Origin of the sequence: Methylobacterium sp. ARG-1, assembly GCF_001262595.1 — a bacterium.
Lineage (GTDB): Bacteria > Pseudomonadota > Alphaproteobacteria > Rhizobiales > Beijerinckiaceae > Methylobacterium > Methylobacterium brachiatum.
In genome coordinates this window covers 1-54753 of sequence record NZ_LHCD01000013.1, presented here as the reverse complement: position 1 = coordinate 54753, position 54753 = coordinate 1, and the positions used below count along the sequence as shown (strand labels likewise).

The window sequence follows — 54753 nt, the reverse complement described above, 5'->3', positions numbered from 1 at the left end:
TTCTCGGCGACGCTGGGGGCGCTGTTCGTCCTGTCCGAGTACTGGATCAACGCCGCCGCCCCGCCGGAGCGTCGCGGCCTGGTGATGGGCATCTACGCCACCGTGCTGGCTGCGGGCTTCGCGGTCGGCCCGGCCCTTCTGGCGCTGGTCGGGACCGAGGGCCTGGCGCCCTACCTGACCGGCGCCGGCCTGATGCTGGCCGGCGGCTTGCCGATCGTCCTCGCCCGGGGGCTTTCGCCGACGATCGCGCACGGATCCGGCCGCAGCATCCTCGCCTATCTGCGCTTCGCCCCCGGGGCGCTGCTCGCCGCGCTCGCCTACGGCGCGGTGGAGACCGGGATCTTCGCGATCCTGCCGCTCTACGGGTTGCGCCTCGGCTACGACGCGCAGGGCGCGGCCGGCCTCGTCAGCCTGATCGCGCTCGGCAACGTGCTGTTCCAGATCCCGTTCGGCTGGCTCGCCGACCGGTTCGACCGGCGCGCCGTGCTGCTCGGGGCGAGCCTCGGCGGTGCGGCGGGCTCCGCCCTGATCCCGCTGGCGTCGGGATCGCCGGTGGCGCTCGGCCTCATCCTGTTCGCCTGGGGCGGTATCGCTGGCACGCTCTACACGGTCGGCCTGACCTCCCTGGGCGACCGTGTGCCGGCCACGGATCTCGCAGGCGCCAACGCGGCCTTCGTGGTGCTGTACAATGTCGGCCTGATGCTGGGACCGCCCCTGATCGGCGGCGGCCTCGACCTGGTGCCGCCGCACGGCTTCGCCTGGGCGCTGCTCGCGTTGTTCCTCGCCTTCTCCGTGAGCCTCGTCACGATGGAGCGCAGGGGCGCCCGGTCTTGACCTGAACCGCCCGATCGGGCATTGACCCGCCCGTATTCGGCCGGGCTTTCCCGGCCATTTGCGTTTCGCTCACGCGGAATGCCGCACCCTGCAGGAGCGCCGCGCCATGGCCAAGGCCGTCACCGTCAAGATCAAGCTCATCTCCACCGCCGACACCGGCTACTTCTACGTCACCAAGAAGAACTCCCGCACGCAGACCGAGAAGCTGACGATGCGCAAGTACGACCCGGTGGCGCGCAAGCACGTCGAGTTCAAGGAAACCAAGATCAAGTAAGTCTTGATCAAGTAAAGGCTCGCGGCCGCCCTCAGGCCGCAGCCGATCCGACAAGCCGCTCCGGGAACGGGGCGGCTTTTTCTATGCGCGGACGGGTCGGAGGGCGGCTTCAGACCAGCGTCGCACCTTACCGGGGCTCCCAGTGTCCGGCTTCGGCCGATTCGGGCGGCAGAGCGCGCGATGTCGAGAATGCTGCTGATGGCGCTGACCGTCCTGGCGATCCTGGCGGCTCGCTGCGTCCTGAAGCTGCCGCTCCTGCCCTATCGCGCTGCCCGCCTCCTGCTGCGGGGCCTCTCGGTACCGGCCTGAGCGGCCCTCATGGGCCGGGCATCGCCCCGGCGAGGTCCGGGTCCAGCGTCCGTGCCAGGGTCCGGGCGATGGCGACGAGCGCGGTCACCATCGGGGTCGAGGGCTCGCGGCGCGGGGCGACGAGGCCGATCGTGTGCTCCAGGTCCGGCGCGGTGATCGGGATCGCCCGCACCCCCGCCATCGGCCCGAGGGCGTCGACCAAGATCTCCGGCATGATCGAGGCCCAGCGCAGGGTGCGCACATGGGTCATCAGCACGATCATCGAATTCGATTCCAGGGTCGCGGCCGGCTCCGCACCGGATTCGCGGATCTGCTGGTCGATGATCCGCCGGTTCTGCATGTTCGGGGTCAGCAAGCAGAGCGGCAGGCGGCCGGTCTCGGCCCAGGTGACGCTGGCGCGGCCGTCGAACGGGCCGCCATCGGCCGTGACCAGGCGGTAGCGCTCCCGGTAGAGCGGCACGGACACGACTCGGCCCAAAGGCTCGTTGTCGAGATAGGTCAGGCCGGCATCGGCCTCCAGGTTTTCGATCAGCGAGAAGATGTCGGTGGAAGCGGCGGATTCGACCGTGAGCCGCACGTCCGGGTGGCGCTCGCGATAGGGCGTCGTGAGGTCCACAATCATCGGTAGGGCCGTGGGAATCGCGGCGATGCGCAGGTGCCCGGCCAGGCCGCGGCGCAGGCCGGTGACCTCCTCGTGCATCGCCCGCGCGTCGGCCACGATCCGGCGCGCCCAGGCCAGGACCCGCTCACCCTCCGGGGTGAAGCCCTGGAAGCGCGAGCCGCGCAGCACGAGCTGCACGCCGAAGCGGTTCTCCAGCTGCTTTACGCCGGCCGAGAGGGTCTGCTGCGTCACCCCGCAGGTCTCGGCCGCGTGGCCGAAATGCTGCTCGCGGGCGAGCGCGAGCAGAAAATCCAGCTTGTCGATCACGGGGGCATTCCGAACGACTCATGCCGGCACGCTTTGGCATGCCAGAACGTAATCACCCACCCGTCCAGCCACAACCGGCCGCTCAGCGGAACAGGATGAACGCCTTCGACAGGGTGATGCCGATCCCCCACAGGATCGGGATGCCGACCACCGCCCAGGCGAGCCCGGCCGCGGGGCTGAACCCGCCTCGGCCGATGCCGAACGAGCCCGAGGCGCGCACCGACGCCGTGCCGGCCCGGACGTCCAGGGCGGCGCGCTCGGAATCCGACATGAACCAGCGCCCGGCCAGCGGCCGGATCAGCAGGTTGCAGACGAACCCGGCGGCCAGGAAGGCGGCGAGCACGTACATGGTCCGGCCGTAAAGATCGGCGCCCTGCACGCCGGCGGCGGCCTGGGCCTCGCGGATCTTTGTGACCACGAACGGCCCGACGATGCCGGCGGTCGACCAGGCGGTGAGCAGGCGGCCGTGGATCGCGCCCACGAACTGCGTGCCGAACACGTCGGCGAGGTAGGCCGGGATGGTCGCGAAGCCGCCGCCATACATGGACAGGATCACGCAGAAGAAGGCGACGAACAGCGCCTGCGAACCGATCCCGGCGGCCCAGGGCGCGGCGGCGTAGAGCACGCCGCCCAGCGCGAAGAAGATCGCATAGGTGAGCTTGCGGCCGATCCGGTCCGACATCGAGGCCCAGAAGAACCGGCCCAGGATGTTGAACAGCGACAGCAGGCCGACGAAGCCGGCCGCGATCGCGGCGACCTGCGCCTTCTGGCCGGCGTCGAGGGCGGTGAAGCCGGTGCCGGGCAGCCCGATCAGGGCGCCGCCGAAGATCTCCTGGAGCATCGGCGAGGCGAGCGCCAGGACGCCGATCCCGGCCGAGACGTTGAGGCAGAGAACCAGCCAGATCATCCAGAACTGGACGGTCTTGTGCGCGTCCCGCAGATGGACGTGGCCCGAGGCGATCATGGCGTTCTTGGACGCCGGCGGGGTCCACCCGTCCGGGCGCCAGCCCGGCGGCGGGACCCGGTAGCCGAAGGCCCCGCCCAGCATGAACACGATGTAGCCGAGGCCCATCACCGCGAGGGTCTGCCAGACCCCGACGGACTCGGCGCTGCGGAAGGTCTTGATCAGGCCGTCGGCCAGGGGCGAGCCGATCATCGCGCCGCCGCCGAAGCCCATGATCGCCATGCCGGTGGCCATGCCGCGCCGGTCGGGAAACCACTTGATCAGCGTCGAGACCGGGGAGATGTAGCCGAGCCCCAGCCCGATGCCGCCGATCAGGCCCATGCCGAGCCAGACCAGCCAGAGCTGGTGGAGGTGGACGCCGAGTGCGCCGACCAGGAAGCCGCCGCCCCAGCACAGGGCCGCTGCGATACCGGCCTTGCGCGGGCCCGCCCGTTCCAGCCAGCCGCCGAACAGGGCGGCCGAGAGACCAAGCATCACGATCCCGATCGAGAAGACCATGACGAGGTCGCTGACGCGCCAGTCGCAAGTCGTCGTGAACAGGGCGGTCACCACGCCCATGTCGGGGCAGGCGGCCGGCGCGGGCTGGCCGACCGAGAGGGCGCGGGTCAGCGGCAGCCAGAACACCGACAGGCCGTAGGCCATGCCGATGCAGAGATGGATCGCCAGGGCCGCGGGCGGAACGAGCCAGCGGTTGAAGCCCGGTTTGGCGACGATGCGTTCACGGGACAGCCAGCCGTGATCGCTTCCGGGCACGACCGCGCCCGCCAGTTCTGAATGCATCGAAGCTTCCTCCGAGCACGACTTCATTGACTGAGTCATGCATCGCGGAAAGCCTAGCGGTTCCGGGTACCGGTTGCCAGCACGCGGAACGCTCCAGCCCGGGATTTAATCCCCGGTCGGAGCACGCGAATTGTGGATCAGCCGGCGTCGCTGGCGCCTTCGCCGAGCTTCTGCGGATCGCGGGTCGCCGGGCGCACCGGGCTCTCGGCCTGGGGCTCGGCGCCGCGCAGGGCCCGCTGCACCAGGCTGTCGGCCCGGTCGCCCATCTCCGGCAGTGCGGCCTCGAGCTTCGAGACCATCTTGGGCGTCCAGAAGGCCGTGATGTGCTTGTGCACTCCGGCCACCGCCTCCTCCTCCGGGTAGGACCGGAAGAAGGTGGCGATCTGGTTCGCCATCCGGAGGAGCTTGTCCTCCTGGCTCTGCGCGCTCATCGGCTCACTCCGCCGCGTCGAGGGTCTGGGCGATGCGCGTCAGCGAGAAATCCTCCTCGTAGAACTTCGCCTGCCAGTCGGACGGCCGGTTGGTCCGCCGGACCTGCACCGCGGTCACCTTGTATTCCGGGCAGTTGGTCGCCCAGTCCGAGTAGTCGGTGGTGATGACGTTGGCGCCGGTCTTGGCGTGGTGGAACGTCGTGTAGACCACGCCCGGCTGCATCCGCTCCGAGACCTTGGCCTTCAGGGCGATGTCGCCGGACCGGCTCTCCAGGGAGACCAGATCGCCGTCGACGATGCCGCGCAGCTCGGCGTCGAACGGGTGGATCTCCAGAACGTCCTCCTCGTGCCAGCGCGAGTTCTCGGTGCGCCGCGTCTGCGCCCCGACATTGTACTGGGACAGGATCCGGCCCGTGGTCAGGATCAACGGGAACTTCGCCCCCGTCCGCTCCTCGGTGGCCACGAACTCGGTGATCATGAACCGACCCTTGCCGCGGACGAAGCGGTCCACGTGCATCATCGGCGTGCCGAGCGGCGCCTTCTCGTTGCAGGGCCACTGCACCGAGCCCAGCTCGTCGAGCTTGGCGTAGGACACGCCGGTAAAGCTCGGGGTCAGGCCGGCGATCTCGTCCATGATCTCGGACGGGTGGTTGTAGTGCATCGGGTAGCCCAGCGCGTTGGAGAGCAGCACCGTGCCCTCCCAGTCGCCGTAGCCGCCCATCGGGGGCATGACCTTGCGCACGCGGGAGATGCGGCGCTCGGCGTTGGTGAAGGTGCCGTCCTTTTCCAGGAACGAGGCCCCCGGCAGGAAGACGTGGGCGTATTTGGCGGTCTCGTTCAGGAACAGGTCCTGGATGACGATGCACTCCATCGCCTTCAGGCCGGACGTGACGTGGTGCGTGTCGGGATCCGACTGCGCGATATCCTCACCCTGGATGTACATGCCCTTGAACGAGCCATCGACGGCCTCGTCCAGCATGTTGGTGATGCGCAGGCCCGGCGCGTTGTCGAGCTTGGCGCCCCAGAGGGCCTCGAAGCTCTCACGGGTGGCGTCGTCCGAGACATGGCGGTAGCCGGTGAGCTCGTGCGGGAACGAGCCCATGTCGCAGGAGCCCTGGACGTTGTTCTGGCCGCGCAGCGGGTTCACGCCGGCCCCGAGCTTGCCGATATTGCCGGTGGCCATGGCGATGTTGGCCATGCCCATCACCATGGTCGAGCCCTGGCTGTGCTCGGTGACGCCCAGCCCGTAATAGATGCCGGCCGCGCCGCCCGTGGCGTAGAGCCGGGCCGCAGCGCGGACCTCGACCGGGTCGAGGCCGGTGAATTGCTGCTGCGCCTCCGGGGAGTGGCGCTCCTCGGCGATGAACCGGGCCCAGGTCTCGAACTCAGCGAGATCGCAGCGCTCGCGGACATAGGCCTCGTCGATCAGCCCCTCGGTGACGATGACGTGCGCCAGCGAGTTGATGAAGGCGACGTTGGAGCCGGGCTTCAGCGGCAGGTGATAGTCCGCCTTGATGTGGGGCGACTTCACGAGGTCGATCTTGCGGGGATCGGCGACGATCAGCTTGGCGCCCTGGCGCAGGCGCTTCTTCATCCGCGAGCCGAAGACCGGGTGGCCGTCGGTCGGGTTGGCGCCGATCACCAGGATCACGTCGGAATTCTCGACCGACTTGAAGTCCTGGGTGCCGGCCGAGGTGCCGAGCGTGGACATCAGGCCGTAGCCGGTGGGCGAGTGGCAGACGCGGGCGCAGGTGTCGACGTTGTTGTTGCCGAAGGCGGCGCGCACGAGCTTCTGGACGAGGTAGGCCTCCTCGTTGGTGCAGCGCGACGAGGTGATGCCGCCGACCGAGTCCTTGCCGTAGGTCGCCTGGATCCGCTTGAACTCGGAGGCCGCGTGGTTGATCGCCTCCTCCCAGGACACTTCGCGCCACGGATCCGTGATCTTGGCGCGGATCATCGGCTTGGTGATGCGGTCCTTGTGGGTGGCATAGCCGTAGGCGAAGCGGCCCTTGACGCAGCTATGGCCCTCGTTGGCCTTGCCGCCCTTGTACGGCACCATCCGCACGACGCGGGTGCCCTGCATCTCGGCCTTGAACGAGCAGCCGACGCCGCAATAGGCGCAGGTCGTCACCTCGGCATGCTCGGGCTGACCGAATTCGTGGATCGACTTCTCCTGGAGCGTCGCGGTCGGGCAGGCCTGCACGCAAGCGCCGCAGGAGACGCACTCCGATTCCATGAAGTTGGTCGGGCCGGCCGCCACGCGGCTGTCGAAGCCGCGGCCGGCGATCGTCAGCGCGAAGGTGCCTTGCACCTCCTCGCAGGCGCGCACGCAGCGATTGCAGACGATGCACTTCGATGGATCGTAGGTGAAGTACGGGTTCGACTCGTCCTTCGGCAAATACTTCTCGGCCGTCGGCACGACGTGGTTGTCGCCCTCGTAGCCGTAGCGCACATCGCGCAAGCCGACCACGCCGGCCATGTCCTGCAATTCGCAATCGCCGTTGGCCGCGCAGGTCAGGCAGGTCAGCGGGTGATCGGAGATGTAGAGCTCCATCACGCCCTTGCGGAGCTTGGCGAGCTTGTCGGTCTGCGTGCGCACGACCATACCGTTCTCGGCCGGCGTGGTGCAGGAGGCCGGCGTGCCGCGCCGCCCCTCGATCTCCACCAGACAGAGCCGGCAGGAGCCGAACGGCTCCAGGCTGTCGGTGGCGCAGAGCTTCGGGATCTGGGTGCCGGCATGCATCGCAGCCGCCATCACCGAGGTGCCGGCCGGCACCGTCACGTCCATGCCGTCGATCGTCAGGGTGACGGTCTGCTCCGCCACGCGGATCGGCGTGCCGTAGTCGATCTCCTTGATCAGGCCCATCGACGTCTCCTCACTCGGCCGCGACCGGCAGATCGCCGGCGCGCCTGAAATCTTCCGGGAAATGGGTGATCGCGCTCATCACGGGCATGGGCGTGAGCCCGCCCATGGCGCAGAGCGACCCATCGGTCATGACCTCGCAGAGGTCCTCGATCAGCTTCAGGTTCGTCTCCGGCAGGATGCCGGCGATGACCTTGTCCATGGTCTCGACCCCACGGGTCGCGCCGATGCGGCAGGGGGTGCACTTGCCGCACGATTCGGTGGCGCAGAACTCGAAGGCGAAGCGCGCCTGGGCGGCCATGTCGACGGTGTCGTCGAACACCACGATGCCGCCATGGCCGACGAGGCCTTTCTGCGCCGCCATCGCCTCGTAATCGAGGGGCGTATCGAGCAGGTGATCGGGGAAATAGGCCCCGAGCGGGCCGCCCACCTGCACGGCCCGCACCGGACGGCCCGATCGGGTGCCGCCGCCGTAATCCTCGATCACCTCGCGGAGGGTCACCCCGAAGGCGAGCTCGATCAGGCCGCCATGCTTGATATTGCCGGCAAGCTGGATCGGCAGGGTGCCGAGCGAGCGACCCATGCCGTAATCAGCATAGGCCTTGGCGCCGTGCTCCAGGATCCACGGCACCGCCGTGAAGGTCATGACGTTGTTAACCAGGGTCGGCTTGCCGAGAAAACCCTTGAGCGCCGGGATCGGCGGCTTGGCCCGCACGATGCCGCGCTTGCCCTCCAGGCTCTCCAGCAGCGAGGTCTCCTCGCCGCAGATATAGGCGCCGGCCCCGAGACGGACCTCCAGGTGGAAGGTCTTGCCCGAGCCGAGGATGTCGTCGCCCAGGACACCCGCCTGGATGCCGTTGGCGATCGCTTCCTTCAGGGTGGCGAAGGCCTGCGGGTATTCCGAGCGCAGGTAGATGTAGCCGCGGGTCGCACCGGTGGCGACGCCCGCGATGGTCATGCCCTCGATGAGGTTGAAGGGGTCGCCCTCCATCATCATCCGGTCGGCGAAGGTGCCGGAATCGCCCTCGTCGGCGTTGCAGACGACATATTTCTGCTCGCCCTTGGCGAGCATCACCGTGTTCCACTTGATGCCGGCCGGGAAGCCGGCGCCGCCGCGCCCGCGCAGGCCGGAATCGCGCACCGCCGCGACGATGCCTTCCGCGTCGAGCTTCAGTGCGGCCTCGAGCCCGCGATAGCCGCCATGGGCGCGGTAATCGATCACCGAGACCGGATCGACCACGCCGCAGCGGTGGAAGGTCAGGCGCTGCTGGCGGGCCAGGAACGGAATTTTTTCCGGATCGCCGAGGCGCAGGGCATGCTCGCCGCCGGTGGTCAGGCCGGCATCGAGCAGCGCGTCGACATCCGAGACCTTGACCGGACCATAGGCGACCCGGCCCTCCGGCGTGGCGACCTCCACCATCGGCTCGAGCCAGAACAGGCCGCGCGAGCCAGTACGCACGATGGTGACATCGAGGCCGCGGCGCTCGGCGCCGGCGAACAGGGCCCGGGCGACCTTGTTGGCGCCGAGGCCCAGAGCCACGGCGTCCCGGGGGACGTAGAGGGTGACGCTCACTGGCGGGTCTCCCGCTTGGTTTCGGCCAGCGCCTCGTCGAGGGAATCGGCGGTCAGATGGGCGACCGGCTCGCCGTCGATGAGGGCCGCAGGGCCGTTGGCGCAGAGGCCGAGGCAGTAGACCGGCTCGACCGTGGCGCTGCCGTCGGCAGTGGTCTCGTGCCAGCCGCAGCCGAGGCGGCCGAGGATCTCGCGGTGGATCTTGTCCGAACCCATGGCCTGGCAGGCCTCGGCCCGGCACAGCTTCACCTCGTGGCGGCCGGCCGGGTGGGCGCGGAAGTCATGGTAGAAGGTGATGCAGCCATGCACCTCGGCGCGCGACAGGTTCAGCGCGTCCGCGATGAGCGGCACGGCGCCGCCATCGACGTAGCCGAAGGTCGCCTGCAGCGCGTGCAGGATCGGCAGCGTCGCGCCTTCGAGATGGGTATGTTCTGCAATGATCCCGGAGGCGCGTTCCGCGCTCCAGGGCTCGTGACGCGCCATGGTTTCCAGCCCAGTCTGTTCCTTTTCTAAAGCGAAGTGGAACAGAAATGCCGAACCCCATCAATCGCGCAGTCCGGTGGCCTGACAAAGGATCCCTGTCGAACTGTCACCCGCGCGATGGTCGCGGCTACAAACCGCGATAAGTCTTTCTCGAATCATTCGTTTCCGATGCACGGCTGCGGCGAGAAAATCTTGCGTGCACCGCAACATCGATTTGTGCCATGCACGAAATTGCATCCAAGCGGGCAGACGGCGCCTCAGAATTCCATGTCCAGTTCTTCGATCTCGTCCGGCTCATCGGCGGCGGCCTCGGCCCATTCGACCATGGGCGCCCAATGCAGGATCGTGTCCCGGTAGGCGGCCGCCCGGGGCGGCAGTGCCACATCGTAGGTGCGGAACCGGGTGCAGACGGGGGCATAGAGCGCGTCGGCCAGCGTCGGACGCGGACCGAACAGGAACGGGCCGTCATAGCGGTCCAGGCAATCGTCGAAGATCGTGACGATACGCTCGATATCGGCCCGGGCACCGTTGAACACCCGGAAACCCGGATGGAAGGCGCGCAGGTTCATCGGCAGGGCCGAGCGCAGGTTGACGAAGCCCGAATGCATCTCGCCCGCGATGGAGCGGCAATGGGCGCGCTCGGCGACGTCGCAAGGCAGCAGGCCCGCCTCCGGGAAGATCTCGCCGAGATACTCGGCGATGGCGAGAGTATCCCAGACCACCACGTCGCCGTGGCGCAAGCGCGGCACCAGGAAGGACGGCGAGAGGTGCAGCAGCTCGGCCCGGCTGGTGGCATCCGTGCCCGACAGAACCTCGGTGTCGAAGGCGAGCCCGGCCATGCGGCAGATCAACCAGCCCCGCAGGGACCAGGACGAGTAATTCCGGCTGGAGATGGTGAGCGTGGCGGCATCCATCGTCTTGAACCCCGGGCGCGGCGCCGATCATGCGATCAGGTTTGCCGGATCCAAGACTCGTGCCGAATCGATCCGGGCGCATGCAGCGCCGCGGATACTACTCCCGTCGCAGCAGCGCGGCGACCTCCGCCTCCTCGGCCGCCGAGAGGGTCCGGACCGGCGCGGCCGACCGGCGGCGGGCGAGGCGCCAGATCCCGAACCCGCCGAGCAGGACCGCCAGGATCGGGGTCAGCCACAGCAGCAGGGTGTGGAGGGCGAAGACCGGCCGCAGCAGCACGAACTCGCCGTAGCGGTCCACGACGTAGCGCAGCACTGCCGGATCGCTGTCGCCCTTCTGCAGCCGCTCGCGGACGATCAGGCGCAGGTCCTTGGCGAGCGGCGCGTCGGAATCGTCGATCGACTGGTTCTGGCAGACGAGGCAGCGCAGCTCCGACGAGATCTCCCGGGCCCGATGCTCCAGCACCGGATCCTTCAGCACCTCGTCGGGCTGGACGGCGTGGGCGGGGGTAGTGAACGCGAGGGCGGCGAGGAGCGCGAAGGCGAGGCAGCCACGCGCCGACCTTCCCCCCTCTGCGGGACTCGCAGATCGGCTAACATTGAACGCGACGGCGCCCCTCTCCCACACGGGAGAGGGAACCTGCGCCTCGACCGGAGACACGAGAACCCCGCAGCCCAACGAAGGTGCAGGGAGAGCGTCGGCGCCGTCCGCGCCTGTTGCGAGCCCCCGCGCCATCACTCGGCTGGCACCGCGGCCGCGCTGGGCATGGCCCGCGCCCGGGCCTTGGCCGGGACGCCGACGCGCATCCGGCGGTCGGTGAGCGACAGCCCGCCACCTAGCGCCATGACCACGGCACCGAGCCAGATCATCAGCACCAGCGGCTTGTAGTAGAGGCGAAGGCCGACGCCGCCGTCCTGGCCAATCTCGCCGAGGCTGGCATAGACCTGGCTCGCCCCGATGGTCAGCAGGCCCGACTCGGTCACCGACATCTTGCGGCTCGGGTAGAACCGCTTGCCGGTCTCGACCCGGCCGACCTCGTCGCCGGAGCGGGTGCGGATCGTCAGGAAGGCCGCAGCCTCCTCGTAGTTCGGGCCGGCCCGGGGCGCGACCCGGTCGAGGGTCGCCGTGTAGGGGCCGGTGGAGAGAGTCTGGCCGGGCTTGAGCGTCGCCAGCCCCTCGGTGGCCCAGCCTTGCGCGGCGATGCCGATCACCACCACGCCGACACCGGCATGGGCGAGCGCGGTGCCCCAGGCCGAGCGCGGCAGGCCGATGGCCCGGCGCCCGATCTGACCGAGGTCGCGCGTCCGGCTGGAGCCGAAGCCCCGGGCCCGGGAGACGATCTCCAGGGCCGAGCCGATCAGCAGGTAGGCGCCGAGCCCGATCCCGAGCGGCGCCATCACGGGGCCGCCCCAGGTCAGGGCCAGGACCGCGAAGCCGACCACCAGGGCGACGGCGAGCGCCGCGAACAGGCGCTGCGAGGCGGCGAGCACGTCGCCCCGCTTCCAGGCGAGCGCCTGGCCGAACGGGACGATCAGCAGGAGCGGGATCGCCAGGGGGATGAAGGTCGCGTTGAAGAAGGGCGGGCCGACCGTGATCTTCTCGCCGGTCAGCATCTCCAGCAGCAGCGGATAGAGCGTGCCCACCAGCACCGTGGCGCAGGCGGCCACGAGGAACAGGTTGTTGAGGACGAGGGAGCCCTCCCGGGAGATCGGCGCGAACAGGCCGCCCTGCCGCAGCAGCGGCGCCCGCCAGGCGAACAGCGTCAGCGAGCCGCCGATGAACAGGATCAGGATCGCCAGGATGAAGACGCCGCGGGTCGGGTCGGTGGCGAAGGAATGGACCGAGGTGATCACCCCAGAGCGGACTAGGAAGGTGCCGATCAGCGACAGGGAGAAGGTCAGGATGGCGAGCAGCACCGTCCACACCTTCAGGGCGTCGCGCTTCTCCATCACCACGGTGGAGTGCAGCAGAGCCGTGCCGGCGATCCAGGGCATCAGGGAGGCGTTCTCCACCGGATCCCAGAACCACCAGCCGCCCCAGCCGAGCTCGTAATAGGCCCAGTACGAGCCCATCGCGATGCCGAGCGTCAGGAACGACCAGGCGACCAGCGTCCAGGGCCGCACGGCCCGCGCCCAGACCGCGTCGATCCGCCCGTCGATCAGGGCGGCGACCGCGAAGGCGAAGCTGATCGAGAAGCCGACATAGCCGACGTACAGGAGCGGCGGATGGATCGCCAACCCGACATCCTGCAGCAGCGGGTTGAGGTCGTTGCCTTCGAGCGGAGCCGGGACCACGCGGCTGAACGGATTCGAGGTCGTGATGATGAACAGCACGAACACGAAGGTGATCAAGCCCTGCACGCCGAGCGTGTTGGCCCGCAGCCGCGGCGGCACGGAGTTCCGGGCCACCGCCACGCAGGCGCCGAACAGGGTCAGAATCAGGACCCAGAGGAGCATCGAGCCCTCATGGTTCCCCCAGACGCCGGAGAGCTTGTAGATCAGCGGCTTCTGGGTGTGCGAGTTCTCGACGACGTTCTGGACCGAGAAGTCCGAGGTGACGTGCGCCCAGGTGAGCGCCGCGAAGGCGAACAGCACGCAGGCGAAGGCGCCGAGCGCGGCCTGCGAAGCGGCCTGGCGCAGCGCCGGGTCGCCCGAGCGCGCCGCCCATACCGGCATCACCATCTGGACGAGGGAGATCGCCAGCGCGAGCGCGAGCGCGAAATGGCCGGTCTCGACGATCATGCCGGATTCCTTACCGCTCGCTGCGGGGGCCGAGGGTCCCGCCGTTGGAGGCGGTGACGGGCTTCGGCCCGGCCTTAGGCGCGCCCTTGTCGCCCCCCTCCTGCCAGCGCCCCTGCGCCTTTAGGGCGTCGGCGACCTCGCGGGGCATGTACGATTCGTCGTGCTTGGCGAGAACGGTGTCGGCCCGGAACCGGCCGCCCGGCTCCAGCATGCCCTCGGCCACGACGCCCTGGCCCTCGCGGAACAGGTCGGGCAGCAGGCCCTTGTACTGGACCTCGACGGTAGCGTTGGTGTCGGTGACGGCGAAATCCACCGTCTGGTCGGGCCCGCGCCGGAGCGAGCCGTCCTTCACCAACCCGCCGAGCCGCATGCGGGTGCCGGGGGCGATGCCTTGCTGGGCGATATCGGTGGGCGAGCGGAAGAACACGATCGAGCCGCTCATGGCGAACAGGATCAGCCCCACGGCGAGCGCCAGGACGCTGCCGCAGGCGGCGATCAGGATCAGGCGGCGGCTCTTACGCGTCACGACTCTTCCACCCCGGGATCCGACGGGTCTGGGCCCGAGCAGACCTAAACCGTTCTCATTCTAGCCTTGCAGGGTGTCGGCCCGGCAGCCGCGCCGGTCAAGGGCGTCGGGCAGGACCGATTGTCGTACGAACAACGGCCGCGACCGTCAGGGATTGGATCTCGGGGCCAGATCGAGCTCCCGGGCGAGGCCGTCGAGCCGGCTCACCGCCTCGGCATTGGTCGCCAGCGCCATCCGGGCGCGGTCGAGGGCCTTGATCGCCTGGTCGCGCTCGCCGAGTGCGCTGTAGGAGCGCACGAGCCGCAGCCACTCGTCCGGCGTGCCGCCCCGGGCCGTGAGACGCCGGTCGAGGCCGTCGACCATGCCGCGGATCGCCACGTCGCGCTCGGCCGGCGACATCGCCTGCATGGCCGCGGCGGCCGATTCGGTGTCGGAGCGGGGCGCGGGACCCGCCATGGGCCCGGGGGCCGCCGGTTGGGCCGGAGCACTGGGATCGAGCCCGAGGATGCGGGCGCCGGCCTCGACCTGGGCGAGCCCCTGCGGGTCGCCGGCCAGCGCCACCCGGGCACGCGCCAGGGCATCGATCGCCTGATCGCGCTCGCCGAGCACCGCCCGGGAGCGGGTGAGCCGCAGCCATTCATCCGGCGTGCCGCCCCCGGTCTTGAGCCGGGCATCGAGCCCGTCGACCATGCCGCGGATCGCCGCCTGCTGCTCGGCCGGAAGTTTCTGGGGGGCCGGAGGCACCGCGGCCGGCGCCGGCTCGCCCTTGAGCCGGGCGAGGTTCTGCCGGACCAGCCCGAGCCAGGGCGCGTCGGCGGGGCTCGCAGCCTCCAGGGCGCTGAGCTGGCGGATCGCCTCGCCGGTATCGCCGGCCTGCTCGGCGGCGCGCGCGAGATAGAAGCGGGGTTTGGCCGCGTTCTGATCCTTGGCCTGCGCCTTCTCGAACAGGGCCTTGGCCTCGGGTGAGACGGTGCCTTCGCCTGCCGCCGTCAGGGCCTCGCCCCAATCGGCCAGGGTGTCGGCGCTCTCGCCCTTCAGGCGGGCGATGTTGGCGAAGGCGCGGGCCGCGTCGTCGAACCGGCCGGTACGCATATAGACCGGGGCGAGCACGGCCCAGCCGCGGGCATCGTTCGGGTCGCGGGCGAGGCGCGCCTCGATCTGCCCGACCGCCTTCATCAGGTCCTCGGTACCGCCGCGAGCGGCCTGCCGGTCGGCATCGGTCTGCGCCGGCAGTTCCGGCGAGCCGTAAAGGCCGTAGGCGATCAGCGCGACCAGCGGGATCGTGGACAGCGCGAAGGCAGAGGCCGCCCGGCGCCGGCGCAGCCGCGGCTCGGCCGGGCGCGCGGCCTCGTCGGCATCGGCATCCTCCGCGTCGCGCCGGGCGTCGCGGCTCGCCCGCAGCAGGCGGCGGGCCGCCTCGGCGCGGGCGGTCTCGGCCTCGTCCGGCGCGATGAGGCCGCGCTCCAGATCGCGCGCGATCTCGGCGATCTGGTCCTCGTAGAACGCGGTCTCGGTATCGACGCTGGAGGCGCCGCTTTCACCGGCGGGAACGGCCGTGCGTCGCGACATCGGCCAGAGCAGGCCGAGCACGGTCGCTGCGGTCATGCCCGCCAGGATGAACCAGATCGCCGTCATCGAACCTTCGCCAGCGGGCCCGACCGACCCGCATGTCACCACGCCGTGTGGAGCCGGCCGCGAAATGCCACGACGGCCCCCGGCGGCGGCACGGTGTCACGCAACTCCCGAACGATGACAAGGGGCGGAACCGGACCATGAAGCCGCGTCCCGCGGCGGGAAAACCCGCCTTCGATCAGTGGCTGGCGGCCCCCACCGGTGCATCGCCCGGCACTTCGAGGACCGCCCGCAGGCCGCCGAGGCTCGCCTGTTCCAAGGTGAAGCGGCCCCGATAGAGAGCGGCGAGATCGGCCACAATGGACAGGCCGAGGCCCGAGCCGGGCTTCGATTCATCCAGGCGCCGGCCGCGGCCGAGCACGGCCTGGCGGGCCTCCGGGGGCAGGCCCGGGCCGTCATCCTCGATGGCGACGACGAGGTGGGGATAATCGTGCTTGGCCACCGCCTCGGCCCGAATCGCCACCCGGCCGTGGGCCCATTTCGAGGCGTTGTCGACGAGGTTGCCGACCATCTCCTCGAAATCCTGGCGCTCACCCCGGAAGCGCAGGCCTGGAGGAACGTGGACATCGTAGGCGATATCCTTGTCCCTGTAGATCTTGCCGAAGGTCCGAACGAGGCCGGCCAGGGCCGGCTCGACCTCCGTGGAGGTGCCCAAAGTGCCGGCGAGCGCGGCCGCGCGGGCGCGGTCGAGGTGGTAATTCACCTGGTCGCGCATCACCGCCGCCTGCTCGCGGATCTTCTGGGCGAGCTCCTCCGGGGCGTCCGAGGCGCCGACCTCGTTGACGATGATCGAGAGCGGCGTCTTGAGGGCGTGGGCGAGGTTGCCGACCTGGGTGCGGGCGCGCTCCAGGATCTCCCGGTTGGTCTCGATCAGGAGGTTCACCTCGCCGGTGAGCGGGGCGATGTCGCGCGGATAGGTGCCGGTGATGCGGTCGGCCTCGCCGCGGCGCACGGCACCGAGCGCGGCGCGCATCTTCTTCAGGGGCGCCAAGCCGAACCGGATCTGCAGCAGGGTGGTGATCGCCAGCGACAGGCCGAGCAGCCCGAACGTGATGGTCAGCGAGTTCCGGAACCGGTCGACGTCGTTGACGATCTCGTCGGCGGGGCCGGCCACCCGGACCGTGTAGCGACCCTCCTCACCCAGATCGACGTCGCGCTCCATGATGCGCAGCAGCCGCCCGTCCTGGGCCTTGCCATAGCCCTGGCGGATCTGCCCGACCCCGACCTTGCCGTCGGAATCGGTGGCCGGCCCCAGCGGCACGCCGACCAGTGAGCGGGAGGTGCGCAGGTCCCGGGGCTTCGCGTCGGGCTTGCCGACCTGCCAGTACCAGCCGGACAGGGGCAGGTCGAAGCGCGGATCGCCCAGCGAGAAGGTCCGGCTCTCGGGATCGTTGGGCGAGACGAGGTCGGTGGCGAGGTTGTTGGTGAAGACCAGGAGCCGGCTGTCGAAGGCGCGCTCGGTGTTCTCCCGGTACAGCGTCGTGAGGATCCAGGCCGCGATCAGCAGGATCGCCGAACTCGACAGGAACGCCGACACGGCCAGCCGCACCGCGATCGAGCGGCGGCGCAGGGAGAAGAGACCGATCAGGGTTTTCATCGGGACAACCGCACTCACCCCGGCGTCACCGCATCATAGAACACCGTGCCCCGCATCAGCGGCCGCGCGGTGCGGAAGAACGAGCCCCGCTCCGCCCGCCATCCCGTGCCGTCCCGCGCCACGGTGGCGGCGGCGGTGAGGATGCCCGAGGGCATGCCGACCCGGAGCGCCGCGTCGCCGGCGGCGCGGGCGGCCTCGTGGACCAGGCTGCCCGCGATCCGCGCGGCCACCGCGAGGCACAGGGTGGCGGTGAGCGGCAGGGCCTGGTGCGGCACGCCGTTCGAAATCACCCGGGCGGTCAGGTCGACGTCCGGGGCGCGGATCGCCGCCCCGGACAGGCTGGACGAATCCTGGGGCGGCGCGACCAGGCCGACGAAGGGGACGTGGACGATCCGCGCTGCGGCTTCGGGATCGGGGGCGATGCCCATCGCCACGGAGGCGGCAAGGCGGATCCGCGCCAGCCGGTCGAGGAGGCCGGGCACCGCCTCAAGGGCGGCGGGCAATTCGGTGCCGGTCAGGCCCAGATCGGCGGCGCGGACGAACACGCAGGCATTGGCCGCATCCACCAGCGAGACCTCGATCGGGCCGAGCCCCGGCACGTCGAGGATCTGCCGGACGGCGCCGGTGGGCAGCAGCCTTCCGGTGGTGGTGGCGCCGCCCGGATCGACGAAATCGAGGCGGATCGGCGCGCCGGTGCCGGTGACGCCGGGGATCGCCAGGTCGCCGCGATAGACGGCGCGGCCGCCCCGGACCTCGAAGCCGGCCTCGATGCGCTTGCGCGTATTGGTGTTGAAGATCCGCAGGCACACCGGGCCATCGGCGACCGCCACGAGCCCCTCGTCCACCGCGAAGGGACCCACCGCCGAGAGCATGTTGCCGCAATTGCCGGATAGGTCGATCCGCCCCTCGCGGACCACCACCTGCACGAAGGTGTAGTCGACGTCGGCATCCGGCCGAGTCGAGGGCTCGACGATGCAGATCTTCGAGACCGAGGACACGCCCCCGCCCATGCCGTTGAGCTGGCGCCCGAACGGATCGGGGCTGTCCATGGCGGAGAGGAAGGCGGGCTCCCAGGCGGCGATGGCCCCGGTCACGTCCTGCCGGCGCAGCATCAGCGCCTTGCTGGTGCCGCCGCGCATGAACACGGCCGGCAGCGTGCCACCGGTGGCCAAGCTCGTCACACCCGCGCCGGAGGCTGGTTCGGATCCACGAGGTAGCCCAGCCCGCGCACGGTCTGGATCAGGTCCACGGCGAGCTTCTTGCGCAGCCGCCCGACGAACACCTCGATGGTGTTCGAATCCCGGTCGAAATCCTGGTCGTAGAGGTGCTCGGTCAGCTCGGCCCGGGAGACCACCCGGCCGGTATGGTGCATCAGGTAGGAGAGCAGCCGGTATTCGTGGCTGGTGAGCTTCACCTGGGCGCCGTCGACGAACACCTTGCCGGACCGGGTGTCGAGGGTGACGGGGCCGCAGGCGATCTGGCTCGAGGCGTGGCCGGCCGCCCGGCGCAGGAGCGCCCGGACCCGGGCCATCAGCTCCTCCATGTGGAACGGCTTGGTCACGTAATCGTCGGCGCCGGCATCGAAGCCGTCGACCTTGTCGGACCAGCGGTCCCGGGCGGTGAGGATGATCACGGGGGTCTTCACCCCGGCCCGGCGCCACTTCTGCAGCACCGAGACGCCGTCGGCCTTGGGCAGGCCCATATCGAGGATGATCGCGTCGTAGGGCTCGCTCTCGCCGAGATAGCCGCCCTCCTCGCCGTCGTAGGCCTTGTCGGCGACGTAGCCGGCCTCTTCCAGCGCCGCGACCACCTGCCGGTTGATGTCCCGGTCATCCTCCACGACGAGCAGTCGCACGGCTCACTCCATTCCACTGCGGGTGTGAAGCCCGATCAGTATTGGCCCGAGACCTTGCCGGTGCGGGCATCCACGATCACGTGCACGAAATGCCCGTCCCGGCGCAAGGCGGTCAGCATGTAGACGAGGCCGTCCTCGTGGCGACACAGGCTGGCGCGCTGGATCTCGGCCCGGGGGATCACGGTGCGGGCCGCCCGGATCGCCGCCACCGGGGCGATCACCCGGCGCTCGCCCACCTCCTCGCGCATGTCGGCCGGCGATAGGCAAGTCTCGATTCGCAGGGGCGTCGGATCCGCCATCTGGGCCGGCTGCGGGGCCGGCCCGTCATCGGCCATGGAGCCGAGGCCGCTAGCGGCAAGCGCCGCGGCGGTCAGGCTGATGGCAACGAGGGTGATGGCGTAGCGCATTGCCAGAAGATTTGCGCCGAGGGCACTGAATGCGCCCTGAATACGTAGCTGTAGGCGCGACGACGCGCGATCGGCCGGCTGGCTGCCTCGGGGAAGCATGAGCTGTTTGATCGCGGACGGCATCGTGCGGGCTCTACGGCCGACAGGCTTTTCGGGTTCCACCGGCCGGGCCACGCTGCACAGGCGGTGACGCAACCCCGGCAGCCCCGGATCTAGCGCGCGTGCCGGCATCCGGGCGCGGGCTCCGGCGGGTCCGGGTATGCCGGTGCAGCCGCGTGCGCGGCCAGGACGGCATCGATCGACCAGGGTCGCGCCCCGAGTTGCGACCCCAGCTGAAGCGTGATCGCGAGCGCGGCCGCCCCGGAGAGGGCCAGCCAGCCTCGGTCGAGGATCCGGTTCCAATGCGGGCTCATCGCGGGCCTCCCGTGATCAGGGTCCAGAACGCCCGCAGGGCGGGCATGCGCTCGGTGAGCCAGGCGATCTGGTCCGAGAACCAGTGCGCACCCGCCGCCGCGGTGACGAAGGCGAACAGGATCGCGTGCTTGAGGCGCCGGAGATAGCGGCGCAGCACCCGCCGCTCGACATGGGCATCCACGAGCTCGTCCAGGACGGCGAGCCGCGGCTCGGTCTGGCGCGCCACGTAGGCGTGCCAGAAGGGCGGAAACCGGATGGTGCGCGCCTGGTCGCCGGGGTCCGGCGGATGGCGCGCGGGGTGACGGGCGGTGGTCATAGTGTTCTGCCCCCGGCCGACGATGGTCGCACCTCGCTCCATGCAAGACGCGACGCGCTCTCCTCCCCCTTGCGGGGAGGAGCTGGAGGTGGGGGTCGTGGAGAAGGCACCGCTGCGCCCGATCCAGTACCACCCCCCTGCCCCTCCCCGCAAAAGTGAGGGGAAAAGCGATGAGCTTCAGATGCTTACCGCGAACCGTGGCGGGTCGGGCCGCTAGCCCCGCTGCTCATCCCCCGCGCGCAGCGCCGCCAGCGCCGGGGTCAGGACGTTGCCGACGCTGGCCTGCGGGTCGAGCGGCAGGGCCCGGAAGATCCGGGCCGCGACGCCCTCGGCACCGCCGGCCTGCCGGACGACGTGCGCCGGCGCGGTGGCCAGGACGTGCCGGGCGCCGGCCGCGACCACGGCGGAGCCAAGATCAACGCTCACGGTCCGGCCCCGGGCGGCGCCGGCCACGGCGTTCTGGCCGTACTCGGCCCCGGCCCGGATCGCGGCCTCGACCCGCTCCCGGGTCAGGAGCGAGGCCGCCCAGGGCGCGACCCGGGCGACACCGGCCGTCACGGCTGCGGCGGCGATCGGCACCAGCACGGCCGAGACCGGCTGCAGCAGGCCGACCAGCCAGTCGCCCCAGGGGATCGCCACAGTGCCCGCGGGCGCCCCGGCCAGCGCCGGGGAGACCAGGGCGACGAACGGGATCGCGGCGCTAGCGAGCGCCAGCCCGGTACGGAAGAGCTGCGTCATGATCGATCTCCGGTGTTGCGCGCACGGCGGACCCGGCCGGCTCGGGATTCGGGGATGGGCGGCGCGGCGCGGTCGCGCAGGGCCGCGAGCGCCCGGCGGGCCCAGTCCAGCCGGCTCGCCAGCGCGATCACCCCCGGCCGCTCGAAGAGCCGGCACACGGTCTCGGTGGCGGCCTCCAGGGTCGGGGCCTGGCGCAGGGCGGCGAGCGCGGCCGCCTCGGTGGTGCGCAGCTCCACGCAGAGGTAGCGGTACTGCGCATCGAGGGATGCGGGATCGCAGGCATGCGCCCGGCACCACGCCTCCATGGCGACGCGCCGGGGACCGGTCCATTGCGCCAGCCCCCAGCCGCCCCGGGACCCGGCTACCACCGGGGCGACCTCCTGGAGCTTGCGGAAGCCGCCGCTCTCGTGGCCGAGATTGCCGAGGAGGCCGGCGGCCTGGAAGTCGGTGAGCCCGAGATCGCGCATGAGGCGCGGCCCGAGGCTCCGGCACCCGGCCGCGAAGGCGTCGCCCGGCCCCCGGGCCGGACCGGTGGTTGCGGGCATGGGTCTTCTCCGGGCAGGGTCCGCGCGACACGGACGGGGGACACGTGGGACACGGACAGGACCGGCCGCTGGTGTTCATCGGCGATTCGATCACCGCCGGCTGGGGCCTCGCCCGGGCCGAGACGTTTGCCCGGCACGGCTTCATCGCCCAGGGCGTGCCGGGCCAGACGAGCGGGCAGATCCGCGCCCGGTTCCTGCGGGACGCGGCCGGCGCCCGGGGCGTTCATTTGCTGTGCGGGATCAACGACATCGCCGAGATCGGCGGCCCGGCCTCGGACGGGGCGATCCGAGACAACATCGCCGCCATGGCGCGGCTGGCCTTCGAGGCCGGGCTACCGCTCTGGATCGGCACCGTGATGCCGAGCGACTTCTGGGGGTGGCGCCCGGAGCTGCGGCCGGTGGCGCGCATCGACGCCCTGAATCGCTGGATCCGCGCCCATTGCGCCGTCAGCGCCGCGGCGCTTATCGACTACCACGCGCCGCTCGCCACGAGTTCGGGGGCGCTCAGGCCGGAATTCACCGAAGACGGCATCCACCTCAACGCCGCCGGCTACGCAGCGATCGAGCCGGTGATGCTGGCGGCTTTGGCGGATCGTGAGGTGCCGGGTCAATGAAGCTGCAAAGCGGCGACCTTTTCAGCACCTTGTCATTCCGGGGCCGCGTAGCGGAACCCGGAATCCAGACACGCCGACATATGAGGCCCTTGCAACCCCCGGCGTATCTGGATTCCGGGCTCGCTTGCGGCGCCCCGGAATGACACGGAGGGAGCTCAGGGGGGCTACATCCCCCCTCCGGACTGAGCCCCCTCAAGACCCCAATCCCAGCCAGTACGTTTGAACACTCCCGGCGCCGGTCACCGTGCCGCCGGTCGTGCGGCGGTTGTGGAGGGTGAAGCCGGTGGCGCTCACGTCGCTGACCTGGCTGGCGTAGAGTGTCCCGGCATCCCGGGCGATCGGCTGCGTCCAGACGCCCAGGCAGGCGCTGGGGAAGGCCGGCGCGAACAACACGAAGACATCCGCGTCCGTGCTGGTGGCGAGCCCCCATTGCAGGATGAGGCCGTTGGCGAGCCGGGCGTAGCCGGTCGGATCCAGCGCCTGCGTGCCGAGCGCCAGAGGGGTGCCATCGGCGCGCTGGTAGTGGCGCACGCGCCAGCGGCCGGCGCCATCCGAGGTGGCCAGGCAGGTGTCGTCGGCGGCCGTGACGATGTCGGCCCGGGTCGGCAGGGCGAGTTGCTCGGGATCGTGGACCAGGGTCGCGGGGCCGGCGAAGCGCAGGAGCCGCTCCCGGTCGGCGCCGGTGCCGAACCGGGTGATCCGGGCCGTGCCGGTCACCAGCACGCGCCGCGTGACGGTGCCGCCAAGATCCGTGGTCGCCGCCGAGGCCAGCACGGTCTCCGTGGAGGCGAAATCGATCCCGCCCTTCGCCGCGGAGGCGGTGAGCGCGGTGGCGAAGGCGGACCCGTCCGGCGAGACCTTCAGGGAGAAGTCGTCGCTGCCGAGCAGGCCCAGCAGGGCGCGGGCGGAATAGCCGGTCTGGAGGATCAGGCCGGCATCCCGGGACGCGGCCTGCTTGTTGACCGACATCCGCATGTCGCCGGAGCCCGGCGTCGCGTCGTCCCAGGTGAGCAGGGCCGCGTCCGACTTTACCGCGAGGCGGTTGGTGGCATCCGCCCCGGTGTTGATGCCGAGCCGGCTGACGCTCTGGATCGCCGTAAGCGTCCGGCGGAAACTGCCCCAGGCGGTCCCGTCGAACACGTAGAGGTCGGCCTCGTCGATCAGGTAGGCGAACCAGCCGGCCCGGGGCACGGCGCCGATCCAGACCCCGTCGACGTAGCGCACCACCTGGCCGGCGAGCCCGGCCCAGGCGCCCCCCGGATTCGACGCGACCACGAGATAGCGGTCGCCATCGGCGGGGTTCTGGGGCGGCGCGGTGAGGTCCTTGTCCAGGCAGGCGAGCTGGACCAGGGCGTCGAGGAGGCCGAGCGCCTCGTTGTGGGTGACGTGCTTCTGGGCCTGGCTCGCCGCAATCAGCGGCAAGCCGAGGCGGGGCGTGGCGTCGGTCATGGGGGCTCCGGGGGGTGCAATGCCGCCATCGCAAGCGCAGCGAAGCGACCGAGTGCGGCGCGCGATCGCGGAGCGTGGCGCGTCCCTGGGTTTCTTCGCTGCGCTCGCAATGACGGTGAGGGCTTCGGTGCGGGACGAGATCAGGCCGAGCGAACGGGAATGCGCGCGCGGGTGGCCGGGCCGGGGCCCGTTACCGCGCCGATCTGCGCCACGGCCACGTCGAGGCTGGTCTGGGGACCGCCGAAATCAGCCGCCTCGTTGGCGTAGAGGAGCTGCTGCGCCTCGGCCCGGATCGTGCGCAGGGGCGTGCCGGCATTGGAATAGACCGTGACCGCGTAGGCCTCCGGCTCGTCCAGCGAGATCTCGGCGGGCTCCCAGGCGTCGCCGTCCCGGCGCGCCCGGCGGATCCAGGAGAGGCGCAGGCCGGACGCGTCCCGGCGCGCCCGCAGATGGACCGGCCGCAGGGGACGCAAAGCCGCGAGCCCGGCCGTGGCGGAAAACTCCGTGACGGCGGGATCGCCCGGGTCCCGAGCGGCCGGGCCGACCCGGTAGCGGAAGCCCCGGCCGACCTCGTCCAGACGCTCGACCAGGGGCACCACCGCGCCGTCGTCAAGCCGCACGATCAGGCTGCCCGCCGGGGTCACCCGTCCCGCCTGGGCCTCGCTGCCGGCGAGCCCGCGCAAAAACCCCGAGAGACGATAGGCGTCGGGGCCGATCAGCACCGCGCTGGCGGCAGAGAACAGCTCCACGGCGCCGTCCGGCCCGATCAGCGCAAACAGGTTGCCGCCGCCCAGCATCGCGGCCTCGCCGATGGAGCCGAGGCCCCCGCCTCGGCGCAGGGTGACGTCGAGCGGAACGCCCCGCTGCAGCCGCCAGAGCGGCCCGGCCGGCAGGTCCGTGAGGGTCCGGCCGAGGCAGGCCGGGTAATCGACGAGGCCGTGGAGGGCGAAGGGGCCTCCGCCTTCCGCCCGCCAGATGGCCGCCGCCCCGGGCCAGGGCTCGGCCGCCACCGCGAGGTATTGCAGCACCGTCGGGCTGCCGCGATCCACCGGCAGGTCGAGCACCACGGCGAAGGGCGGCCCCGGGAAGGCCGGCGTCGCCCCAACCGGCAGGGCGGTGCTGCGGGGCAGGCCGCGCGGGGTGCCGCCCCGGGGCGGCACGCCGCTCGCCTCGATCCGCCGCCCGGTGGGGGCGTCGTCGATCCGGTCGATCTTGCGCAAAACCGTCCCGCCCGGCACCTCGGCCGGCACCGCCAGCAGGTCGCCGGGCTCCAGCTCGACGCGGCGCGGGCTCAGGGTGAAGACCGCGCTGTCCCGGGCGGCGATGACCCGGTCGAGCATCGCCTCGGCGAGATCGTCGCCGGTCTCCCGGCGGGTGACGATCGCCGCCTCGATCCGGGTCTCGCGCCGCCGCTCGCCCACCGGGCGGATCGCGGCGGCCGCGGCGCGGCGGTAATCCGGGCTCTCGGACTCGGTCAGACCGAGTTCGATTGCGCGCGGCAGGGCGCTCTCCTCGGCCCGGACCTGGCGCAGGACCGGTCTGTCCTGCGACAGCCGGACCAGATCGCCTTCCGCCAGTACCACCGGCCGGTCGCGGCGGGGCCCGCGCAGGTGCAGGGAGCCGGCCACCGCCGAGACGTCGAGGCCGTAGACCTGCGCCAGGGTCTCCAGGGCGGCGCGCGCCGAGAGCGGCCGGTCGAGGACGTAGCCGTCGAGGAAGGCGGCGGCCTCCACGGCGACCGGCGCATCGAAGCCGAAATCGGCCAGGATTTTCAGGACCAACAGGTCGAGGTCGCAGCCCTCGATCCGTCCCGTGATCCAGTGACCGACCTGCCAGTTGGCGGTGTCGGCCCAGACCGTCTGGACGGCCGGGAAGGCCGGATAGGGCCGCGCATCCCAGGACCAGACGAAGATCGATCCCGGATCGACCATCCGGCCGCCATAGACCGGTGAGACCGGGTTGTCGGCGTCCGAAAACCCCGCCGCGGCCGGATCGAACCGGGTGATCACAGCCTCGACACCCCGCAGCTGGATCAGCTCGTCGCGCAGGGCCCGGGAATGCGGCGGGTAGGCGCCCTCGGCGGATTTCGGATCGGGGAAGACGTTGGGGCCGTTCGTGCCCTTGTCCACCGCCGGCACCCCGACCTCGGTGAGCCAGATCGGCTTGGCCTTCGGCACCCAGGCGGTGGCCCGGGTCTCGACGCCGCCGTCGCGCTCGACATGCGGGTTCGACCACCAGCCGATCAGGTCCTTGGGCCGGAAGACCCAGGGCTTTCCGTCGGCGCCGTCCTGGATCGGTAGGCGCGCCTGGGCGTCGCGCCCGGCGGCGTCGGCATAGTACCAGTCGTAGGCCTCGCCGGAGGCACCGCGGGCCTTCAGGTAGGTGCGGTCGGCGATGTCGCCCGAGACCGCGAGGTCGGCATGGTCCGGCGTGTCGCGCCAGTCGGAGAGGGGCGGATACCAGTCGATCCCGACCGCGCCGATATTCGGGTCGGCGAACAGGTCGTCCAAGGGGAACCGGATCGTGGCGCCGCCGTCGCGGACATGGGCGCCGTACTCGGTCCAGTCCGCTCCGTAGACGAGCGTCACGCCGGTGCCCAAGCGGGACCGCAGCTCCGCGGCGAGGTTTTTGAACGCCTGTACGGCCGGGTAGCCGGCGGCGCCGCGCACCCGGGTGAGGCCGACGAACTCGCTGCCGATCACGAAGCCGGCGATCCGCACGCCGCGCGCCGCCCATTGCGCCGCGAGGCCGGCATAATGCAGCACCTCCGCGCGATAGCCGTTCCCGAAGAAACTCTGGATCTGCGCCTCCGCCGCGGCGGTGCCGTCCGGGCTGCCAGAGACGCCGGGGGCCGGATCGCAGGTGATGCGCCCGCGCCAGGGATAGGGCGGCTGGGTCGCACCGGGCACGCGCGGATCGGGCAGGCCGTTATTGGCCGGCACGTCCATCATCACGAACGGGTAGAGCAGCACCTCCAGGCCGCGGGCCGCGAGGTCCGCGACCAGCCGGGTCAACCCGGCATCCGACGGGGTGCCGCCATAGGCGGGGGTGCCGTCCGGCAGGGTCGAGACGACCTCGGCCTCGTCGCGCGTGATCCCGGCGACGCTCCAGGCCTCCGGCTTGGTGCGCTTGGCCCGGGTCTCGACCTTCGGCACCACCCGGCAGGATCCGGCGCGCAGGTCGGTGCCGAACCACGTCGCCACCACGGCGACCCGGCGCAGGTTCGGGCATAGGGCCTGGAGGGCGTCCAGGGACGCGGTGACGTCGGTGGTGCGCTGGAGCTGGTGCCGGTTGGCTGCCTGCGTCCGGCCGAGGCCGAGATCGACGGTGACGAGGCTCGGGTCGAGGGCGAACTCGCCGGCGCCGGGGATCAGGTCAACGGCGCGGATCCGGTGGAACAGGCCGTTGACCGGGCGGACCACCTCGAAGGCGAACTGGGGCACGCGGTTGCCGAACTCGGCGAGCGGCAGGTTCTCGAACACCACGTAGGCGAGGCCGCGATAGGCCGGGGCGTTCTCGGCCCCCTCCTTGGCGACGATCAGCGGGTCCGGCGCCTGGTTTGGGCTGCCGGTATGGACCCGCAGGGTGATCCCGACCTGGTCGATCTCCTTGCCGTCCGCCCAGATCCGGCGGACCATCGCGATCTCGCCCTCGCATAGCCCGACCGCCAGGTTGGCGAAATAGGCGTAGCGGGTGCGCACGGTCTTCTGCCCGCCCGCCCCCTTGGAGGCGGAGGCCGCGCGCTCCACCGTCGTGTTGGCGACCTCCCGGGCCCGCGTCGCCCAGATCAGGCTGCCGCCGATCTTCGCCCGCCCGTAGACCCGGGGGATGGGATCGCCCTCCGTGGAGGACAGGCCGGCGACATCGGCGAGCCGCGGTCCCTCGACGAACCGCGTGTGCCGCCCGGAGCCCGACAGCATCCCGTCGAGCCCCGCCCCCGCGGCCGCCCCGAGCACGCGCCCCACCACGGCCCCGATCGGCCCGCCCAGAGCGGTCCCGACCGCCGTGCCCGCCGAGGACAGGATCAGGGTGGCCATGGCGGGCTCCAGGGTGGGGGTTGGTCGACGTGTGGTGCGAGGGCCTCCGGACGCGATCGACACGCTGGTCGTGATGCGCGCCGCGACCCGATACGGCTACCGATTGAACCGCTCAGCGGCGCGTCCCACGCCGTCATTGCGAGCGCAGCGAAGCGACCCAGTGCAGCGCGCGATCCCAGGCCGTAGCGGTTCACTGGGTCGCTTCGCTACGCTGGCGATGACGAGCCAACTTGCGCCCTCGGCGTCAAGCTCACTGTGGCGACGGGCTCTCCGTAAGGATCCTCCGGGAACCGGAACGAACCCGTCAGGTGCCGCCGCCACCAGGCGGTGAGCGCCACCTCGGCCACGGCGGCGTGGTCGTGGGCGTGGATCATGGCGCCGTCGCCGGTGGCGATGGCGCAGTGGCGGGCCGGGAGGTGGGACCGGAAGGCGAAGAGCAGCACGTCGCCGGGCCCGGGTGTCACGCCGGCCACCGGCATGAGGTGACGGGTCGCCGCCGCGGTGAGCGGGTCGGTGCCCGGGGCGGCGGATTCCGCCCAGGTGGCGGTGTAGGGCGGCACCGGCTCCGGCTCGGTCCCGTAGAGCCCACGCCAGACGCCGCGCAGCAGCCCGAGGCAGTCGCAGCCGACGCCGCGCAGGGAGGCCTGATGCCGGTAGGGTGTGCCGAGCCACAGCCGCGCCTCGCCAAGCGCCGCCACGCCGATGTCCCGCCGCATCGCGCTCATCGGAACAGGCTCCCGCCGTCGAGGACCGGCTCCGAGCCCGGCACCGCCCGCATCACCGCATCGTTGCCCGGCATGTGCGGGAAGCCCTGGAAGTTGACCGCGTTGGCGAACCGGTCCCGGCAGGTGGCGAGCCGCTTGTCGCAGCCGGCGGTGAGGCTGAACGCATCCCCCACCGCCGGCGGCCGGGGCGGTGGGGTCCACAATTCGAGGAGCGTGCCGAGCTGGAGCCGCACATCGGCCTTGAGCCCGGCATTGGCGCCCTCCGTCCAGGTGAGCGTTCCGCCGGTGAACAGCCCGTCCGCGAAGCCGCCCGCCAGGGTCACGCCCAGGGTCGCGGGTTCGGGCAGGCCGATGACCCGGCCGGTGGTGCGCCAAGCGGCGAGGTCGACCCGACAGCGTCCGTCGCCGAGATCAGCGCCGCAGGTGGCCCGGAAGGTCCGGCCGCGCTCGGCGCCGAGCCGGTGAGCGAGGCCGCGCAGCTCCGCCACGAAGGCGTCGCCCTCCCGGCGCACCTCGCCGATCGTGCCGACATCGAGCAGGAGGCGCGTCTCCGGGTTGGTCCAGTCGACCAGCCAGGTCTCCACCGTCGCGCCGTCGTAGAGGCCGCCGGCGATGTCGGCCTCGGTCAACCCAAGGGAGCTCAGCGCCCCGGCCACGTCGCCGCCCGAGACCGCGAAGCCGGATTCGGCGCCGGCCTCGGCGGCTTCCAGCCCGGTGCGGGCGGCGTGGACAAGGGCCGCCAGGGTCAGGTCGCGGTCATGGTCGGTGAAGCCGAGGGCAATCCCGTCCCGCCGGCGCAGGGACCAGCAGCGGCACAGGGTGGTGACGCCGCCCGCGAGATGGGCCGCGAAGGCGTCTGGGATATCGCGCATCATCAATCCTCACGGCACGATCTCGACGAGGGGCACCTTCGGGATCTCGCCGGCCGTGAAGGCGGCGAGGTCGATGGTGAGGTCGTCGGTGTCGAAGCGGACCGGCACGTCGAAGGCGAAACCCGCCGTGACGGGGGCGCCCTGGGGCGGGACGTGGCCGGCCGCGAAGGTGACGAGCCCGGTGGCCGGGTCGCACGCGAAGGCGTCGGCGCCGACCTCCCGGCCCGCCACCGCCACCCGGACGCTGCCCGCCACCGGCTTGGCGATGTGCCGGCGATAGGGCGCGAAGCCGGAGCCGTAGGTCTTAGTCAGCGCGAACGTCGCGGTGGCGCCGTCGCCGGTGCCGAGCGGCTGGTCAAGGGAGCCGATCGCCCGGCCCGGCGGGCCGGAGCGGAAATCGACCCGGTCGCGGTAGCGGAAGCCGTAGAGCCGGCCGCGCCGCTCCTCGAAGAAGGCCAGCACCGCGTGGAGGGAATCGAGCCCGCGCAGTCCGAACCCGGCATCGTAGCGGCGGCGGGAATCGGCCCAGCGGCCGTTGCGGTGCTCCCGCCCCGAGGCCAGCGTGACGATCTCGGTGAGCCGCTGCGGGCCACCGCTGCCGCGCAGCGACACGTCGAGGGGAAACAGCACCTCGTGGAAGGCGTCTGCCATGGCGCAATGATCCCGGAGAAGCGGCCGGAGAAGGCACGTCCTCCCGGCCGCCGCCGGCCGGAAAGAGTTTTTTCGGAATGGGCGAAACTTCGGAAACGCCGTTCATCGACAACCGGCCGCGACCGAGCGAAGATCATCGAAGACGACGGGCGCTCCTCCGAAGATCTTGATCTCCTGAAGATTTCAGAAGATCTTGCCGGAGAGTCGTGCGTCGTCGGCGAACCAACGAGGAGCCTTACGATGAGCGCCGTCCCGCAGCCGCTGCACCCCACTCTCGACATTCGCCGGGTCGCCGGCCGCATCGGCGCGGAGATCCGCGGCGTCGCGCTCTCGGGCGATCTCGACGCTGCGACGGTGGCGGCAATCCGCCAGGCGCTGGTCACCCACAAGGTCGTGTTCTTCCGCGACCAGGATCTCGACGAGGCGGGCCAGGAGGCGTTCGGCCGGCGGCTCGGCGACCTTGTCCCGCACCCGACCGTCCCGTCGCTCGCCGGCACCGCGGGCGTCCTCGACCTCGACGGCAGCCGGGGCGAGCGGGCGAGCTCCTGGCACACGGACGTGACCTTCGTGCCGGCCTATCCGGCGATCTCGATCCTGCGGGCCGTGACCCTGCCGGCCTATGGCGGCGACACCCTCTGGGCCAACACGGCGGCGGCCTATGCGGAGCTGCCCGAGCCTCTGCGGGAGCTGGCCGACCGGCTCTGGGCCCTGCATTCGAACGTCTACGATTATGTCGGCGGGCGCGTGAACGCCCCGGAGGCCGGCCGCCAGCGCTACAACGAGGTGTTCACCCGGACCGTCTACGAGACCGAGCACCCGCTGGTGCACGTGCATCCGGAGACGGGCGAGCGCTCGCTGATCGTCGGGCATTTCATCCAGCGCATCCTCGGCCTCACCACCGCGGATTCGCAGCACCTGCTCGCGATCTTCACCGACCACGCCACACGGCCCGAGAACACGGTGCGCTGGTCCTGGCGGCTCGGCGACGTGGCGATCTGGGACAACCGGGCGACCGTCCACCGGGCCGTGGACGATTACGGCGACCAGCCCCGGGTGGTCCGCCGCGTCACCATCGAGGGCGTCGCCCCCGTCAGCGTCGACGGACGCCGCAGCCGGGCCCGCGAGGCGGCGGCCAGCAAGGCGGCGTGAGGGGCGCTCACGTCGCCCGCTGCCCCCGCGCGACCGCGCGGGCGAGACTTGCCGTCACCTGAGCTTCCGAGCGGCGGAAGGCGCCGGGGTCCGGGGTGGCGATGTTGACCGTGACGGAGACCGGCCGGGCTGCGGCGCCGCCCGCGGCAACGCCGAGGCGGCCGTCCGGGCCGCGGTTGAGTGGCAGGATCGCCTCGGGGCCGGCCTCGCCCATCAGGCCGGTGCCGCCGGCCATCGGGAAATAGGTCGGCGCGGCCACCACCCCGCCTGAGGCAAAAGGCTGGACCCGGCCGCCCCGGAACATCCCGCCCCGGGCGAAGCCGGTCTCGCTGCCGGCGCCGGCCCCGAGCACGGCGTTGACCAGGCCGGTGATGCCGGAGCGGATCGGGCCGGTGGCCGCCCGGGCCGCCGCACCGGCGAGCTTGCTGCCGATCGTGCCGAGCACGCCGTCGAGGCTGCGCCCCGAGGCGGCGCCCCGGGTGAGCGCCGCATCCAGGCTGCGGCCGAAATTCGTGGCGAGCCGGTCGAGGGTCTCCAGCTGCGTGATCCGGGCGGCATCCTGCGGATCGGGATCAGTGTCGATCGTCACGTGGCCCTCCTGCATGGTGGGTCTCGGCAGGTGCGAAACCCGGGATCCCAAAGGGCTCAGCCCTTTGGCGGGGTGTCGGGGCAGCGCCCCGACGCGGCTCGGCCGCTCGGCCCCGGATCCGGATAGGCGGCGAGCAGGCGCTCGAACGCGTCGCGGCTCAGGGGATCCGGACCGCGTCGCCGACCCAGGGCGGCGGCGAATTCGCGGGGCGTGGCTGCCCAGAAGGCGGCCGGGCTCCAGCCGAGGGCGCCGAGGCCGAGCGCCAGGGCGTCGTCCCAGGGGAAGGCGGAAGGGCGGGCCGGCGCCGACGCAGAACCGTCGGGCACCGGCTCTACCGAGGGTTTGCGGGGCCCGGCGCCTCCCCAAAGGCGGCGGCGAGGACTTCGCCGAGTGCGGTGGAGACCGCCTCCAGGCCGCCGGCCAGGGGCAGGCGCGCGACCGCATCGTCGTCGAGGTCGTGGCCGCCGCCGCGCAGAGCCGCGCCCAGCAGGGCGATCAGGTCCCGGGCCGAGACCCGGCCGCCGTCGAAGCGCTCGGCCAGGCCGACAAGGTTGCCGACCTGGAGCGCACCTTCCAGCTCGGCGAGGGCGCCGAGCGTCAGGCACAGGGTGTAGCGCTGGCCGGCGAGCTGGAGCGGAACCTCGCCGCGGATCCGGTTGGCCATGGCTCAGGCCGCCGTGAAGGCGAGCACGCCCGCCGAGTCGAGGCTGATGTCGAAGGTGACCTCGCCGGCATGGTCGCCCCGGTATTCGAGGCTCGCGATCTGGAACGGGCCCTCTAGGGTCCCGAAGGCCGGCACGACCACCTGGAAGGTCTCGATCGCGCCCTCGAAGAAGATCAGCCGCAGCCGCAGGTCCGAGGCCTGGTTGCGAAACACACCGGAGCCGGCGATCGCGGCCCGGCGCACGCCGGCTCCGGCCAGCAGCTCGCGCCAGCGGCCGGTGGAATCGGCGTTGGTGACGTCCACAGTCTCGGCGTTGAGGGTGATCTGCCGCGTGCGCAGGCCCGCCACCGCCAGGAAGCCGCCCGCGCCGTCGCCGGCCCGGAGCAGCAGGTCCTTGCCCTTCTGTGCGCCCATCGGGCTCTCCTCTCACTGGGTTTCGGTGACGGCCTCAAGCGTCAGGGTGGCGCGGGCCTCGCCGGTACGGGCGTCGCGGGTCGCCTTGATCGCCCGCACCCGCAGGGTGACGAGGCGGCAGCCCTGGAGCGGCAGGGCGGCGTCCGTGAGGAGCGCGGCCATGCGCTCGGCGGCGTCGAGCGCGGTGCGGACCGAGCCAGGCTTCGCGATCACCGCGATGGCGTGGCTGTGGCGATGGCGCTCGGCGCCGTCGACGGAATCGTCCACGATCTCGGCCTCGCCGAACAAGGCGTAGACCGGCAGAGAGCCCCGGGGTGGCTCGTCATGGAGCCGGACTTTGCCGCCGAGCAGGGCCGCGAGGGCAGCGTCGCCGGAAAAGCGGGCGATCAGGCCGGCGCGCAGGGCCAGGAGCGGGCTCGGGTCGCTCACGACGCGCTCTCCCGGGTCAGTTCCTCGACATGGCAGACTAGGTCGCGGCCCTTCGCGTCCGGCTCGCTGACCGCGCGGATCGCGAAGCGGCGGGGGCCGGCGGCGAGCCGCATGGTCGGGTCGAGGGCGACCCGGGCGCGCAGGGTGACCCGGTAGGCTGGGAGCGTGTCGGTCCGGCCGCCCTCCGGACGGTCAGCGAGGCCGGATGGGGCGATCGCGCCCCACAGGACCGGGCCGGCCACGTAGCGGCGCAGCACGCCGCCGAACCCGTCGGGCTGCTCCAGGGGCCGTTCGAGGACGAAGCGGCGGCGCCGGGCGCCGAGCGGCGGATGATGCGGGTTGGTCGCCATCGGCGAAGCTCCGGTCGGGCGCAATCGGAGGGGAAGCCGGCTCACAGGCGCATCCGGCGGAACGGGGCGGCGAGGTCGGCGACGTCGGTTCGGGCGGCATCCGGCTCGTCGCCGCGATGCTCGTAGCGGGCGGCGGCGAGCCGCAGGATCGCGAGCCGGAGCGGCGCCGGGAGCGGCGGCCCGTCGCCCCCGAACCCGGCCGCAACCTCGATCAGGATCGTCCGGCCGGCCGGGTCCGGCACCATGGGGTCGATCAGCAGGCCCGGTTCCTCGATCGGGTCGGGTCCGAGCCGGACGAGGCCGGCGTCGAGCGCGGTGACGCCCTTGGTGTCGGACAGCCCGGCGCGGATCAGCGTCACGAGCGGGCTCAGCGGCAGGGCCAGCCGGCCGTTCGCGGGCCAGGCATCGAGGGCGATCCGGTAGCGGCCCGGCACCAGGATCCGGCGCGTCTCGATCTCGAGGCTGGCCCGGGCGGCGGTGATCAGGGCCGCGAGCAAGTCATCCTCGGTTCCGCCGTCGTCGGAATCGAGCCGCAGATAGGCGCGCAGCTCCGCCACGCTCACCGGCTCGACCACGGCCTCGTCGGCGCGTATCGGGATCATCGCGTTGCCCCCTTGCTGGATGTCTCGAATGCAGATCCCGAAGCGCCGCCGGGCGGCCCTCACCGTCCTGGCGGCGGCTCTGTCGCTCGCGGGCCGTCCAGCCGGCGCGATCGTGGGCGGCGCCGAGGCCCCGGCCGGCGGGGCCGTGATGGTCCTGTCGTCGAACGGCGGCGTCTGCACCGGCCTGGTACTCGCCCCCGATACGGTGCTGACCGCCGGCCATTGCGTCGCTGCCGGGCGGGAGCACCGGGTCCATTTTCGCGACGATGCAGGGGCGCCGGTCCTGGTCGAGGTCTCGGGCCGCGCGATCCATCCGGGCTACGATGCCGGCGCTGCCTCGGGTCGGCGCAAATCCATCGACCTTGCGCTCCTGCACACCGCGACGCCGCTGCCGCCGCGCTTCGCCGCGGTCACCTTGAGCGCCGCCCCACTCCGGGCCGGCGAGCGCCTGACCCTGGCGGGCTACGGCGCGGCCAGAGCGGGCGATCCGCGCTCGACCGGCACCTATCGCAGCGTCGGCCTGCCGGTGATCGAACCCTATGGGCCGAGCCGCATCCTGGTCTGGCTCAAGGGCGACGCGGCCGGCGGCTGCCAGGGCGATTCCGGCGGCCCGATCACCGGCCCGGACGGTGCCGTGCTGGCGCTCGCCGCCTGGATCGGCGGGACCTGCGGCGGCCTCACGCAAGGTGTTCTCGTGGGGCCCCAGCGCGGCTGGATCGACCGGGTGCTGGATGGATGGGGCCGCGGCGCGCGGTGGGGCGGCTGACGGGCCGTCACCGGGTGAGGCGATGGCGAGAGCGCAGCCGAATGATGGTCCATCCCGCTCCGGGTCGCTTCACGCACGCCGTCATTGCGAGCGCAACGAAGCAATGACGGCGTGCGTGAAATCAGTCGGCCTTGCGGCGCCCCCAATCTCCACCCTCGTCCCAAGCGCAGAGACGGAAGACCGGTCAAACAGGCCGTTCGGGCCGTCTGCTCCCGCGTTATCGCCCGGCCCGTTCGGAACCGCAGCTTGGCCGGGTCATTGCCTTGCTCTAGGCTCCCTCAGCGCCGCGCCCTCGCCGCTGCGTCCCCCCTTGCGCCGTGAGCGCCCCCGGAGTGTCCGATGTCCCGTCGCCCGATGCGCAAGGCCGGCCCCCGTGAGCGTCTGCGCGGCCTGGGGCTCGGAGCCGGGCTTCTCGGCAGCGCTCTGCTCGGCGCCTTGGCCGGCCTGATGCCCGCCCCGGCGGCCGCGGTGATCAACGGCACCACCACGCGCGATCCCGACGGCGCGCGCAGCTTCGCGGTCCGCATCGAGAGCACGGAGGGCGAGATCTGCTCGGGCACCCTGATCGCCCAGGATCTCGTGCTCACCGCCGCCCATTGCGTGATGCGCCCGGCCGGCTACACGATCATCAGCGTCGACCGCGGCTTCCGCCAGCGCCGCACCCAGGTCATCGCCGCGACCATGCACCCGGATTTCGTGCCCGGCACGACGCCCGAGGACCAGCCCGGCGTCGACCTGGCCCTGCTCAAGCTCGAGGCGCCGCTCGGCGCCGACTACGTCCCGCTCGATCCGCGCGGCGCCGCCTCGATCGATACCGGCGCGGCGGTGGACATCGCCGGCTTCGGCGTCGTGGCCGAGAACCGGCGCGACACGGCCCGCACCCTGCGGCTCGCGCATCTCGTGTCGATCGGCTCGCTGCAGGTCGCCAACCGGGTGACCGTGGTGACCGACCGGCGGCGCATGGCCGAGACCTCGGGTGCCGGCGCGTGCCTGGGCGATTCCGGCGGCCCGATCCTGGTCGGCGGCCCCGGCGGCTACCGGATCGTCGGCGTGGTCAGCTGGTCGAGCGGTGCCCTGCAGCAGGGGGCCCGCCGGACCGCCTGCGGGGGCTTCACCGCGGTGACCCCGGTGGCCGAGCATACCGGCTGGATCGCCACCCGGTCGGCGGAACTCTCGCGGATCCCGGTCGGTGAGGCCCTGCCCCGGGGCAACCGCTCCGACTGGATGGCCAAGCCCGGCCGGCGTCGCTGAGCCGCGTCCGCAGGCCGTCGGGACGAGACGACGCGCCTGGACGTGTCGGCGCCGCTCGGAACACCGGACCCGCTGTCGCGTTTGTGCAACGCAATCGCGTTAGGCGAAGATTCGCGGCCGTATCGGCATGTTCGCGACCGTCTGCACGCAAATTCACGGAGCAGATTTCATGGCTGAGACCGGCAAGGGCAATACCGTCCGCTCGCACAAGACCCGTAACAACACCGACTCGAACGCCAAGCAGGTCTCGGTCGAAGCGCTGAACGCCCGGCTGGCGGACGGCATCGACCTCGCCCTGGCCATCAAGCAGGCGCACTGGAATCTGAAGGGCCCGCAGTTCATCGGCATCCACGAGATGCTCGACGGCTTCCGCACCGAGCTCGACGACTTCAACGACAAGGTCGCGGAGCGCGCGGTGCAGCTCGGCGCCACGGCGTTCGGCTCGACCCAGTCGGTCGCCGCGAAGACCAAGCTGCCGGCCTACCCGACCGACATCTACGCCATTGCCGATCACGTCGCGGCGCTGATCGACAGCTACGCCGCCTACGCCAACGCGGTACGCGAGAACATCGACGAGACCGACGAGGCCGGCGATGACGGCACGTCCGACCTGTTCACCGAGATCTCGCGGGCAGTCGACAAGCACCTCTGGTTCCTCGAGGCCCACGTCCAGGAGCCCACCGGCACCCTGCGCGACGGCAACCAGGGCCGGTAAGCTTAAGCTCGCTGAACTCTGGTCTGAAGCGCTGAAACATCGATCGCCCTCCCCGCTCGCGGGGAGGGCGATCGCGTTTAATAGGTCGTTTACCCAACGGTTTGCGAATTTTCGGTTTGAGAGTTTTCTCGCCGCCCGATGCACCTCCCCGTCATCCCGGGGCCGCGGAGCGGAGCCCAGGATCCAGACACATCGGTGCAGCACGGTCCTGCACCGTCGGCGGTTCTGGATTCCGGGTTCGCCTGCGGCGCCCAGGAATGACGGGGTGATGTATACGGCCGCTCTGAGCGCTCTTGCGCGGTCTGAAGATAGGAAGCTGGCCCGGACGTCAGAGGCGGCCGGGCCGACGCTCCAAAACCAGCCTCACCCGAACTTCAGCACCTTGATCGCGTCGAAATCTTGCACCCCGCCACCGACGCGCTTGGTGACGTAGAACAGCACGTAGGGCTTGGCCGAGTACGGGTCGCGCAGCACCCGCAGGCCGGTGCGGTCCACCACGAGGTAGCCCCTACGGAAATCACCGAAGGCCACCGAGAGGCTGCCCGCCGCGATCTCCGGCATCGCCTCCGCCTCGGTGACGGGGAAGCCGATCAGCGTCGCGGAACGGTCGGCGGTGAGCGGCGGGTGCCAGAGGTAATTGCCCTGCGCGTCCTTGAACTTGCGGATCGCGCTCTGGGTGCGCCGGCTCATCACGAAGCCGGCATTCTGGCGGTAGGCGGCCCGCAGGGCGTAGACCAGATCGAACAGCACATCGGACGGGTTGCTCTGCGGGAACGCCCCAGCCGCGCCGGTGGCGACGAAGCCGAGCTTGCCCGGGGCCCAGGCGGCGTTGGCCACCGTGTCGTAGCTCAGGAAGCCGCGCGGGCGGCTGGCACCATCGCCGGTGACGAAGGCCACGCCCTCCTGCTCGGCGAAGGCCATCTCGACCTCGGCCGAGAGCCAGGCGTCGAGATCGACCACGGCATCGTCCAGCAGCGTCTGGGTCGCGGCCGGCATGGCGTAGAGTTCCATGGCCGGGAAGGCGATCTCGGCGAGCACCGGCCCGTCGGTGCCGGGGCGCGGCGCGGTCTCGGCCACCCAGCCGGTCGCCGGAGCGCCGACCGAGGCGGCGCGCTTGTACTGGGCGCCGGAGATCTGCTGCACGCTGGCGATGGCCCGGATCGGCGAGACCTGCGCGAGCCGGGCCAGCACGGTCCGCTCCAGGGTCTGCGGCACCAGGTAGCCGCCATCCGGCCCCGATCCGGCCGACAGGGCCTTGGCCTCCAGGCGCTTCAGCCCCGCGCTCTCGCCGGCCCGGACATAGAGGTCGAACGCCGCCTTGTGCTCCTGCGCGGCCCCGTCCTCCCGGGGGCCCGGCTGGCCGAGCGGCGGCCGGGCGCGATCGAGGCTGATCCGGTCGAGCCGGGTCCGGGCGGCGTCGAGCGCCGCGTCGATCCGGGCGAGCTTTTCCTCGGTAAGCACGTCGGCGCCGAGCCGGCCCTCGATCTGGGCGATCCGGCTGTCATTGGTCTCCTTGAAGGCCTCGAACGCGGTGGCGAGTTCGTCGAGCGCCGGCTGGACCGGCTCGGCCCCGGGCCGGCCTGCCTTGTTCTCCAGGCCGGGCAGCGCGCCCTTGGTCTCCGGGGCGGGGCTCGACGGGGCGACGGCATGGGACATCATCGGGCAACCTCGTGGCTGGGGTGGGTGAAGCGGAATGGGGCCGCCGGCGTCCGGCAAGGGGCGCGGGACGCGGCGGGTGCGGGGGCGATCCTCCGAGCGAGCCCGCGGATCTCCTCGGCGGTCGGCGTGCGATCCGGGCTCGCCCGGGCCCCCGGCTGCAGCGGGAAGGTCACCAAGGAGATCTCCCAGAGGTCGACCCGCTGGAGCCGGCGCTCCCCGCTCGCGCCCTTGCGGGCCAGCAGGGTGCGGAAGCCGATCGACAGCCCGTCGAGGCCGCCGCCGCGCAGCAGCGCGTCGACCTCCCGGGCGCGCTGGACCGCGAGGTTGAGCTGCCCCTCGGCGAACAGGCCGCGGGCATCCTCGCGCAGGGACAGCCAGCGCCCGATCGGCTCGGCCGGATCGTGCTGGAACAGCAGCCGCACCCCCGCGGCCCCCCTTCGCGCCAGGCTCGCCGTAAAAGCCCCCGGCACCACCACGTCGCGGCCGAGATCGGGCACGCCGAACACGCTGGCGTAGCCGGAGAAATGGCCATCCATCGGTAGAATCCTCGGTCGGTTTTTATTTGGACAGGGGCGGAGCGCCGGAGCGGCCTGACGGGCCTGGGCGGGATGATTCATCGGTCCGAAGCGAGGTCTGTCAGGACATCACACGCCCCTCGCGAGGGGGTTACGATGTTCACGCGGCGCGCTCCGTCAGGCGGGACGCGCCCCCTCTCCCGTGCGGGAGATGGGACCCGCGCCTCGATCGGAACCATGCGAGGCCGATGATCCTCACCCGCCCGCTTCCGGCTCCGGCGGGTATCCCACGGCCGCGCGCTTCTCGGCGACCGACAGGAACCCGGCGGCCTCGACCCGGCGCCAGAGGGATTCCCGCTGGCCCGCCAGGGCCTCGATCCGGTCGAGGTCGGGCTCCAGGTCCACCGGGCCGAAGGCGGGTTCCAGCCAGCCGGCCAGCGCCTGGGCGGTGCGGGCGGCAAGCGGGATCAGGGTCTGGCGGTAGAGCGCCCGATTGGCCTCGGCGTAGTTGGCGTGGGTGCTGTCGCCCGGCAGGCCGAGCAGCAGGGGCGGCACCCCGAAGGCCAGGGCGATCTCCCGGGCGGCGGCGTTCTTGGCCTCGACGAAGTCCATGTCTTTCGGCGACAGGGCGAGCGGCTTCCAATCGAGGCCGCCCTCCAGCAGCAGCGGCCGGCCGGCATTGGCAGCGCCCTGGTAATTGGCCTCCAACTCGGCCTTCAGCCGGTCGAATTGCGGCTCGGTGAGCGCCGCCCCGGCGAAGACCAGCGCCCCCGAAGGCCGGGCGGCGTTGTCGAGCAGTGCCTTGTTCCAGGCGCTGGCGGCGTTGTGGATGTCCAGCGCGGTGGCGGCCGCCTCGATCGGGGCGAGGCCGACATAATCGTCGTCCGGGTGGAACAGGGACAGCGCCAGGATCGGCGTCACCTCGTTCGCACCCGGAGTCGGGAGGTCGAACCGGCGGCTGGTCCCGCCGACCGTGTAGACATAGGCCGCCGGCCAGCCGTCCGCGCCCGGCAGCATCCGCATCCGCCCCGGCCGCAGGGCTTGCAAGGCCGCGATCCGCCCGTCGAGGTTCACCGCTTCCAGGTAGCCGGTGCCGCCGAGCAGGAGGTCGGCATAGACGGTCTCCAGAAGGCGTGTGCCGCTCTCGCGTGGGTTCGGCCGGGCGAGGAGCGCGAGCAGGTCACCGGCCCGCGCGGCGCCGGGTCCGGTTGCGGTGAGCGGCAGGCTCGCAGCGCCCTCGGCGACCAGCCGGATGGCCCGATGCACGATCGGGTTGCCCTGGTAGCCGGCCCGGGCCAGCGCCGCCGGATCCCGGGGCGTCCAGCTGGCCCGCCCATCCGCGTAGAGCGCGAAGGCCGGGGCGGCCTTGATGGTCAGATCCGGCCCAGCCGGACGGGTGGCCCGGCGCGCGACCCGCGCCAGCCGATCGAGGAGGTTGGCCATGCCTGTCCGGTCCTGCGCGAGAGCGCCCGCCGCGGAAATGGACGCCGGTTCGGCGCCAGCGAGCGTTTTTGTGAACGGCTGAGAGCCGGACCCGACGGCTGCGCGAGCGGGCTCGGCTCAAGGGTGCGCGGCATCGATCCGCCCACCGGAGCCGAGCCCGGGCAGCGCATTGATCGACGCCGTTATGGAAGCCGGGTTGTGCCGAGCCGTTCGATCGGTGCGGCGGATACACCGCACCCGATACGAAGCCGTGGCGACACCGCCACAGCCACGAACCGCCGACTCATGTATGCAGGATACAGTTCGTTCCAGAGACCACGAACCGACTCCCGGCGCGCTTCCTGCAGAGGCGCGCCGTATTGTTTTGCGGATGCGGCGCCGCTCGCAGACGCTCCTCCATCGCGGGCGATCCCATCCCCCTCAGGATGACGGGAGAGACCGGGGCATCCCGATCTCGGACCTCTGGTAAAACCCGGGTCCGGTCACGGTCGCGATCAGGCCCGCTCGACCTCGCGATTGACCGAACCGGCGATGTCCCGGGCGCAGCGCAGGACGGTGGCCCGGTCTGTCTCGTTCGTGATCGCGTGCCAGAGGCGCAGCAATTCCACCGTGGCGCTCAGGTCGGTGCGGATCGTCGGGGGGCCGAAGAAGTCGCCCACCGGGCAACCGAGGGACTCGGCGATGAGCCGCAGGCGCCGATGGGCGCCGTCGGGCAGACAGTTCTCAGGATCAAGATCCGAGTCCACGGGCCGCCCTCCGATGTACGGCCAACCATAACAGCCACCCCGCGTGTATGCAATTTAAGGATGAAGGCGCATCTCACTTTCCCGTGTGGTGCCGCACGCGTGACCGTCAAAGCCGGCGGATCCTCGGTTCGCGCGCGCCATCCAGCAGCAGATGCGTCACCGCCCAGACCAGGGCGTCGAGCCGATCGGGCGAGGCGCCACTCGACAGGCCGTCCGGGCCGAAATCGCACAGCTCGTCCTCCAGTGCCGGGAACGGCCCGACATGGTGGACCAGGCCCCTCGCGTAGAGCAGCGAGACCGGCTCGGCGCGCAGGTACTTGCCCCGCATGGCGCGGACCGGGGTGACCGGCACCGCCGGGTCGCACTGGGCCAGCACCGCGGCGGCCATCTCGCCGCCCTGGTTGACCTCGACCACCAGGGCGTCGGCCGAGAGCCGGTGATAGAGCGCCAGCGCGGCCCCGGCCCAGGCCTGGGGGCTCGCCCGGGACAGGCTGGCATCGGCCAGCACGTAGGCCCGGGCGCCGGCCCGCCCGGCCGCCACGATCCCACAGGCATCCGAGCGCGCCCCCGAGGTCGCGGGCGGGTCCACCGCCACCACGATCCGGGTGAGCTCCGGCGCGGCGACGACCCGGCCGGCTTCCAGGGCGGCGCGATCCCACAGGGCGTCTTCCCGGTCGGCGATCAGCTCGCCGTCAAGCTCCTGGCGGCCAAGGCGCGTGCCGGCATAGCGTCCGACCACCAGCTCCAGGAAATCCGGGGAGAGGTGCCGGACATTGTCGTGGGTGCGGGCGCGGCTGACCACGGTGCGCGGGTCGGCGAGCAGGCGCCGAATCAGCGGCACCGGCCGCGGCGTGGTGGTCACCAGGTTGCGCGGGCGGGCGCCCAGCCGCAGCCCGAATTGGAGCATGTCGAAGGCGGCTTCGGGCCGGCGCCATTTGGCGGCTTCGTCGCACCAAGCGGCGCCGAATTGCGGGCCGCGCAGCGCGTCGGGCTCCTCCGCCGAGAAGGCCAGCGCCACCGCGCCGTTGTCCCAGGCCAGCCGCCGCAGGCTCGGGGACCAGCGCGGGCGCGACCGTCCCCGCGCCGGCAGGTTGAGCAGGCCGGACGGGCCCTCGACCATCACGTCGCGCACGTCGAGATGGGTCTCGCCCACCAGCGCGATGCGCCCGACCGGCTCGGGCGTGAAGGCCGGATCGCCCCGGGCCAGGGCATCGACCCATTCGGCGCCGGTGCGGGTCTTGCCGCTGCCGCGGCCGCCGATCACCGCCCACGTCGTCCAGGACCCGGTCCGGGCAGTCCCGGTATCGGGCGGCGGAAGCTGGTCGGGCCGGGCCTGGTGCAGCCAGTCGTCCGTGAGGGCGCCGACCAGCGGGGCCGGCAGGGTCGCGAGAAAATCAGGCAGCCGTCCGGCCGCGGACAAAGCCAGCATAGCGGCGCGCGATTTCCGCGCGGAGTGCCGGCAGGTCGGGCTCGGTGTCGCCATCCCCGCCCTCCCGCCCGTCGCCCGGGGCCATCTCGTCGAGCAGCCGCTTGAGGCCGCCGAGGTCGCGCAGCACCCGGGCGGAATCGAGCACCGCCGCCGCCTCCCCGTTCAGGGCGGCGTCGAAGGCGGCGATCTGCCGGGCGATATGGGCGCGCAGATGCGCCCGCAGGATCGGCGGGTCCGCCGCCGCCTCCAGATCGAGACGGCCGGGCTCGGCCCCCACATCCGGTTCGGGGCGGGCGACGCCGCAGCCGGCCAGGAGCCGGTCGGCGGCGTCGCGCCCGACGCCCGCGGCCTCGGCGACGTCGCCGGGATCATTCCGCGTCTCGCTCAGGAGCCGCGCGAGGGCCGCCCGGCGGGTCTCCGGCCAGCGCGCGGCGACGTCATGCCGCCGGCGGCGCGGCCGCAGCCAGCCGGACCGGGCGTTCCAGCTGAGGATCGTGGCCGGCTTGACGCCGGTGCGGGCGCTGATCGCGGCGACCGACAGCTCGGTCTCGCGCAGGAGCTGCTCAACCGCGGCGCGCTGCTCCGGCGGGAGTGGATCGAGGGACCGCATCGCCGCCGCTCCGCATACGTATCGACCGTGCCTGGTCTGTACTCGAGCAGCGCGACGGTGTCAACCTAAAAATTCCTATTCTTGGATTTTAGGCGGACCCCCTTCCGCGCGCGATACCTCATCCCTCCCAATGGGCCACGCCGCCGTGGCCGGAGCAGGTGCCGCGGCGGGTGTGGCTGAAGCTCCAGGTGTCGTCCCGGCACTTGGCCGTGGCCCCGGCCGGCTTGGTGCCGTCGCGGGTCTTGGCCGGGCGGTGGACCTCGGAGCCGTCATGGCTGCGATAATGGCCGTGCCGGTCGAGGGTCGATTCCTCGGGCTCGCGGTAGTCCCGGGGTAACGCTCCACCGGCGAGGCCGAGAAGCACGGCCCCGGCGAGCGCGAGCCGGGCAAGGCCCGTGCAGGTGGGAGCCATCACCGGGCGGCACCGCATGTGCCGAAATTGTCACGCGCGGCGCCGTTCGGGCTGGTCGCCGAGCTTAGTGCCTGGGGGGCCGCGCGCGCCGCAGGACCGTCCGCTAACGCATGGCTCGCACCGCCTGGGACGGCGCCAACCGGGCCGTCGCCGCCCGCGCGGGCAATGGCGCCGCCGGCCGTCGGCAGCAGAACGGCCACGATCGGGATCGGTCTCACGGTGCCACCTCAAGGTTGTGTTGAGTGGCACCAAGCACAACCCAAGCGGGGCCGTCACGCGCTATTTCAGGTTAGGATTAAGGCTCATCGCGGTTGTGGCCCGACCGCCGGCGAAAGCCCCGGAAGCAGTGCGCGGGCCTGCCTCCGGCCACGCCGAGATGAAGCGGCCTACTCTCCGGGCAAACTGCAAAGCTCGGCCCGGAATCCGAAATCGTCCTGCGTATTAAGCATGGATTCGCCGGTCTTCGTGGGGAGTCCCGAAAAAAAAATGGTTTGCTTGGGCTGTGTTCGGAGCGCTAACCAGAGGCAGCCGCGCGTCGGAAACGCGATCGAACGAAAATACGGGGGCGACGTGTTCGTTCTGGTGCTGGCGACCCTGGCGGGTGGCATCCTGACATCTGTGTGCGCGTGGCCCTGGCTCGGCCTCGGCGCGCTGCTTTTGGCCCCGTTCGGGGCCGGCAGCGCGGCCGTGTTCGCCGGCCTCCTGCTCGCCGCCCTGCGGAGCCGGCGTTCCGCCGCGACACACAAGCCGGTCCTGGGCACGCCGCCCGAGGCGCCCGGCGCCATTGTCAACGACACGCTGTCGGCGCACCGCCGCCGGGCGTGATCAGCCGCCGGGCGGGTGCGGTCGGAAACCGCCCCCCCGCTCCACTTCAGAGGCCGGGCGCGATTTCCTGCGGCCTCCGCACCCCGTCTTCCGAATGCCGGCAGCCGCCGTTCAGGACCGGACGCTAATGCCCGCCGGCGCCCGACGCCGCGGCGGCGGTCGGGATCCGGCCGGGGCCACGGAAGAGCGCCAGGCCGATCACGTGCCGCACCAGGGTCGCGAGCCCCAGCACCAAGAAGGCGGCGCTGCCGGTCAGGACCACGCGCTCGATCCCGTCCGTGTGGATGATGTGGTCCGGCACCTCGACGCATTGGACGAAGATCTCGGCCATCAGGCCCAACACCAGCAGGGCGAGGCCGACATGATGGCAGAGCGCGTCGAGGGCGGCCTCGTAGTCCGGCTCTTCCGTCGGCAGGCCGCCCAGAAGATGGCTGACGCCCGCCCGCTCCTCCAAGACGACACCCCAACCGATCAGGATTACGCCCATCCCCTCGATGATGTGCCCGGCCTCCTGGATCGCTTCGTGGTGCCCGAAGCCCGCCCCCCACAGCAACGATGCAACCTCGTAGAGGGCCAGCGTCAGCGGCATCAGGATCACGACGTTGAACGCGACGATCGACCAGCGGCTGAGAAGCATCGTCGCCAGCATCGTGTGTAATCTCTTCGCCCAGGACATCGATGAAACAACCCGCCTCTCGGCACACGCCTGGGTGTGACCGGAGATGTGCAGGAAGTATCACGCCCGACCAAAGTCAACGGGCGCGCGAAACTTGGGACGCGCGCGCCTGTGATTGAGACGGAGCGTCGCGGTCGCCGGTGCCGGTCGCCCCGAGATGGGTCATGCCGAAGCCGGCCGGGTATTTGAGGCCGTAGCCGAGGGCGCGGTCGAAGCCGATATGGGCGGCCCAGATCAGGCCCGCCGCCAGGATCTCCGGCGCCGGTGCGAGTACGCCCCAGGCTAGACAGGCCGCGGGCAGACCGTACCAGTGACCGGCATTGTAGAGGGCCGCCCCGGCCGCGCGCCCGGCGCCGTAGCCGAGCAGGGTCAGGTCGGGGGCGAAGAACAGCAGCGCGAACGACCACCAGCCCGCCTCCAGACGACCATACGTCACCGATGCGGCGACGAGGACGAGCAGGCCTTCGAGGCGCAGCAGCTGCCGCGGCGCCCCCGTTACCGTTCCGGTCATCCTATGCTCTCCAGGGGGGATGCCGTGAGACTCGCCCATTCATCGCTGCATGGCGAGACCGGATTTCCGCATGCTATTCCCTCACAAATGAATACCCCGGACTGGACCCTGCTGCGCTCCTTCCTGGCCGTGGTGGAGATGCGCTCCCTGTCGGCGGCCGCCACCCGCATCGGTGCGACCCAACCGACCCTGAGCCGCCATATCCGTGCGCTGGAGACGGCGCTCGGCGTCACCCTGTTCACCCGCACGGCGCGGGGGCTCGAACCGACTGACGCGGCCCTGGGCCTGATCGGCGACGTGCGCGCCATGGGCGAGGCCGCCGATGCCCTGGCGCGCAAGGCGCAAGGGCGGGCGCAGGGCCTGAGCGGGACCGTGCGCATCACCGCCTCGGTGATCGTCGCCAACCTCCTGCTGCCACCGATCCTGGCGGCCTTGCGGGCGGACGAGCCGCGCATCGAGATCGAGCTCGTCGCCTCGGACCGGCCCCAGAACCTGCTGCGCCGGGATGCCGACATCGCGATCCGCATGTTCGACCCGACCCAGAACGCCCTGATCGCCCACAGGCTCGGGGAGGCGCCGCTCGGGCTGTTCGGCGCACGGGGCTATTTCGAGCGCCGCGGCCGGCCCCGCACGGTGGCCGACCTGGCCGAGCACGACGTCCTCGGTTTCGATCGCAGCGACGCGCTGCTGCGGGCCTATGCCGCTCACGGGCTTAAGGCGGCGCGCACGGATTTCCCAATCCGCTGCGACGACCAGATGGTCTACTGGAACCTGATGCTGGCCGGGGCCGGCCTCGGCTTCGCGCAGGTGCTGCTGGCGGGGCGCCACCCCGAGCTGGAGCGGGCGGAGATCGGCCTGACCCTCGCGCCGCTGCCGGTCTGGCTGGTCCTGCATGAGGAGGTGCGCGGCAACGCCCGGATCCGCCGGGTTGCCGATCGTCTCACCGAGGCGCTCGGCGCCCTGCTGCGCGGCGCCTGACGGGAATCGAGGCGGATCCCCGCTTTACGCCGGCTGGCGCAGCACCGGGGCGAGGCCGAAGCGGATGATCTCGTGGGGGAGCCGGTCCAGCGGCAGGACCTTGGCGGCAGCGCCGCGCTCGATCGCCTCCTTGGGCATGCCGAACACCACGCAGCTCTCCTCGTCCTGCGCCACCGTAAGCGCGCCGGCCCGGCGCATCTCCAGGAGGCCGTTGGCGCCGTCGTCGCCCATGCCGGTCATCAGGATGCCGAGCGCGTTGGCGCCGGCGCATTGCGCGGCGGCGCGGAACAGCACGTCCACGGAAGGGCGGTGGCGCGAGACCAGCGGGCCGTCCTTCACCGCCACGGTGTAGTGGTTGCCGCTGCGCTGCAGCAGCAGGTGACGCCCGCCCGGAGCGATCAGGGCCCGCCCAGGGGCGACCGCATCGCCGTCCTCGGCCTCCTTGACCGCGATGGCGCAGAGCCCGTCCAGCCGCCGGGCGAAGGCGGCGGTGAAGTATTCGGGCATGTGCTGGACGATGACCAGGCCCGGGCAATCGACCGGCAGCCCCTCCAGCACGTCGCGCAGGGATTCGGTCCCACCCGTGGAGGCGCCGATGCAAACGATCGGGTCGGTCCCGGCCACGCTGCGGGTGCGAGTCGTGGGCGGCAGCACGGCGTCGGCGGTGAGCTTCGCCTCCACCGCCCGGAGCGGCGGCCGGCTCGGGCGCAGCTTCGCCCCGGCCGCGGCCCGCACGGCGTCGCAGACCCGCACGGAGGATTCCATCAGGAACTGGCGGGTATCCACCCGGGGCTTGGGCAGGACATCCACCGCCCCCGCCTCCGGCACCTCGAACAGGCTCCGAGAGCCCTGGTCGGTGAGCGTCGAGCAGATGATCACCGGGATCGGCCGCTGCGCCATGATCTTGCGCAGGAAGGTCAGCCCGTCCATCCGGGGCATCTCGAGATCGAGGATGATGACGTCCGGCACCTCCTCGTGGATGCGCCGGGCCGCGATGAACGGATCGGCCGCCGTGCCGAGCACGGCGATGTCGGCAGCCGCGTCCAGGATGCCCACCAGGGTCTGCCGGACCGAGGCGGAATCGTCCACGATCAGGACGCGGATCGGCGGCTTGCGCGTCATCCGATGGCGCCCTCGACCCGGGTGAAGATCGTCGAGGAAACCTGCGCCAGGCCCGGCACCCCGGCCCCGGCCATCGATTCCGAATGGCCGACCACCAGGAAGCCGCCGAGCCGAAGATGCGTGGCGAGCCGGGACAGGACCGCCCGCTGGGTGTCCTTGTCGAAATAGATCAGGACGTTGCGACAGAAGATGATGTCCACGTCGCGATCGACCGGATACTGGGCGTTCATCAGGTTCAGGTGCTTGAAGCGCACCCGGGCGCGCAGCTCCGGGACGATCCGCCCGACCTTCCAGGCCGGGTTGCGGGCCTGCATCACGTAGCGCCGGCGGAAATGCTGCGGCACCGCCTGCAGCACGTCCTCGGGGTAGATGCCCTCCGCAGCGACCCGCAGGACCTCCGTGGAGACGTCGGTGCCGAGGATCGCGTAGTCGAGCGCGTGCCCGGCCATCGCCATGTCGTGCAGCACCATCGCGAGCGTGTAGGCCTCCGCCCCCGTCGAGGCGGCGGCGCTCCACAGCTTGAGCCGCGCCTGGGTGATGCCGTTCCGGCGCAGCATCGGGATCAGCTCGTCCCGGAGCTGGTCGAAATGCGCCGGCTCGCGGAAGAAGTCGGTCTTGTTGGTGGTGACGCAATCGATGATGTGGACGAATTCCTCGGCGAGGTGACCCTCCTCGAAGACGTGCCGGCCGTATTCCGTCAGCGTCTCGATATCGAGCGCGCGCATGCGCTTGCGCAGCCGTCCCTCCACCATGGTGCGCTTGGCCGGCGGGATCTGGATCCCGACCCGTTCCTGGATCAGGTCGGCGACCGTCTCGAAATGGCGGTCTTTGAGGCGCGGCATGGAATCGGTCCTTGCGCGGCGATCAGGCCGCGAGAGACGGCATCAGAAGGGCGGGGTCGTCGCCCGCCATCAGCGCCTGCAGATCGAACACCACCACGAAGGCCTCGCCCTTGCGGCCGATGCCGGCGATGTAGGTCGACCGCCAGCGGCCCCCGACATCGGGGGCGGGCTCCAGCTCGGCGCTGTCGAGCTCGGTAACCTCGATGACCCGGTCGGCCACGAAGCCGACCCGCATCGCCCGCTTACCCATGGCGATGTTGAGCAGGATGATCCGGGTCGCCGGGGTCACCGGAATCGCCGGCAGCCCGAGCTTGGTGCGCAGGTCGACCACCGGGTAGCTCTGGCCGCGCACGTCGATCATGCCGACCAGGAACGGCGGCGCGTGCGGCAGGGCCGCGGGCGGGCGGTAATCCAGGATCTCATGCACGCATTCGATGTCGATCCCGAAGATTTCGCGATCGAGGCCGAGGGTCAGGTATTGCCACACGCTGGACATGCTGGTCTCCGGCTGGGCCGGCTGCCGGTCGCGTCCCGCCCGAACCGGGGGGCACGGGCCTTCGCGGCGGCAGCATAGGGGTTGGTGATTGCAGGGAAAAACACCGCGCGGGTAACGCCCGCGCGGTGCGGGACCGCTCAGGCGGCGCGGATGAAGTCGGCGTCGCGGGCGTCGCCCTCGCCCATGTCGAGGGCGAAGCCCCCGCTCGAGGTCGCGGCCGCCCGAGCGCCGCGAGCCTTGAGCCGGGCCGGACCGGCCGCCGGGGTGCCCATCCGGGTCGCCGCCGCCCGCAGCTGCGTCGCCGCCACGTCGAGGCGCGACTCTGCCTCGTCGATGCGGAAGTAGGCGATGGTGGCCTGGAGCCGCTCCGCTTGCGTGGCCAACTCCTCGGAGGTGGCCGAGACCTGCTGGGACGCGCTGGCGTTCTGCTGGGTCACCTTGTCGAGCTGCTGGATCGCCTGATTGATCTGCGCCGAGCCGACATCCTGCTCCCGGCAGGCGGCCGAGATCTCCTCGACGAGCAGCGCGGTCTTGCGGATGTCGGGCACCAGCCGCCCGAGCATCTCGCCGGCCTGCTGGGCCGCCTTGACCGTGTCGGACGACAGCGTGCCGATCTCGGCCGCGGCCGCCTGGCTGCGCTCGGCGAGCTTGCGCACCTCCGAGGCCACCACCGCGAAGCCGCGACCGTGCTCGCCGGCGCGCGCCGCCTCCACGGCTGCGTTCAGCGCCAGCAGGTCAGTCTGGCGGGCGATCTCCTGCACGATGGTGATCTTCTGGGCGATGGTCTGCATCGCATCCACCGCGCGTCCGACGGCGGCGCCGCTGGCCTCGGCGTCCTGGGCCGATTGCCGGGCGATCGCCTCGGTCTGGCTGGCATTCTCGGCGTTCTGCTTCACGTTGGCGGCCATCTCCTCGACGGAGGCCGAGGCCTCTTCCGTGGAGGCCGCCTGCTCGGTGGAGCCCTGCGACAGCTGCTCGGCCGAGGCCGACAGCTCCTGCGAGCCTGCCGACACGTTGCCAGCGGCGGTGGCGGCTTCGGTCACCACGGCGCGGAGCTTGGCCAGCATCTGCTCCAGGGCGGTCCCGAGGACATCCTTGTCGGACAGGCGCTTGGCCTCGATGGTCAGGTCGCCCGCGGCGATCGACTGCGCGACCTTGGCCAGAACCTGCAGGTTCTCGGTGGTGGCGCGCAGGTTGGCCTGGACCTCGCTGCTGAGGCCGCCGAAATCCTTCGACAGGGTCTTGGTGAAATCGCCGATCGAGACGGCGACCAGCACCTCCGAGATCTCCCGGAAGGCCTGCTCCACCGCCTGGGCGGTGCCCTGGATCCGGCCGACCTCGTCGAGACGCCCGGTCTCGAACGGCGTGGCCAGGGTCGCCAGGCGGGCGCTGATCGCGGTCACGGGCTTCGCCACGGTGCGCACCAGCAGCAGCCCGATGGCGACGGCGATCACCAGGTTGGCGACGATGCCGAGCAGGATCATCTGCGTGGTCGTGTCGAAGGCGGTGTTCTGTGCGTCCTGGCGGGTGCGCATCAGCGTGTTCTCGACATTGACCAAGTCGGCGATCTCGGCGCGCAGGCCATCCATGGCCTCCTTGCCGGCTCCGGCAATCTCGGTCTGGCGCGCGGCCTCGCGGGTTTCGGGATTGGCCATCCCGGCGATGCCCTTCTCGGCGACGCCGTTGTGCCAGGCCTCGGCCTGCTTGCGGATCTTCTCGAGCCGCTCCTGCTGGGCCGGGTTGTCAGAGGTCAGCTCCTTGGCCTGCCGCCAGGCGGTGTTGAAGCTCTCCCAGCCCTTCTGGTAGGGCGCCAGGAACTTGGCGTCCCCGGACAGCAGGAAGCCGCGATAGCCGGTCTCCTGGTTCACCATGCCGGCGAGCGCGCGGTCGGCGGCATCGATCACCTTGATAGTGTGGTCGGTCCAGTTCACCGACTGCCGGATCTCCGAGGATTTCCAGTAGACCACGCCGTTGATGCCGAGGCCGACGAGAAGCATCAACGTGAAGGCCAGGAACAGCTTTCGCGGTATCGAGATATTGTTGAGCAAGTTCATGGTCTAATCCTTCACGTCGGTGGAGCGGGCGGGGATCTCGATCGGGAGCACCCTGCGGCTGGTGTGGCCCGGGCGGACCCGGAGGGTAGTTTGATCCGAGGACGCACCTCGGGGGCAGGATGCTCGGCCTGGGGCCGCTCAGGCGGCGCGGATGAAGTCGGCATCGCGGGAATCGCCCTCGCCCATGTCGAGGTCGAAGCCGCTGCCCGCCGCCAGGGGGGGGCGGCCGACGCGGGCCTTGGCGGAAGTCTTGTCGGCGGCCTTGGCCGACGTGCCCATCCGGGCCGCCGTCGCCCGCAGCTGCGCCGCCGCCGCACCCGTGCCCGCATCCGCCGCGTCGAGGCGGAAATAGGCGATGGTGGCCTGCAGCCGCTCCGCTTGCGTGGCCAGCTCGTCCGAGGTTGCCGAGACCTGCTCGGACGCGCTGGCGTTCTGCTGGGTCACCTTGTCGAGCTGCTGGATCGCCTGATTGATCTGGGCCGAGCCGACATCCTGCTCCCGGCAGGCGGCCGAGATCTCCTCGACGAGCAGCGCCGTCTTGCGGATGTCGGGCACCAGCCGCCCGAGCATCTCGCCGGCCTGCTGGGCCGCCTTGACCGTGTCGGACGACAGCGTGCCGATCTCGGCCGCGGCCGCCTGGCTGCGCTCGGCGAGCTTGCGCACCTCCGAGGCCACCACCGCGAAGCCGCGACCGTGCTCGCCGGCGCGCGCCGCCTCGACAGCGGCGTTCAGCGCCAGCAGGTCAGTCTGGCGGGCGATCTCCTGCACGATGGTGATCTTCTGGGCGATGGTCTGCATCGCATCCACCGCGCGTCCGACGGCGGCGCCGCTGGCCTCGGCGTCCTGGGCCGATTGCCGGGCGATCGCCTCGGTCTGGCTGGCATTCTCGGCGTTCTGCTTCACGTTGGCGGCCATCTCCTCGACGGAGGCCGAAGCCTCTTCCGTGGAGGCCGCCTGCTCGCTGGAGCCCTGGGACAGCTGCTCGGCCGAGGCCGACAGCTCCTGCGAGCCTGCCGAGACGTTGCCGGCCGCCGCGTTCGCCTCCGTCACCACGGCCCGGAGCCGGCTTAGCATCGTCTGCAGGGCGAGACCCATCGTGTCCTTGCTGGACAGCGGCTTGGCCGCGACGGTCAGGTCGCCCCCCGCGATCGCGTTGGCGAGGGTGGCGGTCTCCCTAAGGTTGTCGGTCATCCGGTTCATGGCGGTCACCAGATCGCCGACCTCGTCGTTCGAGGTCACGGCGATCTTTTGGTCCAGGTCACCGGCCGAGACAGCCTCGGCAAGCGACACGGCCCGGGCCAATCCTCGGGAGATCGAGACCGCGAGCCAGCCGGCGATGCCGAGGCCGAGGAGCAGCGCGCCCGCCAAGGTCGCGAGCATCAGCGTCTGGCTCTCCTGCGACGCCGTCTTCGAGCGCTCGACCGCCTCCGCCATCTGGCGGCCCTGGTAATCGGTCAGGAGGTCGAAGGCCTTGTTGGTCGCCACGGACGCGACGCTGTACTCGCCTGCGACGAGCTCGATCGCGTGGATGGGCGCGCCCGGCTCGATCGTGGCAAGGGCCTTCTGGAACGAGGCGAACCAGGTCTCGAAGCTCTGCCGGACCGCCTCGGTGGGAACTTTCGCGGCGGCGCCGACCCGGAGCAGGTTCTCCAGGCCGCGGGCGATCTCATCGCGCATCTGCTTGGTCGCGGTCACGTGCTCCACGAGCCCGGCAACGCTGACCGCGCCCGTGGCAGCCTGAAGCCGGCCCCAGGCCCGTTCGAGGGGGATCTGGAACGCCATCACCGCCTTCATCAGATCGAGGGCGTTCCCGTCGTCTTTGGCGGTGAGCGTCGCCAGCTCCGTGCGCAGGACGGCTATGGCCGGGCGGCCCACGCCCACGATCTCGGACCAGGCCCGGGCGTTGGCGTTCATCTTGGCCAGCTCGACGATCTTGTTGCCCAGGGCAACCTGCGTCTCGTATTTCTGGTCGAGGTCTTGGACGAGCTGGACGGCCTCCCCGGTCGAGGGGCTGGCCTTGATCTTGGCGATGGCTTCCTGGGCGCGCTTGCGCATGTCGAGGGCGCGCTTGAGGGAATCCGCGATCTGGGCGTCGTTCACGGTGATCACCGCCGTGCGGAGATTGGCGGTGCTGCGGATGGCGTTGGCCTTGGCCTCCAATATCTGGGCCTGCGTCGCCGCGCGGTCGCGGAGGAACGCCAGGCTCCTGTCGGATTCCATCAGGCCCCGATAGCCGGCGCCGCCGGCCAGACCGGCGAGCACGAGCATCGCGCCGAACCCGGCGGCCAGCTTGGCCTTGATTGAAATCCGCATATCCTCGACTCCTGAAATTAATTTAAAATTGCCTGCATATCTGGAATAATGACAAAGTCTTCTCCAGATTTGACAATAGAGCGAATGTATTCAGGCCGCCATGACGTGCCGATCTTCGGCGCCGGCTGGCGGCTCTCCAGGGCGACCGCAGTCACCTCGAACACCTTGTCGGCCACCAGCGCGACCAGGGTCGGGTCGCCGTCGAGATCGAGCTCGATCACCACGAAGCGGGTATCCGCGGTCGCGGCGGTGATCGGCATGCCGAAGCGCTCGCGGATGTCGGCCAGCGGCACGACGTTGCCACGCACGTTGACCACGTGGCCGAGATGCGGCCGCGCCCCGGCGACCCGGGTGGTCGGGATCGGGTCGATGATCTCACGCACCATCCCGGCCCCGAGCGCGAAGGTCTCGGTGCCGATGCGCATCATCACGGCCTGGAGGGCGTGGCCCTGCTCGATGGCCTCGACGAAATCGGTCATCACGCCACCTCACGGAATTCGCGCAGCCCGTCCGCGGCGGCGCCGATCTGCCCACCGGTCATCAGCTGGGCCGGGTCGATGATGAGCGCCGCGGTGCCGTCACCGAGGATCGTGGCGCCCGAGAAGGTCGTGACGTCGGCGTGCAGCTTGGACAGCGACTTGATCACCGTCTGGTGGTTGCCGAGGATCTGGTCGGCCACGAGCCCGAACCGGGTCCCACCCACGGAGACGATGATCACCTTCTGGTAGGGGTCCGGCTCGCCGGTCGCCTCGAAGACGGTACGCAGGCGCAGGAACGGTACGAGGTGGCCGCGGATGTTGAGGAAGTCCCGGCCGCGCTCGCCGCGGCCGCTCTCGGGCAGCTCGACGCATTCCTCCACGGCCGACAGCGGCAGCACGTAGCGCCCCTCCCCGACCCGGATCAGCAGGCCCTCGATGATCGCCAGCGTCAGCGGCAGGCGCAGCACGATGGCGGTGCCGGCCCCCGGCTCGGTGGTGATGTCGATCGAGCCGCGCAGGGCCTCGATGGTCTTCTTGACCACGTCCATGCCGACGCCGCGGCCCGAGAGCGCGGAGATCTGCTGCGCCGTGGAGAAGCCCGGCGCGAACAGGAACTGGTAGACCTGCTGGTCGGTGAGCGGGGTGCCGGGCGCGACGAGCCCGCGCTCCTCGGCCTTGGCCCGGATGCGCGTCACGTCGAGCCCGGCGCCGTCGTCCCGCACGGTCACGAGGACCTGGGCGCCGACATGCTCGGCGGAGAGCGTGATGCGCCCGGTGGCGTTCTTTCCGGAGGCGCTGCGCCGGGCCGGATCCTCAATGCCGTGGTCGATGGCGTTGCGGATCAAGTGGACCAGCGGATCGGCCAGGCGCTCGATCACGGTCTTGTCGAGCTCGGTCTCCTCGCCGTCGGTGACGAAGGTGACGGGCTTGCCGAGATCCCCCGACAGGTCGTGGACCAGGCGCCGGAACCGGCTGAACAGGGCGCCGATCGGCACCATGCGGATGCTCATGGTGGTGTCGCGCAGCTGCGCCGAGAGCCGCTCGATCTCCTCCGCGATGGTCTGGAGCCCGCCATCGGCGTGCAGGCCGGCAAGCTGGCTCAGCCGGGCCTGGGCGATGACCAGCTCGCCGACCCGGTCGAGCAGCTCGTCGAGCCGCTCGGCCTCGACCCGCATGGTGCTGGACCCGCGCGGCTCGGTGTTGCGGGCCGGGCCCCGCCGCTCGGCCTCCGGCGGCTTCGCGGCG

56 protein-coding genes and 1 pseudogene (1 of these 57 only partly in view) are annotated in these 54753 nt (G+C 71.4%); 10 read left to right on the top strand and 47 right to left on the bottom strand.

Going from position 1 to position 54753, the window contains the following annotated elements:
* The 3 genes from AKJ13_RS14090 to AKJ13_RS33080 all read left to right on the top strand — a co-directional run.
* Window positions 1–834, top strand: the 3' portion of a protein-coding gene (locus tag AKJ13_RS14090) for an MFS transporter (protein WP_050733908.1). Its footprint begins 357 nt before the window's first position; 834 of the gene's 1191 nt are visible here — the last part of the coding sequence; its start codon lies off the left edge, out of view; it ends in the stop codon at window positions 832–834.
* A 106-nt stretch (window positions 835–940) separates the two neighbouring features.
* Entirely contained in the window at window positions 941–1108 is a 168-nt protein-coding gene (gene rpmG / locus AKJ13_RS14085) for a 50S ribosomal protein L33 (RefSeq protein WP_007565747.1), read from the top strand.
* Window positions 1109–1288: 180 nt separating this feature from the next.
* Window positions 1289–1417 carry a hypothetical protein gene (locus AKJ13_RS33080; RefSeq protein ID WP_280137110.1) on the top strand — a complete coding sequence of 43 codons (129 nt, stop codon included), beginning with the start codon at window positions 1289–1291 and terminating at the stop codon, window positions 1415–1417.
* A 7-nt stretch (window positions 1418–1424) separates the two neighbouring features.
* Here the strand turns inward: AKJ13_RS33080 and AKJ13_RS14080 are convergent, their stop codons facing one another.
* The 19 genes and pseudogenes from AKJ13_RS14080 to AKJ13_RS13990 all read right to left on the bottom strand — a co-directional run bounded on the left by AKJ13_RS14080 (window position 1425) and on the right by AKJ13_RS13990 (window position 21121).
* Window positions 1425–2345 carry a LysR family transcriptional regulator gene (locus AKJ13_RS14080; protein ID WP_050733907.1) on the bottom strand — a complete coding sequence of 307 codons (921 nt, stop codon included), beginning with the start codon at window positions 2343–2345 and terminating at the stop codon, window positions 1425–1427.
* A gap of 82 nt (window positions 2346–2427) precedes the next feature.
* Window positions 2428–4089 carry an OFA family MFS transporter gene (locus AKJ13_RS14075; protein ID WP_050733906.1) on the bottom strand — a complete coding sequence of 554 codons (1662 nt, stop codon included), beginning with the start codon at window positions 4087–4089 and terminating at the stop codon, window positions 2428–2430.
* A gap of 137 nt (window positions 4090–4226) precedes the next feature.
* Window positions 4227–4520: a formate dehydrogenase subunit delta gene (locus tag AKJ13_RS14070; protein ID WP_050733905.1), complete on the bottom strand. Its 294-nt coding sequence runs from the start codon at window positions 4518–4520 to the stop codon at window positions 4227–4229.
* A 4-nt stretch (window positions 4521–4524) separates the two neighbouring features.
* A complete protein-coding gene (gene fdhF / locus AKJ13_RS14065) occupies window positions 4525–7386 on the bottom strand; it encodes a formate dehydrogenase subunit alpha (RefSeq protein WP_050733904.1) in 2862 nt (953 codons plus the stop codon).
* Window positions 7387–7396: 10 nt separating this feature from the next.
* Window positions 7397–8956 (bottom strand): formate dehydrogenase beta subunit, encoded by a 1560-nt coding sequence (locus AKJ13_RS14060; protein ID WP_050733903.1) that lies wholly within the window; start codon window positions 8954–8956, stop codon window positions 7397–7399.
* Entirely contained in the window at window positions 8953–9438 is a 486-nt protein-coding gene (locus tag AKJ13_RS14055; protein ID WP_007565762.1) for a formate dehydrogenase subunit gamma, read from the bottom strand. Before AKJ13_RS14055 ends, AKJ13_RS14060 begins: the two co-directional genes overlap by 4 nt.
* Window positions 9439–9695: 257 nt before the next feature.
* Window positions 9696–10352 carry a glutathione S-transferase family protein gene (locus AKJ13_RS14050; protein WP_050733902.1) on the bottom strand — a complete coding sequence of 219 codons (657 nt, stop codon included), beginning with the start codon at window positions 10350–10352 and terminating at the stop codon, window positions 9696–9698.
* 97 nt (window positions 10353–10449) lie between these two features.
* Window positions 10450–10884: pseudogene (locus tag AKJ13_RS14045) on the bottom strand (cytochrome c-type biogenesis protein); the annotation flags it as partial.
* Between the two features lie 200 nt (window positions 10885–11084).
* A complete protein-coding gene (locus AKJ13_RS14040) occupies window positions 11085–13091 on the bottom strand; it encodes a heme lyase CcmF/NrfE family subunit (protein ID WP_050733900.1) in 2007 nt (668 codons plus the stop codon).
* Between the two features lie 10 nt (window positions 13092–13101).
* On the bottom strand, window positions 13102–13617 hold the full coding sequence (gene ccmE, locus AKJ13_RS14035) for a cytochrome c maturation protein CcmE (RefSeq protein ID WP_050733899.1): 516 nt from the start codon (window positions 13615–13617) through the stop codon (window positions 13102–13104).
* 147 nt (window positions 13618–13764) lie between these two features.
* Window positions 13765–15252, bottom strand: coding sequence for a c-type cytochrome biogenesis protein CcmI (gene ccmI / locus AKJ13_RS14030; protein ID WP_050733898.1), 1488 nt, complete (start codon window positions 15250–15252; stop codon window positions 13765–13767).
* A 175-nt stretch (window positions 15253–15427) separates the two neighbouring features.
* Window positions 15428–16846 carry a sensor histidine kinase gene (locus AKJ13_RS14025; RefSeq protein ID WP_007565774.1) on the bottom strand — a complete coding sequence of 473 codons (1419 nt, stop codon included), beginning with the start codon at window positions 16844–16846 and terminating at the stop codon, window positions 15428–15430.
* 14 nt (window positions 16847–16860) lie between these two features.
* Complete coding sequence (locus tag AKJ13_RS14020) at window positions 16861–18027, bottom strand: PrpF domain-containing protein (protein ID WP_082316952.1); 1167 nt, start codon at window positions 18025–18027, stop codon at window positions 16861–16863.
* Window positions 18024–18701: a response regulator transcription factor gene (locus AKJ13_RS14015; RefSeq protein ID WP_007565778.1), complete on the bottom strand. Its 678-nt coding sequence runs from the start codon at window positions 18699–18701 to the stop codon at window positions 18024–18026. The genes AKJ13_RS14020 and AKJ13_RS14015 overlap by 4 nt, the downstream gene beginning before the upstream one ends.
* A 35-nt stretch (window positions 18702–18736) precedes the next feature.
* Window positions 18737–19108 (bottom strand): PepSY domain-containing protein, encoded by a 372-nt coding sequence (locus AKJ13_RS14010; protein WP_050733897.1) that lies wholly within the window; start codon window positions 19106–19108, stop codon window positions 18737–18739.
* 212 nt (window positions 19109–19320) lie between these two features.
* Window positions 19321–19521, bottom strand: coding sequence for a hypothetical protein (locus tag AKJ13_RS14005; protein ID WP_050733896.1), 201 nt, complete (start codon window positions 19519–19521; stop codon window positions 19321–19323).
* Window positions 19518–19838 carry a hypothetical protein gene (locus tag AKJ13_RS14000; RefSeq protein ID WP_050733969.1) on the bottom strand — a complete coding sequence of 107 codons (321 nt, stop codon included), beginning with the start codon at window positions 19836–19838 and terminating at the stop codon, window positions 19518–19520. Before AKJ13_RS14000 ends, AKJ13_RS14005 begins: the two co-directional genes overlap by 4 nt.
* 213 nt (window positions 19839–20051) lie before the next feature.
* A complete protein-coding gene (locus AKJ13_RS13995; protein WP_050733895.1) occupies window positions 20052–20576 on the bottom strand; it encodes a hypothetical protein in 525 nt (174 codons plus the stop codon).
* Window positions 20573–21121 carry a phage tail tip lysozyme gene (locus AKJ13_RS13990; protein ID WP_050733894.1) on the bottom strand — a complete coding sequence of 183 codons (549 nt, stop codon included), beginning with the start codon at window positions 21119–21121 and terminating at the stop codon, window positions 20573–20575. Before AKJ13_RS13990 ends, AKJ13_RS13995 begins: the two co-directional genes overlap by 4 nt.
* 44 nt (window positions 21122–21165) lie before the next feature.
* On the opposite strand from AKJ13_RS13990, the gene AKJ13_RS13985 reads away from it, so the two are divergent.
* A complete protein-coding gene (locus AKJ13_RS13985) occupies window positions 21166–21735 on the top strand; it encodes a GDSL-type esterase/lipase family protein (protein WP_244471601.1) in 570 nt (189 codons plus the stop codon).
* Window positions 21736–21927: 192 nt separating this feature from the next.
* Here AKJ13_RS13985 and AKJ13_RS13980 read toward each other — a convergent pair whose 3' ends face one another.
* The 5 genes from AKJ13_RS13980 to AKJ13_RS13960 form a co-directional block, all read right to left on the bottom strand.
* Complete coding sequence (locus AKJ13_RS13980; protein WP_050733892.1) at window positions 21928–23184, bottom strand: DUF2793 domain-containing protein; 1257 nt, start codon at window positions 23182–23184, stop codon at window positions 21928–21930.
* Between the two features lie 140 nt (window positions 23185–23324).
* Entirely contained in the window at window positions 23325–27221 is a 3897-nt protein-coding gene (locus AKJ13_RS13975; RefSeq protein ID WP_050733891.1) for a glycoside hydrolase/phage tail family protein, read from the bottom strand.
* A 206-nt stretch (window positions 27222–27427) separates the two neighbouring features.
* Window positions 27428–27946: an NlpC/P60 family protein gene (locus tag AKJ13_RS13970; protein WP_050733890.1), complete on the bottom strand. Its 519-nt coding sequence runs from the start codon at window positions 27944–27946 to the stop codon at window positions 27428–27430.
* Window positions 27943–28818 (bottom strand): DUF2163 domain-containing protein, encoded by an 876-nt coding sequence (locus AKJ13_RS13965; RefSeq protein ID WP_050733968.1) that lies wholly within the window; start codon window positions 28816–28818, stop codon window positions 27943–27945. Before AKJ13_RS13965 ends, AKJ13_RS13970 begins: the two co-directional genes overlap by 4 nt.
* Window positions 28819–28827: 9 nt before the next feature.
* A complete protein-coding gene (locus AKJ13_RS13960) occupies window positions 28828–29469 on the bottom strand; it encodes a DUF2460 domain-containing protein (protein WP_050733889.1) in 642 nt (213 codons plus the stop codon).
* Between the two features lie 240 nt (window positions 29470–29709).
* Here AKJ13_RS13960 and AKJ13_RS13955 point away from each other — a divergent pair, with 240 nt between their 5' ends.
* Window positions 29710–30618: a TauD/TfdA family dioxygenase gene (locus AKJ13_RS13955; RefSeq protein WP_050733888.1), complete on the top strand. Its 909-nt coding sequence runs from the start codon at window positions 29710–29712 to the stop codon at window positions 30616–30618.
* A gap of 7 nt (window positions 30619–30625) precedes the next feature.
* Here AKJ13_RS13955 and AKJ13_RS13950 read toward each other — a convergent pair whose 3' ends face one another.
* The 7 genes from AKJ13_RS13950 to AKJ13_RS13920 all read right to left on the bottom strand — a co-directional run bounded on the left by AKJ13_RS13950 (window position 30626) and on the right by AKJ13_RS13920 (window position 33666).
* The gene (locus AKJ13_RS13950; protein WP_244471606.1) at window positions 30626–31201 is read right to left on the bottom strand and encodes a phage tail tape measure protein; all 576 of its coding nucleotides are present in this window, start codon (window positions 31199–31201) and stop codon (window positions 30626–30628) included.
* 62 nt (window positions 31202–31263) lie between these two features.
* Window positions 31264–31533: a phage tail assembly chaperone gene (locus AKJ13_RS13945; RefSeq protein WP_050733886.1), complete on the bottom strand. Its 270-nt coding sequence runs from the start codon at window positions 31531–31533 to the stop codon at window positions 31264–31266.
* Between the two features lie 5 nt (window positions 31534–31538).
* A complete protein-coding gene (locus tag AKJ13_RS13940; RefSeq protein ID WP_050733885.1) occupies window positions 31539–31871 on the bottom strand; it encodes a gene transfer agent family protein in 333 nt (110 codons plus the stop codon).
* Between the two features lie 3 nt (window positions 31872–31874).
* The gene (locus tag AKJ13_RS13935) at window positions 31875–32285 is read right to left on the bottom strand and encodes a phage major tail protein, TP901-1 family (protein WP_050733884.1); all 411 of its coding nucleotides are present in this window, start codon (window positions 32283–32285) and stop codon (window positions 31875–31877) included.
* A 12-nt stretch (window positions 32286–32297) separates the two neighbouring features.
* On the bottom strand, window positions 32298–32714 hold the full coding sequence (locus AKJ13_RS13930; RefSeq protein ID WP_050733883.1) for a DUF3168 domain-containing protein: 417 nt from the start codon (window positions 32712–32714) through the stop codon (window positions 32298–32300).
* Entirely contained in the window at window positions 32711–33064 is a 354-nt protein-coding gene (locus AKJ13_RS13925) for a head-tail adaptor protein (protein ID WP_050733882.1), read from the bottom strand. The genes AKJ13_RS13930 and AKJ13_RS13925 overlap by 4 nt, the downstream gene beginning before the upstream one ends.
* A 41-nt stretch (window positions 33065–33105) precedes the next feature.
* Window positions 33106–33666, bottom strand: a complete 561-nt coding sequence (locus tag AKJ13_RS13920; RefSeq protein WP_050733881.1) for a hypothetical protein — start codon at window positions 33664–33666, stop codon at window positions 33106–33108.
* A gap of 28 nt (window positions 33667–33694) precedes the next feature.
* Between AKJ13_RS13920 and AKJ13_RS13915 the strand changes: the two genes are divergently transcribed.
* The 3 genes from AKJ13_RS13915 to dps all read left to right on the top strand — a co-directional run bounded on the left by AKJ13_RS13915 (window position 33695) and on the right by dps (window position 36398).
* Entirely contained in the window at window positions 33695–34432 is a 738-nt protein-coding gene (locus AKJ13_RS13915) for a S1 family peptidase (protein ID WP_050733880.1), read from the top strand.
* Between the two features lie 339 nt (window positions 34433–34771).
* A complete protein-coding gene (locus AKJ13_RS13910; RefSeq protein ID WP_050733879.1) occupies window positions 34772–35683 on the top strand; it encodes a trypsin-like serine protease in 912 nt (303 codons plus the stop codon).
* Window positions 35684–35852: 169 nt separating this feature from the next.
* The gene (gene dps, locus AKJ13_RS13905) at window positions 35853–36398 is read left to right on the top strand and encodes a DNA starvation/stationary phase protection protein Dps (RefSeq protein ID WP_050733878.1); all 546 of its coding nucleotides are present in this window, start codon (window positions 35853–35855) and stop codon (window positions 36396–36398) included.
* Between the two features lie 363 nt (window positions 36399–36761).
* On the opposite strand, the gene AKJ13_RS13900 is transcribed toward dps, so the two are convergent.
* The 7 genes from AKJ13_RS13900 to AKJ13_RS13870 all read right to left on the bottom strand — a co-directional run bounded on the left by AKJ13_RS13900 (window position 36762) and on the right by AKJ13_RS13870 (window position 43212).
* Window positions 36762–38054: a phage major capsid protein gene (locus AKJ13_RS13900; RefSeq protein ID WP_200905637.1), complete on the bottom strand. Its 1293-nt coding sequence runs from the start codon at window positions 38052–38054 to the stop codon at window positions 36762–36764.
* The gene (locus AKJ13_RS13895; protein WP_050733877.1) at window positions 38054–38593 is read right to left on the bottom strand and encodes an HK97 family phage prohead protease; all 540 of its coding nucleotides are present in this window, start codon (window positions 38591–38593) and stop codon (window positions 38054–38056) included. The genes AKJ13_RS13900 and AKJ13_RS13895 overlap by 1 nt, the downstream gene beginning before the upstream one ends.
* 234 nt (window positions 38594–38827) lie before the next feature.
* Window positions 38828–40015 carry a phage portal protein gene (locus AKJ13_RS13890; protein WP_082316951.1) on the bottom strand — a complete coding sequence of 396 codons (1188 nt, stop codon included), beginning with the start codon at window positions 40013–40015 and terminating at the stop codon, window positions 38828–38830.
* Window positions 40016–40509: 494 nt separating this feature from the next.
* Window positions 40510–40761 carry a hypothetical protein gene (locus tag AKJ13_RS13885; RefSeq protein ID WP_050733876.1) on the bottom strand — a complete coding sequence of 84 codons (252 nt, stop codon included), beginning with the start codon at window positions 40759–40761 and terminating at the stop codon, window positions 40510–40512.
* 106 nt (window positions 40762–40867) lie between these two features.
* Window positions 40868–42190, bottom strand: coding sequence for a terminase family protein (locus AKJ13_RS13880; protein ID WP_200905635.1), 1323 nt, complete (start codon window positions 42188–42190; stop codon window positions 40868–40870).
* Window positions 42156–42800, bottom strand: a complete 645-nt coding sequence (locus AKJ13_RS13875) for a hypothetical protein (protein ID WP_050733875.1) — start codon at window positions 42798–42800, stop codon at window positions 42156–42158. The genes AKJ13_RS13880 and AKJ13_RS13875 overlap by 35 nt, the downstream gene beginning before the upstream one ends.
* A 118-nt stretch (window positions 42801–42918) precedes the next feature.
* Window positions 42919–43212, bottom strand: coding sequence for a DUF3761 domain-containing protein (locus AKJ13_RS13870; protein ID WP_050733964.1), 294 nt, complete (start codon window positions 43210–43212; stop codon window positions 42919–42921).
* A 570-nt stretch (window positions 43213–43782) separates the two neighbouring features.
* On the opposite strand from AKJ13_RS13870, the gene AKJ13_RS13865 reads away from it, so the two are divergent.
* A complete protein-coding gene (locus tag AKJ13_RS13865) occupies window positions 43783–44037 on the top strand; it encodes a hypothetical protein (RefSeq protein WP_050733874.1) in 255 nt (84 codons plus the stop codon).
* Window positions 44038–44161: 124 nt separating this feature from the next.
* On the opposite strand, the gene AKJ13_RS13860 is transcribed toward AKJ13_RS13865, so the two are convergent.
* Both AKJ13_RS13860 and AKJ13_RS13855 read right to left on the bottom strand, forming a co-directional pair.
* Window positions 44162–44686, bottom strand: a complete 525-nt coding sequence (locus tag AKJ13_RS13860) for a hypothetical protein (protein WP_050733873.1) — start codon at window positions 44684–44686, stop codon at window positions 44162–44164.
* Between the two features lie 103 nt (window positions 44687–44789).
* Window positions 44790–45224, bottom strand: coding sequence for a DUF4260 family protein (locus AKJ13_RS13855; RefSeq protein WP_050733872.1), 435 nt, complete (start codon window positions 45222–45224; stop codon window positions 44790–44792).
* A gap of 87 nt (window positions 45225–45311) precedes the next feature.
* Here AKJ13_RS13855 and AKJ13_RS13850 point away from each other — a divergent pair, with 87 nt between their 5' ends.
* Window positions 45312–46202 carry a LysR family transcriptional regulator gene (locus AKJ13_RS13850; protein ID WP_050733871.1) on the top strand — a complete coding sequence of 297 codons (891 nt, stop codon included), beginning with the start codon at window positions 45312–45314 and terminating at the stop codon, window positions 46200–46202.
* Window positions 46203–46226: 24 nt separating this feature from the next.
* Here the strand turns inward: AKJ13_RS13850 and AKJ13_RS13845 are convergent, their stop codons facing one another.
* The 7 genes from AKJ13_RS13845 to AKJ13_RS13815 all read right to left on the bottom strand — a co-directional run.
* Entirely contained in the window at window positions 46227–47324 is a 1098-nt protein-coding gene (locus AKJ13_RS13845) for a chemotaxis response regulator protein-glutamate methylesterase (protein ID WP_050733870.1), read from the bottom strand.
* A complete protein-coding gene (locus tag AKJ13_RS13840) occupies window positions 47321–48166 on the bottom strand; it encodes a CheR family methyltransferase (RefSeq protein ID WP_050733869.1) in 846 nt (281 codons plus the stop codon). The genes AKJ13_RS13845 and AKJ13_RS13840 overlap by 4 nt, the downstream gene beginning before the upstream one ends.
* Window positions 48167–48188: 22 nt before the next feature.
* Window positions 48189–48662, bottom strand: coding sequence for a chemotaxis protein CheW (locus AKJ13_RS13835; protein WP_050733868.1), 474 nt, complete (start codon window positions 48660–48662; stop codon window positions 48189–48191).
* 137 nt (window positions 48663–48799) lie between these two features.
* On the bottom strand, window positions 48800–50716 hold the full coding sequence (locus tag AKJ13_RS30000) for a methyl-accepting chemotaxis protein (RefSeq protein WP_064774625.1): 1917 nt from the start codon (window positions 50714–50716) through the stop codon (window positions 48800–48802).
* A 138-nt stretch (window positions 50717–50854) separates the two neighbouring features.
* A complete protein-coding gene (locus AKJ13_RS13825; RefSeq protein WP_050733867.1) occupies window positions 50855–53029 on the bottom strand; it encodes a methyl-accepting chemotaxis protein in 2175 nt (724 codons plus the stop codon).
* Window positions 53030–53046: 17 nt separating this feature from the next.
* Window positions 53047–53508: a chemotaxis protein CheW gene (locus AKJ13_RS13820; RefSeq protein ID WP_050733866.1), complete on the bottom strand. Its 462-nt coding sequence runs from the start codon at window positions 53506–53508 to the stop codon at window positions 53047–53049.
* Window positions 53508–54753, bottom strand: a 1246-nt coding sequence (locus AKJ13_RS13815; protein ID WP_144426247.1) for a chemotaxis protein CheA, incomplete at its 5' end; no start/stop codon positions are given. The genes AKJ13_RS13820 and AKJ13_RS13815, both read right to left, overlap by 1 nt.

What these genes read in the sequence shown, in the direction of transcription:
- AKJ13_RS13880 (WP_200905635.1), bottom strand. Translation starts at nt 42,190, where the DNA reads ATGCTGGCTTTGTCCGCGGCCGGACGGCTGCCTGATTTTCTCGCGACC.
- AKJ13_RS14070 (WP_050733905.1), bottom strand. Translation starts at nt 4,520, where the DNA reads ATGAGCGCGCAGAGCCAGGAGGACAAGCTCCTCCGGATGGCGAACCAG.
- AKJ13_RS13875 (WP_050733875.1), bottom strand. Translation starts at nt 42,800, where the DNA reads ATGCGGTCCCTCGATCCACTCCCGCCGGAGCAGCGCGCCGCGGTTGAG.
- rpmG (WP_007565747.1), top strand. Translation starts at nt 941, where the DNA reads ATGGCCAAGGCCGTCACCGTCAAGATCAAGCTCATCTCCACCGCCGAC.
- AKJ13_RS13940 (WP_050733885.1), bottom strand. Translation starts at nt 31,871, where the DNA reads ATGGCCAACCGGATCCGCGGCGAGGTTCCGCTCCAGCTCGCCGGCCAG.
- AKJ13_RS13955 (WP_050733888.1), top strand. Translation starts at nt 29,710, where the DNA reads ATGAGCGCCGTCCCGCAGCCGCTGCACCCCACTCTCGACATTCGCCGG.
- AKJ13_RS13835 (WP_050733868.1), bottom strand. Translation starts at nt 48,662, where the DNA reads ATGTCCAGCGTGTGGCAATACCTGACCCTCGGCCTCGATCGCGAAATC.
- AKJ13_RS14040 (WP_050733900.1), bottom strand. Translation starts at nt 13,091, where the DNA reads ATGATCGTCGAGACCGGCCATTTCGCGCTCGCGCTCGCGCTGGCGATC.
- dps (WP_050733878.1), top strand. Translation starts at nt 35,853, where the DNA reads ATGGCTGAGACCGGCAAGGGCAATACCGTCCGCTCGCACAAGACCCGT.
- AKJ13_RS13890 (WP_082316951.1), bottom strand. Translation starts at nt 40,015, where the DNA reads ATGGCCAACCTCCTCGATCGGCTGGCGCGGGTCGCGCGCCGGGCCACC.
- AKJ13_RS13935 (WP_050733884.1), bottom strand. Translation starts at nt 32,285, where the DNA reads ATGGGCGCACAGAAGGGCAAGGACCTGCTGCTCCGGGCCGGCGACGGC.
- AKJ13_RS13845 (WP_050733870.1), bottom strand. Translation starts at nt 47,324, where the DNA reads ATGACGCGCAAGCCGCCGATCCGCGTCCTGATCGTGGACGATTCCGCC.
- AKJ13_RS13910 (WP_050733879.1), top strand. Translation starts at nt 34,772, where the DNA reads ATGTCCCGTCGCCCGATGCGCAAGGCCGGCCCCCGTGAGCGTCTGCGC.
- AKJ13_RS13920 (WP_050733881.1), bottom strand. Translation starts at nt 33,666, where the DNA reads ATGATCCCGATACGCGCCGACGAGGCCGTGGTCGAGCCGGTGAGCGTG.
- AKJ13_RS13855 (WP_050733872.1), bottom strand. Translation starts at nt 45,224, where the DNA reads ATGACCGGAACGGTAACGGGGGCGCCGCGGCAGCTGCTGCGCCTCGAA.
- AKJ13_RS33080 (WP_280137110.1), top strand. Translation starts at nt 1,289, where the DNA reads ATGTCGAGAATGCTGCTGATGGCGCTGACCGTCCTGGCGATCCTGGCG.
- AKJ13_RS13860 (WP_050733873.1), bottom strand. Translation starts at nt 44,686, where the DNA reads ATGCTGGCGACGATGCTTCTCAGCCGCTGGTCGATCGTCGCGTTCAAC.
- AKJ13_RS14000 (WP_050733969.1), bottom strand. Translation starts at nt 19,838, where the DNA reads ATGACCACCGCCCGTCACCCCGCGCGCCATCCGCCGGACCCCGGCGAC.
- AKJ13_RS13870 (WP_050733964.1), bottom strand. Translation starts at nt 43,212, where the DNA reads ATGGCTCCCACCTGCACGGGCCTTGCCCGGCTCGCGCTCGCCGGGGCC.
- AKJ13_RS14055 (WP_007565762.1), bottom strand. Translation starts at nt 9,438, where the DNA reads ATGGCGCGTCACGAGCCCTGGAGCGCGGAACGCGCCTCCGGGATCATT.
- AKJ13_RS13825 (WP_050733867.1), bottom strand. Translation starts at nt 53,029, where the DNA reads ATGCGGATTTCAATCAAGGCCAAGCTGGCCGCCGGGTTCGGCGCGATG.
- AKJ13_RS13915 (WP_050733880.1), top strand. Translation starts at nt 33,695, where the DNA reads ATGCAGATCCCGAAGCGCCGCCGGGCGGCCCTCACCGTCCTGGCGGCG.
- AKJ13_RS13895 (WP_050733877.1), bottom strand. Translation starts at nt 38,593, where the DNA reads ATGGATGGCCATTTCTCCGGCTACGCCAGCGTGTTCGGCGTGCCCGAT.
- AKJ13_RS14010 (WP_050733897.1), bottom strand. Translation starts at nt 19,108, where the DNA reads ATGCGCTACGCCATCACCCTCGTTGCCATCAGCCTGACCGCCGCGGCG.
- AKJ13_RS13975 (WP_050733891.1), bottom strand. Translation starts at nt 27,221, where the DNA reads ATGGCCACCCTGATCCTGTCCTCGGCGGGCACGGCGGTCGGGACCGCT.
- AKJ13_RS30000 (WP_064774625.1), bottom strand. Translation starts at nt 50,716, where the DNA reads ATGAACTTGCTCAACAATATCTCGATACCGCGAAAGCTGTTCCTGGCC.
- ccmI (WP_050733898.1), bottom strand. Translation starts at nt 15,252, where the DNA reads ATGACGGCGATCTGGTTCATCCTGGCGGGCATGACCGCAGCGACCGTG.
- AKJ13_RS13965 (WP_050733968.1), bottom strand. Translation starts at nt 28,818, where the DNA reads ATGCGCGATATCCCAGACGCCTTCGCGGCCCATCTCGCGGGCGGCGTC.
- AKJ13_RS13900 (WP_200905637.1), bottom strand. Translation starts at nt 38,054, where the DNA reads ATGTCCCATGCCGTCGCCCCGTCGAGCCCCGCCCCGGAGACCAAGGGC.
- AKJ13_RS13980 (WP_050733892.1), bottom strand. Translation starts at nt 23,184, where the DNA reads ATGACCGACGCCACGCCCCGCCTCGGCTTGCCGCTGATTGCGGCGAGC.
- AKJ13_RS13850 (WP_050733871.1), top strand. Translation starts at nt 45,312, where the DNA reads ATGAATACCCCGGACTGGACCCTGCTGCGCTCCTTCCTGGCCGTGGTG.
- AKJ13_RS14005 (WP_050733896.1), bottom strand. Translation starts at nt 19,521, where the DNA reads ATGAGCCCGCATTGGAACCGGATCCTCGACCGAGGCTGGCTGGCCCTC.
- AKJ13_RS13995 (WP_050733895.1), bottom strand. Translation starts at nt 20,576, where the DNA reads ATGACGCAGCTCTTCCGTACCGGGCTGGCGCTCGCTAGCGCCGCGATC.
- AKJ13_RS13925 (WP_050733882.1), bottom strand. Translation starts at nt 33,064, where the DNA reads ATGGCGACCAACCCGCATCATCCGCCGCTCGGCGCCCGGCGCCGCCGC.
- AKJ13_RS14075 (WP_050733906.1), bottom strand. Translation starts at nt 4,089, where the DNA reads ATGCATTCAGAACTGGCGGGCGCGGTCGTGCCCGGAAGCGATCACGGC.
- AKJ13_RS13990 (WP_050733894.1), bottom strand. Translation starts at nt 21,121, where the DNA reads ATGCCCGCAACCACCGGTCCGGCCCGGGGGCCGGGCGACGCCTTCGCG.
- AKJ13_RS13820 (WP_050733866.1), bottom strand. Translation starts at nt 53,508, where the DNA reads ATGACCGATTTCGTCGAGGCCATCGAGCAGGGCCACGCCCTCCAGGCC.
- AKJ13_RS14050 (WP_050733902.1), bottom strand. Translation starts at nt 10,352, where the DNA reads ATGGATGCCGCCACGCTCACCATCTCCAGCCGGAATTACTCGTCCTGG.
- AKJ13_RS14025 (WP_007565774.1), bottom strand. Translation starts at nt 16,846, where the DNA reads ATGAAAACCCTGATCGGTCTCTTCTCCCTGCGCCGCCGCTCGATCGCG.
- AKJ13_RS13960 (WP_050733889.1), bottom strand. Translation starts at nt 29,469, where the DNA reads ATGGCAGACGCCTTCCACGAGGTGCTGTTTCCCCTCGACGTGTCGCTG.
- AKJ13_RS13840 (WP_050733869.1), bottom strand. Translation starts at nt 48,166, where the DNA reads ATGCCGCGCCTCAAAGACCGCCATTTCGAGACGGTCGCCGACCTGATC.
- AKJ13_RS13970 (WP_050733890.1), bottom strand. Translation starts at nt 27,946, where the DNA reads ATGAGCGCGATGCGGCGGGACATCGGCGTGGCGGCGCTTGGCGAGGCG.
- fdhF (WP_050733904.1), bottom strand. Translation starts at nt 7,386, where the DNA reads ATGGGCCTGATCAAGGAGATCGACTACGGCACGCCGATCCGCGTGGCG.